Below are 57,671 nucleotides of genomic sequence, written 5' to 3' on the forward strand. Positions count from 1 at the left end.
CGGCAGATGAACGAGGCGCAGGCGGCCGCCCTGCAGCGTCTGGCGAGGCTGTTGAGCTCTTCGCCGGCTGTGATCTACAGCTTCAAGGCGACCGGCGATTTCGCGCCCACCTTCGTAAGCGAGAACATCAGGGCCATATTCGGCTACGCGCCGGAGGAATATCTCCAAGACCCGTCATTCTGGCGCGACCGCGTCCACCCGGAGGACTTCGCGCGCGTCGACGAGGCGATCTCCAAGTTCTTCCAGAACGGAATACACTCGGTCGAGTACCGCTTCCGGCGCAAGGACGGCTCGTATTGCTGGGTGAACGACGAGCAGCAGCTGATCAAGAGAAAGGACGGCAAGCCGCTGGAGATCGTCGGATCGTGGAGCGACATCAGCGCGCGTAAGGCGGCGGAGCAGGAGAAGGCGGCCGCGCATGCACGCATGTCCAAGCTGCTGATCAGCTCTCCGGCCGTGATCTACAGCTATCGCGCGAAGGGCGACTTCGCGCCGACCTTTGTCAGCGAGAACATCCGGGACTGGCTGGGCTACGAGCCGGAAGAATATCTCGAGGATGCGGATTTCTGGCGCCGTTGCGTGCATCCCGATGACCTCGCTGGAGTAGAGGCCGAGTCCGTCCAGCTCTACAAGAAGGGCCGGCACACGGCCGAGTACCGGTTCTTGAGGAAGGACGGCACCTGGTGCTGGGTTAATGACGAGCAGCACCTTGTTCGCGACGCGAATGGCGAGCCCGCCGAGGTGGTCGGCTCGTGGAGCGACATTGCCGGCCGCAAGCGTGCGGAAGAAGCTGCCGTCGCTGCACAGGATCGGCTCGAATATCTGCTCGCCAACTCCCCAGCAGTGATCTACGCCTTCAGAGCGACGGATGACTACGGGCCGACATTCATCAGCCGCAACGTGCAGGACTTGCTCGGCTACGAGCCCGAGGAATATCTCGCGAGCCCAGATTTCTGGCGCAGCCATGTGCACCCTGAGGATCTGCCGCGCGTTGAGAAGGATCTTGGCCGGTTGTTCGAGACCGGCCGTCTCGCCAACGAGTATCGGTTCCTGAAGAAGGACGGCAGCTATTGCTGGATCAGCGACGATCTGCACCTGCAGCGCAACGCCGCGGGTGACCCAATCGAGGTGGTGGGCGCCTGGAACGACATCACGGCCCGCAAGCAAATTGGCGAAGCCCTGGTCGCTGCGCAGGACCGCCTTGTTCGTGTGCTGTCCGCAGCGCCAGCGGTGATCTACAGCTACAAGGCAACTGGCGACTATGCGCCGATCATCATCAGCGAGAACGTCAAGGCCCTGCTCGGATACGAGCCCCGCGAGTATCTGGAGAACGCCGATTTCTGGCGCGAGCGCGTGCACCCTGATGACTTCGCCACAGTGGAGGCCGAGTCCATCAAGCTATACAGGAACGGGCGTCACAGCATCGAGTATCGGTTCCTGAAGAAGGACGGGACCTGGTGCTGTGTGAACGACGAGCAGCAACTGATCCGTGACAAGGATGGCCAGCCGCTCGAGATCGTCGGCTCATGGAGTGACGTGACCGCGCGGAAGCAGGCGGAGAATGCTCTGCGGCAGAGCGAGCAGCGCCTGACGGACGCGATCGAGTCGATCACGGAGGGGTTTTCGCTGTACGATGCCGAGGACCGGCTGATCGTTTGCAACAAAACTTATGGCGCGCTGCTCTATCCCGGGCGCGGCCTGCCGGCCGCAGGCACACCTTTTGAGACCCTCATCCGCAACGCTGCGGAACAGGGTCTGGTTCAAGACGCGAAGGGACGGGTCGAGGAATGGATAGCTAAGCGACTGGCCAAGCATCGGCAGCCGGCCGGGCGGCATGTGCAGCAGCGGGGCGACGGCACTTGGGTTCAAGTCAATGAGAGGAAGACCACCGAGGGCGGAACCGTCGCTGTCTACACGAATATCACGGAGATTAAGCAGGCCGAGGAGAATACCCGCAAGGCTAAACGCAAGGCTGAGCGGGCGAATGAGCTGGTCACGGAGAAGAACAAAGCGCTGGAGACTTTGTCGAACAAGCTCTCGAAATATCTGTCGCCGCAGGTCTTTTCGTCGATATTCTCGGGCTCGAAAGAGGTGAAGATCGCCTCGCATCGCAAGAAGCTCACCGTCTTCTTCTCCGACATCGCCGATTTCACGGCGACGACGGACGATCTGGAATCCGAGGAGCTGACCAGTCTGCTCAACCACTACCTGACGGAAATGTCGAAGATCGCGCTGGAGCACGGCGCCACGATCGACAAATACATCGGCGATGCAATCCTGGCATTCTTTGGTGACCCGGAAACAAGGGGTGTGAAGCAGGATGCCATGGCCTGCGTCACGATGGCCGTCGCGATGCAGCGGCGCATGCGGGACTTGCAGGCCGAATGGCGCGACCGCGGGTTGCAGAAGCCGTTTCAGCTCAGAATCGGCATCAACACCGGCTATTGCACGGTGGGTAATTTCGGCAGTGAGGATCGCATGGAGTACACGATCATCGGCGGCGAGGTGAACCTGGCCTCGCGCCTGCAGTCACATGCCGAGCTCGGCGGCATTCTGCTCAGCCACTCGACCTGGTCCCTGGTGAAGGACATGGTCGTGGCGGAAGAGCAGGTGCCCATCCATGCCAAGGGTATCGCCAAACCGGTCCGCAACTACAAGGTGATCGACCAGATCGAGGACCTGATCGTAGAGGGCAGCGCCATCCGCGAGGAACAGGCCGGCCTGAGGGTTCTCGTCGACCTGAGGAAGACCGACAAAGCGAGCGCAGTCAGGACGCTGGAGAGCATCATTTCGCGACTGAAGACCTGATACCAAGCGTCAGATTTTCGCCGTTAGAGCGGCTGACGCCGATAAATCAGGGCGGCCGCTCGATCTGGTTGTTTTTGCCGCGTTTATGTGCCTGCAAGTGACTACCCCGCCCGCTTCGCCCGCGTGACGATCTGCGTCGGATTGACGAAGCGGAGCGCGATCAGGAGCCAGACCAGCGTCGTGATCATGTAGATCACCGCCATCGCATCAATCGACTGGCCGGCGCGAACGCCCGCCGCGAAGACGGCGTAGTAGAGCGCGACGACGAGCGTCTGGCTGGTCGGTCCGGCGGTGAGGAAGGTGAGCTCGAACATCGCGATGGTGCGCACCAGCACCAGGAGCAGCGCGGCGAGCACGCCGGGGACGAGCAGCGGCACCAGCACATGGACGAACAGCCGGAAGGTGTTGGCGCCGAACACGCGCGCCGCATGCTCGATGCGCGGATCGATCTGCTCGACGAAAGGGATCATCACCAGGATGACGAAGGGCACGGTCGGCACGAGATTGGCGAGGATCACGCCCCACATCGTCCCGCCGAAAGGCGTCGAGTAAAGCACGGTCGCGAGCGGGATGCCGTACGTCATGGGCGGCACCAGGATGGGCAGCAGGAAGAGCAGCATGACCAGGCGCTTGCCCGGAAAGTCGCGGCGCGCCAGCGCGTAGGCCGCCGGAACGCCGATCAGGCCTGAGACGATGACCACCGCACCGACGATCTCGAACGTCGCTATCAGCACATAGCCGAGCTGGAATTCGCTCCAGGCGCTGCCGTACCAGCGGGTCGTCAGGCCCACCGGCAGCCAGGTGCCCAGCCAGCGCGTGGCGAAGGAATTGACGACCACCGTAGCGATCAGGGCAAGCACGTTGAGGATGAAGAAGCCGACCAGCACCCAGACCGCCGTGGCCCAGAGCCGTTCGCCGACCGTATGTTGAGCCTTCGCCGCCATATTCAGCCCTTCGCGCCCGATGCCGAGCCGCGATAAAGCAGCGCGCGCCCGGCAAGCACGGCAATGACGATGACGAGTTGGACCAGCGCCATGACCATGGCGATCGCGGATGCCAGCGAATAGTCGTACTGCTCGAAGGCGGCTTCATACGCCGCGATCGAGATGACGCGGGTCGGGCCGGCCGGCGCGCCGAGCAGCACGGCTGAAGGAAAGACCGCAAAGGCCTGCACGAAGGACAGGCAGAAGGTGATTGCAAGCCCTGACGCGAGCAGCGGCAGCACGACCTGGCTGAAGCGCTGGCGGGCATTTGCGCCGAGCGTCGCGGCAGCCTGCTCCAGCGACGGGTCGATGCCGGTGATATAGGAGAGCGTCAGAAGGAAGGTGAACGGAAAGCCGGTGATCACCAGCGACAGGAACACGCCCCAATAATTGTGGACCAGGCGGATCGGCCGATCGATCAGGCCCAGGAACATCAGCGACTGGTTCATCCAGCCCTTCGGTCCGAGATAGTTCAGCATTCCTTCAGCGACCAGCACGGTCCCCAGCGTGATCGGCAGGATGAGGATCGTGGTGAGCAGCCGCTGGCGGCGCATCAGCCGCACGCGCATTGCGACGGGCACCGAGACCGCCACGTTGAACAGCGTGGCCGGAACTGCGATCCACAGTGTCTTTCCGATCGTCTCATAGAGGAACGGGTCGGCGAAGAATTTTGCGTAATTCGCCAGCCACCCGCCTTCCTTCGGCTGGAACGAGAGCCACAGGCCGTAGAGGAAGGGATAGACGAAGAGAAGCAGGACGAAGACCACCGCCGGCACGACCAGCAGCGTAATGCCGTCGAGCCCGCGCGCGGCGAGGCGGATCGACAGAGGCGGATGCTCCCGACGCCGCGCCGTGCTCTCGCGGGCGATGGCGCTCACAGAACCTTCTCCCCGGCATAGACCAGCACCTGGGTCGGATCGGCGGCAAGTTGGACAGGCTCGCCGGTCCTCACCGGCCTGTCCGAGCGAAAGAACAGTTCCAGCCCTTCCGGCGTGCGCGCCGTCCCGAAGAAGCTTCGGCCGCGATATTCGGATGTCTCTACCGCAGCTGCGACGGGACCGTCGGGCCTGACGACGAGGTCCTCCGGCCGGATTGCCACGATGGCGTCTGCGGCAGTATTTGGCTGCATCGGCGTGCCTTCGATCGTGGCCCTGCCGACGCTCAGTTGCGCGAAGGCGCCGTTCTGGCCCGCAATGCGGGTCGGCAGAAGGTTGCGGAAGCCCATGAACTCGGCAACGTCGGCATGCGCCGGCCGGGAATAGAGCTCGGCTGGCGTGCCGACCTGCCGAACGACACCTTCGCGCATCACCACGATGCGGTCCGCCAGCGAAAGTGCCTCGTCCTGGTCGTGTGTCACATAGATCGTGGTCGAGCCGAGCAGGCCGTGGATGCGCCGGATCTCGCTGCGCATCTCGAGCCTGAGCTTGGCGTCGAGATTGGAGAGCGGCTCGTCCATCAGCACCAGCGGAGGCTCGATGACGATGGCGCGGGCGATCGCGACACGCTGCTGCTGCCCGCCGGAGAGCTGGCCCGGCAGCTTGGCCGCGTGCGCCTGCAGCCGCACCAGTGCCAGCGCTTCGTCGACCTTGCGGTCGATCTCGGCCCTGGGTCGGCCGCGCATGGCAAGCCCGAAGCCGACATTGCGCTGCACGGTCATATGCGGGAACAGCGCATAGTTCTGGAACACCATGCCGAAGCCGCGCTCTTCGGGCCTCAGAAGGTCGATGCGACGATCGTCGAGAAAGATCGCGCCGTGGGTGAGAGGCAGCAGCCCGGCGATCGAGTTCAGCGCCGTGGTCTTGCCGCAGCCGGAGGGGCCAAGCAGGGCGATGAACTCGCCCCGCTTGATGGTGAGGTTCACATCCCGCAGGGCCGAAAGCCCGCCGAAGTCACGGCCGACGCCGTCGAGACGTAGCTCCCGGAAATTGCGGGAGGCGTCCGTCATTTCTTGACCTTCTGGCCGCCGACCCGCTCGTCCCAGATGCGGAAGGCGATCACAAGCTTGTCCGGCGTCAGCGGCAGCTCGATGGGATTGCCGGCAATCAGCTCCTGATATTCAGGCCGGCCATATTCCTTGATGGCGTCCTGGCTCTCCTGAGGCGCCATGTCGAGCGTTACGCCCTTCACGGCCGGGCCCGGAAAGAAATAGCCCTCGTCATAGGTGTAGGCCTGCTGAGCTGGTTGCAGCAGCCAGTTCATCAGGTCGAGCAGTACCGCAAGCTTGTCGTCCGATACGCCCTTTGGAACCGCCATATAGTGAGCGTCCGCGACCCAGTGGAAGCCTTTCAGCGCGGCGACCTTGGCTTCCGCGGGCACGGTTCCGAGCACACGCGGGTTGATGTCCCAGCCGGTTGTCGAGGCGATCATGTCGCGCGAGCCCTCACCGAGCTCCTTCATGACCGCGCCGGTGCCGGTCGGATAATACTCGATGGTCTCCCCGAGCTCCTTCAGATAGGCCCAGGTCTTGTCCCAACCCTTCTCGGGATCCTTCGGGTCCTCGTCGCCGAGGATGTACGGCAGCCCCATGATGAAGGTGCGGCCGGGGCCCGAATTGGCCGGCCGTGCGTACATGAAGCGGCCCGGATTGGCCTTCGCCCAGGCGAGCAGTTCCTCGGCGGTCTTGGGCGGCTCCCGGACGGCGTCGGGCATGTATTCGAGCAGCGGACCCGAGGGATAATAGGTCACGACGACACCCTGTCCCTCCGCGAGGCCCTGCATGTTCCAGGCGGCCGGCTGGTAGATGTCCTGCAGCTTCGGCAGCGCATCCTCATGGTCAGGAAGAAGCTTGATCCACAGGCCCTGCGTCACGCCGGCCGAGAGCGCATCGGTGCCGGTCAGCACGAGATCGATGTCGACACGGCCTGCATCCTCCTGCGCCTTCAGTTTGCCCGGCAATTCCGGGGCCGGCGCCTTGGTGAAGTTCACGCGGCCGACGACCTGCGGCTTGGCCGCGGCATAGGCCTCGATCGCCTTCTGGGTAAGCGCCAGATTGCCGGCGACGTCGACGATGTTGAGGTCGACCGGCGAGGTCGGCATTGCGAGCTTGGCCGCGAAGGCAGGCCGCAAGGCGACGGCAACGCCGGCTGCAGCGGCGCCGGCAGTGAACGTCCGGCGGGTGATATCGCTATAGGTCACGCTCTCCTCCCTTTGATGTTCGAATAATTGGGTCTGAGTTCAGCTTGTATGCATCTCTGGCAAGCCGGTAGGCTTGATCGTAGGCCAGCTCATGCGCTTCGTCCTCATCCAGCCGCCCTGTGGTCACCAGTCCGGCGAGAAATGCGCAGTCGACCCGGCGCGCCATGTCGTGCCGCGCGGGGATGGAGAGATAGGCGCGGGTGTCGTCGTTGAAACCGACGGTGTTGTAGAAGCCTGCCGTCTCGGTGGCCAGCTCGCGGAAGCGGCGCATGCCTTCGGGCGAATCGAAAAACCACCAGGGCGGCCCGAGCCGCAGTGCGGGATAATGCCCGGCGAGCGGCGCGAGCTCGCGTGAATAGGTGGTCTCATCGAGGGTGAAAAGGATCACCGTCAGGTCCCGCTCATTGCCGAACCGGTCGAGCAGCGGCCGCAAGGCCTGCACATAATCGGTGCGGCCGGGGATATCGCAGCCCTTGTCGCGACCGAAGCGCTCAAAGACGATGCGGTTGTGATTGCGGACCGAGCCCGGATGGATCTGCATCACCATGCCGTCATCGAGGCTCATGCGCGCCATCTCCGTCAGCATCTGTGCGCGGAAGAGTTCCGCCTCGGCCGGCGTGAAGGAACCCGACAGCACCGTGGCGAAGAGCCTGGCCGCCTCTTCTTGGGAGAGGTCCGCAGTGGCGGCGCTCGGATGGCCGTGGTCGGTCGCGGTGGCGCCGAGCTCGCGGAAGAACGCCCGACGACGGCGGTGTGCCTCCAGATACCCCTGCCAGGTGAGCGGGTCGCAGCCGCTGATTTCGCCGAGCCGCTCGATATTCCCTCGGAAACCGTCAAAGTCGGGGTCGAGCACCGGGTCGGGCCGATAGGTTGGCACCACGCGGCCGTTCCAGCCGGAGGTGCGGATCGCGCGATGATGGGAAAGGTCGTCCAGCGGACCGTCGGTCGTGGCGATCACTTCGATACCGAAGCGGGCATAGAGCGCACGCGGTCGGAATTCCGGGCTGCGCAACTTCTCGTCGATGCTGTCGTAATAGAGATCGGCGGTCGTGGCCGACAGCCGCTCCTCGAAACCAAACAGGGTCGCGAAGACATGGTCGAGCCAGATGCGAGTCGGCGTGCCGCGGAACAGATGATAGTTGCTTGCGAAGCGCCGCCAGATCGAGCGTGGGTCGGCGGCGCTTCTGCCGTGCCGATCGGGCACGCCGAGATCCTCCAGCGCGATGCCCTGGCTGTAGAGCATTCGGAAAACATAATGGTCCGGCGTGACGAACAAGGTCGCCGGATCTGGAAATGGCGTGTCCTCCGCATACCAGCGCGGGTCGGTATGGCCGTGCGGCGAGACGATCGGCAGCGCCTTGACACCGTCATATAGCCGGCGCGCCACTGCACGCGTCGCCGGGTCGGCAGGAAACAGCCTGTCTTCGTCGATGAGCGGCATGGTCAGCCTGCCTTCGTCAGTACGGTTTCGGCCAGGTCTTCCGCAAACACCGCCTCGACATGCCCGATATGAATTGCCATCGCCTGCCGGGCCCCTTCCGCATCATGGCGACCGAGCGCGGCGATGATGGCCTCATGGTCGGCTATGTTGGTGCGGTGCTTGCCCGGGCGATTGGTCAGGTCGTGGAAGCGCGCCAGGATCGGTCCGTTCATGCCCGCCCACAAATAGCTGACGATGTCGACCAGCACGGCATTGCCGGTGACCTCGGCCAGCCTCCGGTGGAAGGCGCCGTCCACATCGACGCCAGTCCGGCCGGCCGCTGTTTCCCGGCGGATTTCCTCATTGAGCGCGGAGAGTTCCGCGACATCGGCTTCCCGTGCCGTCGCGGCCGCGAGCGCGGCAACCTCGCCTTCGATCGTGCGGCGGGCCGCCAGAAGCTCGAAGGCGCCCGGCCCGGCATTCACGAAATTGAGGGGCGTGCGGCCGATAGCCCTGACATAGGTGCCGGCACCGCTGCGCACCTCCACCCAGCCGGCAAGCTCGAGCGCGACCATCGCTTCGCGCAGGACCGGCCGGCTCACCGCCAGCTGGCGCGCAAGGTCGCGTTCAGGCGGCAAACGATCCCCGGCGCTGAATTCACCGGCCGCGATCAGCCTGCTGACCTGCTCCGCTACCTGCTCATAAAGCCTTTGCGTCGCGACAGCCTGGAACGGCACCTCGCCCCTCCCATTTCGGAAATATCTCTAAGCCGGGTTAGGTAAAGCGATCAAGCGGTAATGTGGCCTGACCAATTCAGGAGGGCAATAAGGCAATAAGGCAATAGGGCAATAGGGCAATAGGGCAGTAGGCATCCGATTGGCCGCTTCTGAGGACGAACGTGACCGACACCACGCCAACTGCCAACCGCGACTCCCTATTGCCCTATTGCCTTATTGCCCTATTGCTTTTCCACGAATGTTTACGCGTGTTGTGTTTTATATTACCCCGTGATAACTTTACTAGCGACATACCATCGGAGATCGCATGAACACACTGACCACGGCCGAGCTGCGCGGCTATCAGCAGATCTGCGGCACGAACGGGGCCATCATGGCGATCGCCTGCGATCAGCGTGGCGGCATCCGGCAGATCCTCGCCGATGCGCCGGACGAGCGTGCAAGGATTACCGACGCCATGCTCGGCGACGTGAAGGCCGATGTCGTGCGCTACCTGGCGAGCGAAGCTCCATGTGTTTTGCTCGATCCTGTGTGCGCCGTGCCGCGCGTGGTCGACGAAGGGGTCCTGCCGCGCCACACTGCGCTGCTTATAGGCCTCGACGCGTCGGGCTACGATACCGATGCCGAGGGGCATTATCTGTCGCGTCTCGCTTCCGGCATGAATGCACGAAAGGTCCGCGAACTCGGCGGTACCGGCGGCAAGATCATGGTATATCTGCGTGCCGACCGTCCGCAGGCCAACGACCACAACATGGCGATCATCCGGCAATGCATAGAGGACTTTGCGCGCGAAGACCTGCTGCTCGTCGTGGAATTCCTGACCTATCCGCTGCCCGGCGAGGATCCGGCCGTCTACAAGGCGAAGATCCCGGCCCTCATCGAGGGCGGCACACGGCTCTGCCTCGATGCGGGAGCCAAAGTGTTGAAGCTCCCCTACCCTGGCACCGCGGAAGCCTGTGCCGCGATCAGCGCGATGTGCGGCCACGTTCCGTGGTCAGTGCTCTCGGCGGGCGTCGACCACGAGACCTTCCTCGGACAGGTCGAGATCGCCATGGCGAACGGCGCTGCCGGCGTCATTGCCGGTCGCGCGCTGTGGAAGGATTGCGTCTTCCTCGACCGCGCACGTACCCGCGACGCGCTGGTCGCCAAGGCCGTGCCGCGCCTGAGACAAATCCAGGCGATCCTGGAGCGTTACCCGCGTAGCTCGGAGCGCGCCGTTGCGGCATGAGATGGCCGGGGCCGCTGCGATCGGCGTCGACATAGGCGGGACGCATATTCGTGCCGCGCGTATTTCGTCGTCCGGAGACGTGAGCGCCTGGGAGGCACGGCCTACACCAGCGACCCCGCTGGTGATCGACTGCATCGTCGAGCTCGCGCGAGCGCTGGACGAGCCAAGCGTATCGGCGATCGGCATTGGCATCCCGGGGCGCGTGGATGCGCGAAGCGGGCTGGTCCTCTCGGGCGGCTATGTCGACCTCAGTACCTATCCGCTTGCGCAGGCCATCGGAGAACGGACAGGCCGGCCTGCTTTCCTCGACAATGACGGCAATGCTGCGCTCACCGCCGAACATGCGGTCGGCGCGGCGCGCGGAGCGGATACGGTTGTCATGTTCACGATCGGCACCGGCATCGGCGGTGCAGTCATTGCTGATGGGAAGCTGCTGCGCGGACGCGCTGCTGCCGGCCAGATGGGACACATCACCGTGGATAGCGGTGGCCGCGCATGCCTTTGCGGACGCCATGGCTGCGTCGAGACGACAAGCTCCGGCACGGCGCTTCGCCGGCACATGGCCGAAGCAGGATTCGCCGGCTCTTCCGTGGAGACGTTGCTGTCGCGCCTGACGGATGGAGATGCCGCCGCTTGCTCCGTGCTGGCCGCTTGGGCCGCCCCCATGCGTATTGCCATCGACACGGCGGTCGCAATTTTCGATCCCGATCTCGTCGTGCTCGGCGGCGGGCTGGGAGCCGCAATGCACCAGGCGCTGGCAGCATTCCCGGCTGAAACGCCGTGGTACCGCTGCGAGGTCGTTCCCGCTTCGCTCGGCGACCGCGCCGGCGTGATTGGCGCGGGACTTACCGCCTTGAACGGCGTCGCGGAAGTGAAGCCGACATGAAGCGCGTCGTGCTCGTCAACGGCGTCCCTGCATCGGGCAAGAGCACGGTGGCGCGCGCGCTCTCTGATGCGCAAGGCTGGCCGCTGCTCACCCTCGACACCATCAAGGAGGCGTTCTTCGAGCACCTCGGCACCGGCGACCGCGATTACAATCGCCTTCTCGGCAAGGCGAGCTATCAGGCGATCTTCGCCCTTGTCGCCGACTTTCCGGACAGCGTCACGGTCGTCGTCGATGCCTGGTTCGGCTTCCAGCCTGCCGAGGTGCTTGAGAAGCATCTTGCACGGGCAGGCATCAGCAGGATTGCGGAAATCTGGTGCCATGCGCCGGCCGAGATCATCGGGGAGCGCTATCGCGCGCGGCTTGCAGAACGCCATTCAGGTCATCTCGGCGCATCGTATATTCCGGAACTGATCGAGCTTGCCGGACGTGCCCGCCCGCTCGGTCACTATCCTCTGTTCGATGTCGATACGACGCGTCGGTTTGACCTCGCCGCACTGGCCGAGTGGCTGGCCGAAGCCCTCCGGGATTGATCAGCAGGCGCCGACATATTTAGCCACGACCGCCCCGACGCGGGCTTGAATGATCCGCTGCGAAAGACTGAGCCCCGGATGATGGTCTTCCCACAAGTTGGGGAATTGCCTGATCAGGCCCAGTTCGTCTGAGGCTGCATCGATATTGCGGCGAAGCACGCCGAGCGCTTCCTGGATCGCAGCGTTCGGCCAATAATAGCGGATGCGGTCGCTGAGGCCGAAGAGCCGTTCCAGCCGTGCCCGCGGTCTCTCGGCAACGTAATCACGCCAAAATTTCGGATCGGCGGTCATGACATCGTCGATCACCTGCAGCATGCCCGATTTTCGCGCGGCCGGCAGCCACTCCTCGATTGCCGCCATGGCCACCACCGCCTCGCGATACGCGGCTGTAAGCTCCGGCCCGACCTTGAGGATGGCGAAATGCGAGGCAACCAGATCGGTGAGCGCGCGCTGTGTCTGATAATCCGTCGAATGCGCCTCGAAAACCGCGCCCGGAACGCCGGCCACTGCGGCGCTGAGCATCGCGGCCTTCGCCTTGTCGAAAGCAAAGACCTGGTTGTTGCCGAAATCGACGCCGGGCTGGACGACGATGCCGATGACGCGCGACAGCGCATCCCTCAACCCATTCGCTTCGAATGCCGAGCGGTGCAGCTCCCAGGTCCGCAGCACCGCCTGCGGCTCTGTCACGGCCAATTGGGCAAGTTGCTCCGTCTCGCCGCCCGGCCTGGGCACCTCCGTGCCGATGACATAGACGAGCTCTCTTCCGGCTGCGTGCTCCTCGGCCACCGTGGCCAAAGCCGCAGCGCGTGCCGCGATTTCCTCTTCGCTGAGTTCGCCGTCGTCGGCGCAAGCCATGCTGGCGTCGAGATGGATCTTCAGGAATCCGGCCTCGACATAGGCCCGCACCATTTCCTTGGCCTTTGCCATGGCGTCGGAAGCTCTGAGCGTCTTCCACGGATTAGGGCCAAGATGGTCGCCGCCGAGCACAAATCGGGTCCTCTCGATGCCGGCTTCGTCGGCGAGTGCATGAACGAAGTCGCGGAATGCCGCCGGGGTCATGCCGGTATAGCCGCCGTCCTGGTTGACCTGGTTGCACGTCGCCTCGATCAGGATCGGCTCGTCGTTGCCGCGATAAAAGCGCAGGATCGCCTGCAGGGTCTCGCGATGCGCCGTGCACCAGGAGGGGATTCCGGCATGGCGGCCGGCCCTGTTCTCGGCAACGATCTGCCTGAGCCGCGCGATGGCCGTCATGCCCGCCCCGCCACGAAGGCTTTGAGGGTCGCCAGCGTGCTGTTGCCCTCCATCGGGCCGACCTTCTTGACGGCCAGCGCGCCGGCGGCATTGGCAAGCTCGAGCGCCTCGCGAAAAGCGAAGCCCGACGAGATCAGCGTCACGAAAGTGCCGCAGAAGCAGTCGCCCGCACCGGTCGGATCGGCAGGTTGCACCTTGTGAGCCGCGACCTTGTGGTGTTCGCCGCTGCGGTGGACGGCCGAAGCGCCTCTGTCGCCCTGCTTCAGCACGACATATTCGACGCCCTTTGCGAAGAGGCTTGCGGCATAGGTCTCCAACTCCTCCCCCGGAAACAGCACTTCTGCATCCGCGTCGCTCGGCAGGAACATGCTGCAGATGTCAATGAGCTGGTTCACGATGCCGAAATAGCCGGGATCGCCGAGCAGCTCCTTGCGGATGTTGGGATCGAAGGAAACGCGCACACCATTCTCGTGGAGCGCCTTGCAGAGATGCAGGATCTTCCGTGCCATCTCCGGACTCGCCAGCGCCGAGCCTGAAACGTGAACGACGTCGAGCCCGAAGCCGAGAAGCCTCTCCACCGTCGCATCGTCCACGAGGAACGACGCCGCCGCCGAGTGCAGGATGTTGTAGACGAAATCGCGGCTGCCATCGGCATTGTAGCTGACGAAAGCGCTGCCGGTCGGCAGCTCGAGGTCGACGGCAATGAGGCTGTCATCGACCCCATGCTCCCGCAGCCGCTGCAGGACGACCTCCCCGAAGGCATCTCGCCCGACCGCACCGACAAAAATGGCGCGCGCGCCGCTTTGCGCCGCCTGGTCGATGAAGATGCCCGGCGCGCCGCTCGGAAACGGCCCCGTATAGGTGCCCACGCGACGATGGCCGCCGCCCGCTTCTGTTGAGACGAACTCGACCAGAAGCTCGCCGATCGACGCTATTCCGACTGGCATCGCGCCTGCCTTTCCGATCTTTGCGACCTAGAGCCTTCTGTTTATGGATTGACGCTGCCCCTCACCCTTACCCTCTCCCCGTGAAAAACGGGGAGAGGGGATTCTGAGACGTTGCCGCCCCCTCTCCCCAGTCCTTACGGGGAGAGGGTAAGGGTGAGGGGCAGCGCCTACGTCAAACGATTTCAGAACGCTCCAGCGTGTCTGACATCATCGCTATTGCGCGTCAATTCCATAGTTGACATTCGTCAAGTTCGAAACATCACATTGTAAATTTGGCGCCCGCTGTTAGATTTCTTCGGTAGTCAAGTTGAGGTGTGTCGATCGGTGGGATCGAAGAAAATTGGAACCATGGAGGAATTCGCGCGGGCGGTCGGCCTGTCGCGGCCGACCGTGTCGAAGTTCTTCCAGGATCCCGCATCCGTGCGCCCGAAGACTCGCGCGCGGATCGAGACCGTCCTGAAGCAATCCGGGTTCCGGCCGAATATCTTTGCTGTCAACCTCAATCGGCGGCGAACCAAGATCATCGGGCTGATCGTGCCGGACCCGAGCGACCCGTTCTATGCGACGCTGGCGCAGCTCATCGAGACCGAGGCCACGGCAGCGGGATATCTCGCTCTGGTGCTCAGCTCCAACGGCCGGCCCGATTTTGAAGCTCGCGCCATCGAGACCATTACCGCGCTCAATGTCGCCGGCGCCATCATCGCGCCGCTGGGAGAGACCTCGCAGCACGCCAGGCTGAAGGCGCTCGCCCGGGACGTCCCCTTGATCTTCATCGACTCTCCGCTCGACAATGAGGGCCCGTTCGTCGGCACGAACAACCAGCAGAGCATTGCGCTGATCACCGAATATCTCTGCCGTTCCGGCGAACCGCCGACCTATTTCGATACGCCGAAGACCAACAACAACCAGATCGATCGGCGCAACGCGTATATCGCGGCCATGGAACGGCTCGACCTGGAACCTCGCTTCGCCGACCAGGTGCCGTCGAGCGACTGGAATTTCGAGCGGGCTTCCTTCGACGAAGCCGCGCGCATATTGCGCGGCGGGGGCTTCCCCACCCGCACGCTTTTGTGCGCCAACGATCGCGTTGCCTTCGGCGTCCTGGCGGCCATGTACCAGGCCGGGATGAAGGTCGGCTTCGGCCAGGATTGCGACTTCCGCGTCGCCGGCCACGACAACCAGCGCCTCAGCGCCTACACCTGCCCGCCACTGACCACCGTCTCGCAGAATTGCGACGAAATGGGCCGGGTCGCGCTGCGCATGCTTTTCGACTGCATGGATGACCCGGCGGAGCGCAAGGAGAGAATACTCCTGGACGGGGCACTGGTGCTGCGCAAATCGGCCTGAGCGCCCTTCCCTATTTGCCCACCATCAGTCGCACGATCTCGTCGCCGGTGGTCTCGTTCGGCTTGCGCTCGCCGGCATTCTCGCCGCGGCGGAAGACCACAATGCGGTCGGCGACCTCGAATATGTCGCGCAGGTTGTGCGAGATGAAGATGACGCCTTTGCCCTGCGCCTTGAGCGACTGGATGAGCGCGATCACCTTGAGCTGCTCGGGGACGCCGAGCGCCGCAGTCGGCTCGTCCATGATGACGAGCCGGGCATTCCAATAGATGGCGCGGCCTATCGCGACCGCCTGTCGCTGCCCGCCCGAGAAGGCTGCGACCGGGGCCTTGAGCCGGCTCACATGGAAATCCAGCTTCTCCATGGTGGCCTTTGCCGCATCGTCCATTGCCTTGCGGTCAATGACGGGCAAGAAGCCGAACAGCTTCTTCACCGGCTCGCGGCCGAGAAAGATGTTCGCGCCGATCGACAGATTGTCGGCCAGCGCGAGGTCCTGGTAGATAGTCTCGATGCCGTTGTCGCGTGCCTCCTGCGGGCTGGCGAAGGCGACACGCTTGCCGTCGAGCAGGACATCCCCGTCTTCATAGCGGAACACGCCGGAAATGGCCTTGATCACCGTCGACTTGCCGGCCCCGTTATCGCCGGCGAGCGCCACGACCTCGCCAGGGTGAACGTCGAACGAGACCCTATTGAGGGCCTGCACGCCGCCGAAATGCTTGGAGACGTTGCGGACCGAGAGAATGGCGGGGGCTTCACTCAACCTGGCGTCCTCCGGTCAGCCTGCGCTGCGTCTGGTCGACCAGCACGGAGATGATGATCACGGTGCCGACGGCGATGAACTGCCAGAACGGCTCGACATTGATGAAGACAAGGCCGTACTGGATGACGGCGATGACGAGTGCACCGGCGACCGTGCCCCAGATGGTGCCCGAACCGCCGAACAGGCTGGCGCCGCCGATGACCACCGCCGCGATGGAATCGAGCAGCAGCGGCTCGCCGGCCTGGGCTGCGCCTGCCGAGAAGCGGCCGGTATAGAGCACGCCTGCCACGCCCGCCATGACGGCCGACAGCAGATAGATCTTCATCGTCAGCTTCTTGATTCTGATGCCGGCCCGCCGCGCCGCCATCTGGCTGGCGCCCATGGCATAGGTGTGCTGCCCGAAGCGCGTCTGCGACAGCAGAAAATGCATGATCAGGCACGCGATGATGGTCAGGATCACCAGCACCGGGATGCCGAGCACGCGGCTGTTGCCGATCGCGCTATACCACTCGTTGCTTATCGATATGGTCATGCCACCGGCAAACAAATACGCGGAGCCGCGCGCGACGCCATACATGCCCAGCGTGCCGATAAAGGGCGGCACGCGCAGGTAAGCGATGAGCCAGCCGTTCACGAGTCCCGGGATGATGGTCATCACAACGCCGGCCAGCATGCCAACGAGCATGGCCGCGAACGGCGGCAGTCCGAGTTGCACGGCGGCGTAGTTGGCAATGTGGGCACCGATAACGGAGGCCAGTCCCATCACGAAACCGAGCGAGAGGTCGATGCCTGCCGAGATGATGACAAATGTCTGTCCGAGCGCGAGCAGCAACGGCGCGGTGGCAAAGACGGAGATCGATTGCAAATTGTAGGTGTTGAAGATGAAGCTCACGCCATAGGCTGAGCGCGACCAGATCTCGAAGAAGATGATCAGGAAGGCCAGGAACAGCCACGCCCGCAGCTCGGCTATCCGCATGATGATCGCGCGGCCGCCGGATGGCATTGGGGCGGCGCCTGCGGAGGTCAATGTTTCCGGTGCGGCCATTACGTTGCCCTTCAAAGGGTAATCGCGGCGGCCGCCCATTCGGGCGGCAGCCGGCAAACGATCATTGGAATTTTACGAGCTCTTGTAGAGGAATCGGCTGACGTTCGGGTCGTCGATGTTGGCACCCGTCATCACTGTGAAGCCTGTTCCGATCGCGGTCGGCACCGGATTGTCGGTGACATGCGCATAGGCGGCTATGAAGCCGAAATAGCCGATCTCCGCGGGATGCTGGGCAATCGTCAGCTCGAATGTGCCGTCCTTCAGCTGGGGCACGATCGATTCCGGCGCGTCGAAACCGGCGAGCTTCACCTTGCCAGTGACGCCGGCCTGCTTGGCGCCGTTGGCGGTGCCGCCGGCCGAGAACAGGTTGGCGCCGAAGACGCCGGCCAGATCCGGAGCGCGCCCGAGCACAGCCTGGAACTGGGCGGCCGCCTTGTTGGCGTCGTCGTCGTTGAACTGCGTCTCAAGGACCTCGATGTCCTTGTAGTTCTTCATCTCCTCCTTGAAGCCTTCCTCGCGCTGGTCAGTCGTCGAGACGCCCGGCTTCACGTTGGACACATAGACCTTGCCCTTCTCGCCGATCGCCTTGGCGAGCGCGCGTGCCGCCATGCGGCCGCCGAGCAAATTGTCGGAAGCGATGTAGGAGATCGGGAAATCGGCGTCGCCGGAGCCGGTCTGGAAGACACCGTTGCCGATAAATGTGTCGACGCAGATCACCGCGATGCCCGCATCATGCGCCTTCTTCAGCGGTGCGATGAGCTGCTGCTTGTCGGTCGGCGCGATCATGATCGCGTTCGGCTTCTTGGCGATGACCGCCTCAAGGATAGGCACTTGCAGCGAGACGTTCCACTCGGCTGCCCCCTGGTAGATCAGCTCGGCGCCGACCGCCTTTGCCGCGGCCTCGGCTCCATGGTGCATGGTGACGTAGAAGCCGTCCGCGGTGAGACCCGGGATCAGCGCGATGGTGGGCTTGTCCTGCGCGGACGCCTTGCGAATGACGGCCGGAGCGGCCACGGCGGCGACGCCGGCTGCACCCAGCATTTTGACAAAAGAACGACGCTCCATTTCGGTATTTCCTCCCTATTGAACACGCACTGGATCAAGCCCCTTCGGGGCAGTCCTCCCGGATCGAAGATCGCAGCGTTTTTGTTACTCGTCAACTCGTACTTTTACGCGCGTCAAGAAACAGTATCATGGCTGCGATACCGATGTTATCTTGGCGATCGATGGCGGACAACGCCGTCGATATCGGCAGGGCGAGCCAGCCTCCTTTTGGCTGCGTTGCCAGCATGCTGCATTGAGATGTGAACGGAAGGCAGATGGCCCCCAAGGAAGAAAGACGATTGAAGGTCGGCATTTTGGGTTGCGGACAGATTGCCCAGGCTGCGCATTTCGAAAGCGCAGCCAAGGCGCGCAACACCGACCTCTACGCGATCTGCGACGTGGCCGAGGATCTGCTCCGACGCATGGCGATCGCTCACGGGGCTGAGAAGACCTTCACCGACTATGATGCGATGCTCGCCGACCCGGAACTGGATGCAGTGGTGATCGCGACGGCGGACGCTTTCCACGTTCCGGCCGCGAAGGCCGCCCTCGAGGCCGGCAAGCATGTGCTCTGCGAAAAGCCCCTCGGCATGGCGGTGGAAGAGGTCGAGGAGCTGCGCGATGCGGTGAGGACCTCCGGCCGCCTGCTGCAGGTCGGGCATATGAAGCGCTTCGATGCTGGGCTGCAGAGCGCGAAAAGCTTCATCGAAGCCGAGATGGGCGAGATGCTGGCGCTCAAGGCCTGGTATTGCGATTCCACGCACCGTTACGCGATGACCGACGCCGTGCAGCCGCTGATCGTCAAGAGCGCCAACGCCCGTCGGCCCCCCACAAACCCCAAAGCCGATCTCAGGCGCTATTACATGCTCGCCCATGGCAGCCATCTGGTCGACACGGCGCGCTATCTCGGCGGCGAGATCGTCGAGGTCGAGGCGCGGCTCAGGGAAAGCTTCGGCGCCTATTGCTGGTTCGTGGACCTCGCTTTCGCCAGCGGCGCCATGGGCCATCTCGATCTGACCGTCGCAGTGCGCATGGACTGGCACGAGGGCTTCCAGATTTACGGCGAGAAGGGCAGCATCATCGCCAAGACTTATAACCCCTGGTTCTACCGATCGAGCGACGTCGAGATCTTTCGCGAAGAGACCGGCGCTACGACCCGCGTGCTCGGTGCCGACGGGCACTTCTACCGGCGTCAGCTGGAAGGTTTTGCCGACGCGATCCTAAACGGCACGCCGGTCCCCGGCGCCGACATCGACGACGGCGTGGCGTCGATCCGGGCAATGGTCGCGATCCGGGATTCGGTGCGCAGCGGCAAGCCGGTGAAGCTCGCCGATGTTGCCGGGAGCGTCTGATGAAGCTCGGCATCTTCGCCAAGACGTTTGCGGGCACCGACCCATTCGACGTGCTGTCGGCGGCGCGGCAAGCCGGCTATCGCGCCGTGCAATACAACATGGCCTGTTCGGGCCTTGGCCCTCTCCCGCAAGACATTCCGAACGACGTCGCTTCGAAAATTGTTGAAGCCGCCGATGAGAATGGCGTCGAGATCGCCGCCGTTTCCGCCACCTACAATATGATCCATCCTGATGCCGCCAGGCGTGAGGAAGGCCGCAGGAGCTTCGCGGCGATCGCTGCAGCTGCGCGTCGGATTGGAACAAGGCTGGTCACGGTCTGCACCGGCAGCCGCGATCCCGAGGATCAATGGCGACATCATCCCGACAATGCAATGTTCGCAGCATGGCGCGACATGTGCGCCGAATTCGAGCTTCTCCTTCCGATTGCCGAGAAAAACGACATCTTTCTCGGGGTCGAGCCAGAGCTTGCCAACGTCGTCAACTCAGCCTTGCAGGCGCTGAGGCTGATCAACACCTTCGGCACGAACCGAATCCGCATCGTGCTCGATCCCGCCAACCTTTTCGAGATTGAAACTCCCGAGCGACGACATGCGCTCGTCCAGGAAGCCGTCGACCTGCTTGGCAACGCCATTGCCCTTGCCCATGCCAAGGACCGGCATCCCGACGGCAGTTTCGCCACCGCCGGAAAGGGCGTGCTGGATTGGGATCACTATCTCGGTGCAGTGCGCAAAGCGGGCTTCGAGGGCGCGCTCGTCACGCATGGGCTGGCGGCCGACGAGGCGTCCGCTATCGCAGCCTTCCTGGCGGAGCGCATTCGAGCCGCCGAAGCCGCCTGATGAAATTCTCCACGCACCGATCCGGCGGCCTGGAGCTTGCCGTCGCCGAAACCGGAGACGGCCGGCCGTTTGTGTTCCAGCATGGACTTTGCGGCGATGCTCTCCAGCCAGCCGATGTCTTTCCCTCAGATATCGGTTGGCGCTGCCTGACGCTGGAATGCCGCGGGCACGGCCGCTCCCCTGCGGGCGACATCGAGCAATTCTCGATCGCGAGTTTCGCCGGCGATCTCGCGTCGATGATCGAAGCGCGCGGGCTGGCGCCGGTGGTAGTCGGCGGCATTTCCATGGGCGCCGCGATCGCGCTCCGGCTCGCCGTGCGCCGCCCCGACCTGGTCGGAGCACTTGTGCTCGCGCGGCCGGCCTGGCTGGATCGGCCTCAGCCGCCCAACATGGCGCCAAACGCAGTGGTCGCGGATCTGCTTCATCAATTCGCGCCGGCGGAGGCACTGAGCCGCTTCGATCAGACCGACATGGCGAAGAGACTCGCCGCCGAAGCGCCCGACAACCTCGCCTCGCTCAAGAGCTTCTTCAAGCGCGAGCCAGTCGCGGTCACGCGGGGCTTGCTTGCCCGCATTTCGGCCGACGGCCCGGGCGTCGACCGTGCCGCCATCTCGGAGATCCGCGTCCCGACGCTGGTCGTCGGCAGCGCCCGCGACGCGATCCATCCCTGGGAGATGGCTGAGGAACTTGCCCGGCTGATACCCTCCGCGCGGCTGGCGGAGATCACGCCCAAGGCCGATGACCTCGCCCGCTACCGCGCCGACTTCCGAACGGCATTAGCTACTTTCCTGCAGGAGCTTCCCTGATGAGACCTTCGCCCGACTGGCTCGACACCTTGCCCTCGAACCGGCTCCTTGCCGAAATGTCACTGTGGTCGGCGAACCTCTGCCGCATGGCCGACGATATCGCGCGCGTCGATCCTTTCACCGACATCTATCATCTCGACGTCGCCGACGGGCACTTTTCTCCGGCCCTGCTCCTGTTCCCGGATCTCGTCGCAGCGATCCGCCGGACCACGGCCAAACCGCTCCATGTGCATCTGATGGTGGCGGACGGCATTCTTGTCGACCAGATCCGCCAGTTCGCCGAAGCAGGCGCCGACGCCATCAGCGTGCATGCGGAAAACAGCAATGCGCCGGAGGCGCTCGACCTCATCGCAGGACTCGGCGTCGAGCCAGGCATCGTCCTTCAGCTTCAGACGCCGATTGCCGAGGCGGCCCCCTATCTGGACCGCGTCCGCATCCTGACCCTCCTTGGAACCCGCATCGGTGTGAAGGGCCAAGGTCTCGATGGTTCCGCCGAGCCGCGTTTGCGCGAGGCTCGCACGCTCATCGCGGGCGCGGGAACCGGTCGCCGCATCCTGCTCGCTGCCGACGGCGGCATCCGCGAGCACACTGTTCCGGGTCTGAGGCGCTCGGGCGCCGAGACCATCGTCATGGGCTCGCTTGCCTTCAACGCGCCAGATCTTGGTGCGCGGATGGACTGGGTTCATGGGCAGCCAAGTGAAAAGGCGGACTAAAGGTGAAGCCGGCGCGCGGCGCGCCCCCCTCTGTCCTGCCGGACATCTCCCCCACAAGGGGGGAGATTGGACGGCCGCCTTGCTTTCGCTTTTCGCCAGCGCCGGAGATTGGCGAAACCCAAAGTAACAGCCAATCTCCCCCCTTGTGGGGGAGATGTCCGGCAGGACAGAGGGGGGGCAACATAGGGCGAGGACGTCGGAAAATTTGCTGCCTGAGGGCATAACTCCCGGTTGAATCAGGTATTTGCGAAGAGGCTCAGGATCATGTCCCAAAAGCTGGCCATCGGCATCGACCTCGGCGGCACGCAACTGCGTGTCGCGCTGGTCGATGGCGGTGCTGTCGTGAGGCGGGCAGCGGCCAGAACTGACGTCGAGGGCGGCCCGGGCGGCGTCCTCCATCAGGTCGAAAAGCTGATCACAGAGATATGCGCAGAAGAGGAGCGCAAGACGCTCCTCGGCGTCGGCATTTCGTGCCCCGGGCCACTCGATACCGAGACCGGTACGGTGCTGCACATCCCCACGCTCCCCCGCTGGGAAGGCTTCCCGCTGCGCCAAACGCTTGCCGACAAACTCAGGCTGCCGGTCTTGCTCGAAAACGACGGCATCGCCGCTGCCTTCGGTGAATGGCGCTTCGGCGCCGGCCGGGGGCTGCAGCATCTGGTATACGTCACAGTCAGCACCGGCATCGGCGGCGGCGTCATTGTCGACGGGCGCCTTCTGCACGGAAGGCGCGGCATGGCCGCGCATGTCGGCCATTTCCGTATGGCGCAGGACGGCCCGACCTGCACATGCGGTGCAACGGCCTGTTTTGAAGCCTTTGCGTCAGGTACGGCTTTGGGGCGTCGGGCACGGGAAGCCGCCGAACGATCCCCGAGTGAATTTCTGGGTCGCCTCGCTGCAGAGACGCCGATCGAGGCGCGGCATGTGGAGGAAGGCGCTCGCACAGGCGATGCCGCCTGTCTGGCGCTGCTCCACGAGGAAGGCGTCTTTCTCGGCCAGGGCTTCACCGGCCTCATCCACCTCTACAGCCCCGAGCGCCTGATCATGGGCGGCGGCGTCTCGCAGGCCTTCGATCTGCTCGAACCAGAGATCCACTCGGTCATCCAGCGCGACGCCATTCATCCATTCAAGGATGTGCGCGTGGTCCGCGCTGCTCTTGGCGACAACTCCGGCCTCATCGGCGCGGCCGCGCTTGCGATGGAGCACGCCGGCCGAACATCGTAAATCGCCGACGAGGATTTCGGCCTACCAGTTCACCCTGAAGCCGATGGAGCCGCTGAGCACGTGGCTGTCGCCGAAATCCTGCAGGCTGGTCCTCGCCAGCGCCTCGCCGTAGAGCGTGTATTTGCCGTCGGCGAAGCTCAACGAGCCGCCGAGGCCGAGCCCACCCCACAGCGCCTCGTTCTCGCTGACGAGATCGACCCCGGACACGTCGACCCGCGAGCCGTCGAGGAAGTCGTAGTAGAGATTGGCGATGCCGTAGATATGCGCCCGGCTCGTTTGCCCGGCTGCGTCCGTCCATGCGTCCTCGTAGTCCGCCGACAGGCCGAGCCGGCCGAGCAGGCTGTCGCCGTCCTCGAGCGATACGGCCGCGCCGAACGGATCGGTGAAGTCGTCGAACTCGACCGCAGCATAGGCAAGCTGCGCCTGCGGCGTCAGCGACCAGCGCTGGCTGACCGGCACGCGCTGGCCGGTCTCGAGCGAGAGCGCATAGCCCAGCCCGTCATTGCCGGAGGCCAGCGTCCTGGCGAGCGTGTCGGAATAGATGTCGCTGTCGAACCAGGTCACCCTGGCCTGGCCGTCGACATAGAAACCGGTGCTGCCGTACCAGGTGAGCGTTCCGCCAAGCCCGTAGCCGGTCGAATCGATCGACCCGTCGCCGAAGGGCGAGCCGATCTCGGACGAGATGCGGCCATAATGGAAGGAGACGCCGCCGACCAGCATTCCCGTCTCCTGCTCGTAGAGCGGCATGTCGAGCCCGGTCTCGAGCTGCCAGGTGGAGACGTCGTAATTTGTGCCGGTGGTCGAGGTCTTGGGGTCGAAGCTGCCCTGCGCGCCTTCGATCGTGCCCCACACGCCGAAGCCCGGCGCGGTCGTCACCTCCTCGGAGAGCCCGTCGGCGCCTTGCGCTTGCACGGTCCATGACCCGTTGCCGAGGCGCTGCTGCACGGTGCCCGGCTCGTTGAAGCTCTGCAGCACCCCGGCATAGGCCTCGTAGAGCGGCGCGCCCGGCTGGTAGACCGGCTGGTCGGAAGCGGTCAGGGCGGAGCGCAGGTACCAGTCGCCGTCGGCCGGCGTGCTGATGCCGTTCTTTTGGAGCGTATAGGAATAGGCGCCCGCGATCACGGCCGGCCTGCCCTGGAAGACATGGTCGCCGATGAGGGTGAAGGTGCCGGCGGAGGCACCGCCGACATCGATCACCTTGATCCCTTCCACCGTCTGCGCGCCCCCGCCCCCACGATTGATGACACGAACGTCGGTTCTGCCCGAGGTGTTGCCGGTCACGACGAGCCGGTCCGATGGCGAGGCATCGCCGCCAAGCGCGGCTTCGATCTCGAGCGTGCCGCCGCCTCCCGTATAGTTCCCCTTGACGGTCAGCGTGCCGATCGAGTTGCCGGGCGCTACCACACCGCCCACCGCATTCCTGGTGTCGCCAAGCACGATGCCGGTACCCTGCAACCTGCCGCCGAGCACGGTGATCCCGCCGCTCAGGCTGCCGTTGACGGAGAGGATGCCGCCTTGCACCGTCGCGCCGCCGGTCAGCTCGGACGCCCCGTTTATCATCATCTTGCCGCCCTTGACGGTGAGCGTGGCGGCGGAGAGCGTGCCATTGAAATCGACGGTGCCGGCGCTCGTGTCGAGAACGCCGGTGATCGCGTTCGGCGCGGCCAGCGTGAAGCTGCCCCCGAAGCCGACGATGTCGCCGTCGATCGTTCCGCCTGTCACTATCATTTTGGCTGCGGCCGAAAGCAGGATGTCGCCGGTGATCGTGCCGGCCTGCTGGTTGATGGTGCTCGAACCGCTCGCTTTCGTGAGGTCGATCGCGGCACCGCCGGTGCCGGTGATCATGCCGCTGTTGATGATCGTGAGAGGGCCGGCAGTCTGTGCGACAACGCCCGTCCCGCCCGAGATCGCGCCGGCATTCTCCAGGCTTGTGGCGCGACCGGCCGTAGACACGAGCTCCACGCCGGCCACGCTTCCCCCCACGGCGGCACCGTTGCCCACGGTCACTTTGGTCGTCGAGCCGATAGCCGCGGAATTGTTGAGCGCAAAGATGCCGTCGCCGTCCGTCCCCCTCACCGTGCCCGTGGCGGTGATCGACAGCGCGCCGCTGCCGTAGTGGCCGGCGACGATACCGTCGTCGCCGCTCACATCCGCCGTCTCGATCGTCAGGTCGGTGCCGTTGACGTTGACCGCATAGATGCCGTCGGAAGTCGTTCCCGTCACATTACCGGTGCTGGTGATCGACAGTGCGCCGCTGCCGTATTGGAGGGCGTAGATGCCGCCGGCGCCGCTCACAGCCGCCGCCTTGATCGTCAGGTGAGTGCCGTTGTCGTTGCGGGCAAAGATGCCGTCGTCAGTCGTCCCCGTCACCGTACCGGTACTGGTGATCGACAGCGCGCCGCTACCTCTATTGAGGGCGTAGATGCCGAATTTATTGCCACTCACACCCGCGGCCGTGATCGTCAGGTCGGTGCTGCCCGTGTCGGCAAAGGCGAAGATGCCGTAGCCACCCGTCCCCGCCACCGTGCCGGAGGCGGTGATCGAGAGCGCGCCGCCACCGAAGTGGCTGGCGAGGATGCCGTTTTCTTTGCCGTTCACAGCCGCCGCAGCGATCGTCAGGCCCTTGCCGTAGTTGCGCGCATAGACGCCGTAGCCGCCTGCCCCCGTTACGATACCGCTGGCGGTGATCGACAGCGCGCCGGTTCCTTTGTTGAGAGCGCGGATGCCGTGGCTGTCCGTCCCCGTCACCGTGCCGGTCGCGGTGACCGACAGCGCGCCGCTGCCGTAGGCGCGAGCGTCGATGCCGTCCCCGCGGCCGCTCACATCCGCCGCCGTGATCGTCAGGTCGCCGGGGGTTAAGCTGCGCGCGAAGATACCCGCCCCATTCGCCCCCTCAACCTTTCCGGTGGCGGCGATCGACAACGCGCCGCCGCCCTCATTGCGGGCATAGATGCCGGCTGCGTCGCCGCTTACGGCCGCCGCCGCGATGGTCACACCGGTGCCGCTGTTGTTGCGCACATAGATGCCGTGGCCGCTCGTCCCCTCTACCGTTCCGGTGGCGGTGATCGAAAGCGCGCCGCTGCCGGAGTGGATGGCATCGATGCCGATCGACCCGCCGCTGACATCCGCCGCCGCTATCGTCAGGTCGGTTGTGCCGGTGCCGGCCAATGCGAAGACGCCATTGTCGCGCGACCCCACAACCGTTCCGCTGGCGGTGATCGACAGCGCGCCGCTGCCGTAGTGGCGGACGTTGATGCCGTCTGAGCCGCCGCTGACACCCGCTGCCTTGATCGTCAGGCCGTTGCCGTGGAAGTCGCGCACACGGATGCCGCCGCCGCTCGTCCCCTGGACCGTGCCGCTGGCGGTGATCGACAGCGCGCCACTGCCGTAGTGCCGGACGTAGATGCCGGATCGACCGCCGCTCACGGCCTTCGCCTCGATCGTCAGGTCGGTGGCGTTGCCAGCAGAATTAACGGAGATGCCATCGCCGTTCGTCCCCTCTACCGTGCCGGTCGTGGTGATCGACAGCGCGCCGCTGCCGTAGTGGCGGGCGTAGATGCCGGTCGACCCACCGCTGACATCCGCCGCCGCGATCGTCAGTTCGCGGCCGTTCTGGTTGCGCGCATAGATGCCGAAGCCGCTCAAGCCCTCTACCGTACCGGTGGCGGTAATCGACATCGCGCCGCTGCCGAAATGCCCGGCTCGGATACCGTAAAGGTCGCCGCTGACCTCCGCTGCCGCGATCGTCAGATCGGTGCCGTTGGGGTTGTATGCGAGAATGCCGGCAAGGGTTGCCCCCTCGACGGTGCCGGTGGCGGTGATCGACAGCGCGCCGATCCCGAATTGGCCGGCCTGGATACCGTAGAGGTGGCCGCTGACATCCGCTGCCGTGATCGTCAGGTCGCCGGTGCTGCTGCCGGCGTAGGCGTAGATGCCTACGCCACTCGTCCCTTCCACTGTACCGGAGGCGGTGATCGACAGCTCGCCCGAGGTATCGTTCCTTGCAGCGATGCCGCTATCAGCGCCTTTGATAGCTGAGGCATTCTCATCGGTGAATGTCAGCCCACCTGTCCCCGTGAGCGTGAAAGCGTTGCCGCCGCTGACGCTGGTATCGATGCTGAAGCCGGGGGCCGTGGTCACGGTCAGCGGTGTGCCGGTAAGCGTCTGCGTGGTCGTCGTCGCGCCGCTGCAGATGTAAGGTCCTCCCACAGGGGCGCAGGCCGCATAGGCGCGCCGGACATAACCGCGATAGCCGCCCACGAAAGCGCTCGTCGCCAGCGCCGTGCCGAGCACCAGGCGCTGCCTGAGCCCGAGCACCGATGCATTTGCCGATCCGTTCATCATGGTCATTCCCCGTGCTCATGCTGCGGTGGAGGCCAGGTCAGGGGCCTCGCTGGGATGGCGATTCGTCGGCGCCGGGCCTCGCCCGCCGCCCTCTTCCGGCGCGTGGCTCACCACGCTCGCCGCCTCGGGCGATCCCGGGCTCACCGCCATCGGACAGGCGAAGCCGGGGACCACCGCAAGGTCGTAGAGCTCGGATACCGGACCGTCGATGCGGAACCAATCGACGCAGCTTCGTGTCTCGAGGTCGATCACCTGGACGCCGCACCAGGGCTCGGAGTCGGCAGCCGCCAGGCGCTCGTCCAGCGCCAACCCCTCGAAGCGCTTGTAGCGCGGCTTGGAAAGCCCGACGAAGGCGTAGCGGCCATGGAAGGCAAGCCCGCGCAGGAAGCCCGGGCAGAAGACGACCGGCTCGAACCTGCCCTTGCCGCCGCCTTTCGGCAGTTCCACGAAGCCGAGCTCGCCGGTGCCGGCATTGAGCAGCCACAGCGCGCCGCGGTGAAGGCGCGGCGAATGCGGCATGGAGAGCCCGTCGCACACGACCTCCCCGGTCCTGACGTCGACGACCACGCCGCCATCGGCGCGCCGGTCGCGCCAGCCGTCGATCGTGTCGGAGCGGCTCACCGCCGTCACATAGGCCGGCTCGCCGTCTTTCATGGCAAGGCCGTTCAGATGGCAGCGGTCCTCGTCCACCAGCGCCGAGATGAAGGGCGGTCGCCACAGCTCCTCGAAGCTGTAGCGGGCGGACAAGGTGGCGAGGCAGTTGTAGCGGGTGTTGACGAATAGGGGGCGGCCGGCTGCGTCGACGCCGACGTCATGCGCGTCGAGCTCGCCGGTGATGTGCACCGTGCGCGGCAGGTAGCAGGCATCGAAGATCCGGTTGGCGCGCTGGTCGGGCTCGAGCGTGTTGACGAAGCGGATCAGGTGGAAGCCGGCCGCCAGCACCAGCGATCCATCCGGGCCATGGGCAAGTCCCATCGGCCGCAAAATGCTGGTCTGATGGACGTTGAGCCCGCCGGTCGCGGGATTGCGGCCGATGAAATAGAGGAGGTTGGACTGGTAGGAGGTGACGGCCAGCGCGACATCGAGCGCCCGCAGCTTCGCTACGAGGCCGCCCGACATGGAATAGCTTGTCTCCGGCGCGCCGCGCTCCGCCGCTCCGCCGGCCCCATGCCCGGAATCGCTCACGGCTTCGCGGCTATCGCTCCCGCCCATCCCGCCACCCAGTATGGAAACCCCGGATCCCAACTCAGCTGGTACGAGAGCGAAGCCCGGGCCGCCGGCCGCCGCCCGCTAGAATTGGTGCCCGGTTTTCCATCTGGACTGAACGAAAGAACATGCCCGCCTCGCTCGACGATCGAGAAATGTCCCGTCGGCTAGCAGGCAATTGTTTGCACAGTATTTGAAGATCGCCGGAATGCCGGCTCCAGGGGCTGATTATGACTGCGTTCCGATTTTTCTCAGAACATGAGCGGGAATTGCTTGCTCGCCGTGCAGCCTCGTCACATGCGCGATCAGACCATGCATGACGTTCGCGCGTTCATGCTCCGCGATGAGGTGGCGCGCCGACGTGAAGTAGAGATATTCGATCGCGCTGAGGGCGCCGGCGGGGCCAGCCGCAGCTAGTGCTTGCGCCGACGCCGCGGGCAATTCCTGATCTGCCGCCGCGATCGTCCAGCCGACCATCAAGGCGATCTCGGGCGGGCAACGCGCACCCATGTTGACGATATCTGCGGCAGCAGCGTCGAGCGCCACGCGGTCTCCGGCCGCGAGCAGTGCGAGGCATTTCAGCACCCTCATATGCAAATGAAACGCCGGACCTGGTTCGGCCATCTCGATGCCGCGATCGAAGAATTGGACAGCCTCATTGAAACGTCCGCGCGCGTAGCGCAGCTGCCCCAAAATGGGCAAGGCGGCGGCATATTCCGCGGTTCGGGCGAAGGCGCGCTCGGCAATGTCCTCCGCCAGTTCGATATGGCCCCGGTTGATGAAGTACAGCAGCTTGGCGGCTGCCAGCATCAGCAGCGGATTGTGCTCGATGGCGGGCAGCACCTCCAGCACGGTGGCATCGATTTCGCTTTCTATGCGCTCGCGTTCTTCCAGGCTCATCCCGCCGAACGGACTTGTCAGGACGAGGCGCGCGAACAGATGCATGCACCATTGCAGGGCGATGTCCGGATTGAGGGGATCCTGCGCGCGATCCTTGCGCAGTTGCTCGCCGCTTGCCAGCCACTGCGGATTTGAGGTCGATAGCAAGTTCGAGGCCTTGTGGAGTCGCATCTCGAGCGGTTCGTCCGCGGGAGTGCCGAGACCGGTGGAGGCTTCGGCGAGGGCCTGCCGCAGGGCATCGATGACGCCGTTCGCCACCCGGATCGCCTCGCTCGTGAACGATGTGGCGTCCGACATGTCGAGTTGGAGCCGGAAAGCCCTGACGATCCGCTTTGAAGGCATTTCTCGCAAGGTGGCTACACAATCGAGGCGCCCGTTGTCGGCCTGAAAGTTCACCTGCAGGAAATAGTGCAGCTTGTCGGTGGCGACGGGGGACCAGTTCTCGGCAACGACGACCTTATGGCCGAAGCCAACGCCGGCGGCGACTGTGTCGCGAAGCTGACCCAGCAAGGATGAGGCCTGCTGTCTGAAGGCGTGTCCTTGCGGTCCGAAAGCCGCCCCGATGATCAGGAACCCATCGATCGGCACCGCCCTGGACGGCGCAGCAATCCAGACATAACCCTCGCCATATTGCGTGGCTATATACTGTGGCGTCTTCTTGTTGTCGCCAAGCTTCGCTCGCAGCCGGTTGACCAGGAAATCGATGTAGCGGTCCGATCTGTCCGCTTCCGAAGCGATCTCATCGAGCAGCCGGCTGCGGCGCATGAGGCGACGCGGGTTGCCGGTGAAGGCGAGGAGCAGCGCACGCTCGTTTCTGGTGAACTGAATCGTCTGCCCGTTGCGGCGCGCGGAGAGGCACGTTTCGTCGAGGATCAGATCCCCAAAGCTGAGATTTTGTGCCTTTCCCATCTCTCCCCTCTGCGAAGGTCAACCCGTTTCCGACACGATGCGCCCCAGCTCGAGCACCTTCCGCAACATCGAACCGGCCTGCCTGTTCGAACGACACGGCACGCTGAATCCTCATGCATCAACCGAGGCCGTCGTGTGGACAAGCAGTACAAATTTATTATGACGCACGCTGTTGCTGCGAGGCAACAGCTGGCGCAGAGGCGCCGAGGTCCGCTCCAAGCCTTCCTCTGTAACGAGCAGATTCACATGGTGATGTTGCGGGCCATCGGTCCGCGGCTGCATATATAGTCGTAGAGGCATCGACCCTCGCCCGGACCTGCTGTGAGTACCCGCCAATCATGTAATCCAAGTCGAGAATAGGCCGAGCTAGAAAGGCCCACCTCACCCCCGCGCTGTATTTGTCAGAACCGAAAGGCTTGAAACATGATCGATCTCTATTACTGGCCGACGCCCAACGGCAAGAAGGTCTCGATCTTCCTGGAAGAGACGGGAACGCCCTACAGGCTCATCCCGCTCAACATCGGCCGCGGCGATCAGTTCAAGTCGGAGTTCCTGAAGCTCAATCCCAACCACCGCATGCCGGCGATGGTCGACAACGAGCCCGAGGACGGCGGTGCGCCGATCAGCGTCTTCGAGTCGGGTGCGATCCTGTTCTATCTCGCCGAAAAAACCGGCAAGCTTTGGCCACAAGACCTGCGCACAAAATACGACGTCGCCCAATGGGTGATCTGGCAGGTGGCGAACCAGGGACCGAAGCTCGGCGAGGTCGGCCATTTCCGCCGGTTGGGCGATCGGGAGGGCGACCAGTCCTATGCAGTGCGCCGCTTCACGGATGAGGCGAACCGCCTCTATGGCGTGCTCAACATGCGGCTTCGCGACCGTCGCTATATCGTCGGCGACCAATTCACCATCGCCGATGTCATCAGCTATCCATGGACCGTTGGATGGCAGGCCCAGGGCCAGGACATCGACGACTTCAAGCATTTCAAGCGCTGGTTCCAGGAGGTCGGCGCGAGGCCGGGCGTGCAGCGCGGTCTCGCCGTCGGGGCGGATCTCTCCACCGACAACAGCAAACTATCGCCCGAGGAGCAGGAGCGCATCCGCAAGATCCTTTACAACCAGCGTGCGCTGCCAGTCCCGGACTGAACGCAAACCGGAGGACATGCCATGACAACCGAAGTTGCCGTCATCGCGGGCGCGGGATCGGGGCTGAGCGCCTCGCTAGCGAGGCTGCTCACGCGCGAAGGCCTTCGCGTGGTGCTCGCGGCCCGCGACATAGCCAAGCTCGATCCGCTGATCGCCGAAACGGGCGCCGAGCCAATCGCAACCGATGTCTCGGATCCTGCCTCGGTAGAGAACCTCTTCGCGGCGGCCGACAAGCTTGGCCGGTTGTCGATCGCGGTCTTCAATGCCAGTGGTCGAGTCCGTGGACCAATTGCAGAGCTCGACCCCGAAAGCGTGAGGCAGGCTCTCATGGTCGGAGCCTTCGGCGGATTTCTTGTCGGGCAGCAGGCGGCGCGCCGTCTGCTGGCCCGCGGCTCCGGTTCGATCCTGTTTACCGGCGCGTCGGCGAGCGTCAAAGGCTTCGCGAACTCAGCCGGCTTCGCCATGCCGAAATTCGGATTGCGCGGTCTCGCGCAATCGATGGCGCGCGAGCTTGCGCCGAAGAACATCCACGTCGCACATTTCGTCATCGACGGCGGCATCGCTTCGGCCAGCCGTCCCTCGTCCGCCGAAACTCCGGATCGATGGCTGTCGCCCGATGCGATTGCCGAGACCTATCTTGCTATCCATCGACAGCATCGCAGCGCATGGACCTGGGAGGTCGAGCTCAGGCCGTGGGTGGAGAGCTTCTGACTGGGGTAGCACATTGAATTGCGAAGCTGCTGTGGGAACTCACAAGCGTCGGCGGCAGGACATTGATTACGCGCCGAACCTTATCTTGCAGCCGTGGCGTAGGGTTTCTTCCCGCAAGGTTGCGCTCTTCATGTACCCCTCATCCGTCGCCTTCGGCGCCACCTTCTCCCACAAGGGGAGAAGGGGAGTTTGGCATTTAGTTCACCGCAAATCGCCGACTTCGAAGATTTGCGGAGACGCATAATGCAACGCGTCCCCTTCTCCCCCTGTGGGAGAAGGTGGCTCGGCGCTTTAGCGCCGAGACGGATGAGGGGTGCGCGGCAGAGCGCGGCGGTATCAGACCAAGCGCCGCTCCGATCCTACCGCACCAGCCGCCGAAGAATGAGAAAATTAAATTCTCTTACCTTTGTTTCTCCCGGAACAGAATTTCAACTGGCGGGAAACACCGCGGCTCATATCTCTCTGATCCAACTGCGCCGGCGATTATGGTCGCCCGGCATTTCGTGTCTCAGGAGATCTTCATGAATCGCCTTTCGATCGCCGCCGCCGCGGTCGCGCTGCTTTTGTCCTGGCCTGCACATGCGCAGTCGCCCGACAACATTCTCAACGCCTCTTACGACGTCTCTCGCGAGCTGTTTGCCGCGATCGACAAGGCTTTCGTCGACAAGAATCCCGGCAAGACCGTCAACCAGACGCATGCGGGCTCCTCGAAGCAGGCGCGATCGATCCTGGAAGGTCTTGCCGCAGATGTCGTCACCTTCAACCAGGTGACCGATATCGACGCGCTGGTGAAGGGCGGGTTTGTTTCCGACGACTGGCAGAGCGAGTTCCCGAACAAGGCTTCGCCGTTCTATTCGTTTCCCACCTTCATCGTGCGGGCCGGTAACCCCAAGGGAATCAAGGACTGGAGCGATCTCGTCCGCGACGATGTCGCGGTCGTCTTCCCCAACCCCAAGACTTCCGGCAATGCGCGCTACACCTATCTCGCCGCGACCGCCTACGCCAAGGAGGCTTTCAACAACGATCCGGCGAAGGTTCAGGAATTCATCAAGAAGCTGTTCGACCACGTGCCAGTGTTCGACACCGGCGGCCGCGCCGCGACGACGACATTCGTCGAACGTGAGATCGGCGATGTCCTGATCACCTTCGAGACCGAGACGCGCGGCATCGAGAAGGAGTTTGGCAAGGACAATTTCGAGATCGTGGTGCCGTCGATCAGCCTGCTCGCCGAATTCCCGGTCGCGATCGTCGACAAGGTCGTGGACCAGCGCGGCTCGCGCGACTTCGCGAAATCCTATCTGGAATTCCTCTACTCGCCCGAGGGCCAGCGCATCATCGCCGAATTCGGCAACCGCGTGAACGATCCGGCCGTCGCCGCCGAGTTCAAGGATCAGTTCCCGGACGTGCGGCTAGTCACCGTCGAGGACGTGTTCGGCGGCTGGGAGAAGGTGCAGAAGGAACACTTCGCCGAGGGCGGGCTGCTCGACCAGATCTACGCCGGGCGCTGAGTTCGACCATTTGAGCCGCTGCACGGGGGGGCCGGTTGGCCGCCGGGGACAGTTTACTTTTTGCCGCAGAAAGGCACCGTATACCGTAGAGGTGGCGCTCGCGGCAAAAAGTAAACTGTCCCCTGGAGCCCCACGAGAGCAGCAGCAGTGAGCGACGCACCAAGACACTCCTCGGATACGCGAACGGGCGAGACAATTCAGCTGAGGGGCAAGACACTGCTCGCGTCGGGCTTTCATATGCCGGCACGCGGCTCGGTCGGTGAGCTCGAAAATGCGCTGATCTTGGTCGCCGAGGACGGCACCATAGCGTCCGTGCTTCGGCCGCAGGACCCGGCCTATGATGCCGAGCTGAAGGCCGCCCGCAAAGCAGGTAGGCTGGCGACCCTGCCGAACGGCTTCTATCTCCTGCCTGGCCTCGTCGACCTGCACGTGCACGCGCCGCAATATCCCCAGCTCGGTCAGGCGCTCGACGTGCCTCTCGAGATCTGGCTGCACAGATACACCTTCCCGCTCGAGGCGCGCTATGCCGACGCCGCCTTCGCAAAGCGATCCTACGAGCTGCTCGTCCGGGACCTGTTGGCCAACGGCACCACCACAGCGCTCTATTTCGCCACGATCCATCAGGACGCGACCCGCATCCTCGTCGACACATGCCTCGAACAGGGTCAGCGGGCACTGGTCGGCAAGGTGGCGATGGACAATCCCGGGGAGTGTCCGGACTATTATCGCGACGTGTCCGCCGACGCGGCGATCGACGGCACGAGGGTACTGATCGACTATGTGCGCACGCATCCCAGCAATGCCGAAGGCCTGGTCAAGCCTGTGGTCACACCGCGCTTCATTCCCGCCTGCAGCGACGCTGCGCTCGAGGGGCTAGGGGCGCTGGCGGCAGAGTGCGGGTGCCATGTCCAGACCCATTGCTCGGAAAGCGACTGGGAGCATAGCTACGTGCTGCAGCGGCACGGCATGAGCGACACGGAGAGCCTCGACCGCTTCGGCCTGCTCGGACGCAGGAGCGTGCTCGCCCATGCCGGCTTCATCACCGAAAAGGACATGGAGATCATCGCTCTGAAGCGGTCGGCCGTCGCCCATTGTCCGCTGTCCAACGCCTATTTCGGCGGCGCGGTGTTCCCCTTGAAGGCTGCATTGGAAAAAGCGCTCAATGTCGGTCTTGGAACCGACATCTCCGGCGGTCCCAGCGCCTCGCTCTTCGATGCCATGCGCACCGCGATCATGGCCTCGCGCATGCTGGAGAGCGGGATCGAACCGGACCTGCCGGCGCACGAGCGCAGCCGCCGCAAGGGAGCGCGGATCGATTTCCGCGACGCCTTCTACCTGGCAACCACCGGAGGCGGCATATCGATCGATCTTCCGATCGGCAGGTTTGCGCCGGGATGTCATTTCGACGCGATTGCGATCGACGCCAAAGCCGAGCACGGCACGATCCGGCTCTTGGACGATCTCGACCGCGGCGAGGCCATCCTGCAGAAGATCGTCTACACGGCCTCGAAGCCCAACATCGCCGCAGTCTGGGTCGCCGGACGCCAAGTGAGCTCTTCTTTGACGTCTACGATGGGTTCGGAGTGAAAGCGATGGAGGCCTGATAAAGCGCGACGAGTCGATCCAGCCTGGCTTCCTCGACCAGCGTCACCATCGGCGTGCCGAGCCGGCCCGACGGGTCGACCACGGTCATGCCGCGCGTGATGCCGGGTTGAAGCGAGACATCGACGGAGGCGCACAGCGATTTCGTGATGATCCCTGGTTCCACGACCACAGCGCCTGCGAAAGGATCGACGAAGCGGAAGTTGTCGCCGTCGCCGTACTCGGTGATCGTCTGCCTCGCATGCCAAGCGAGCGCCTTCGAAAACACCTTTTGCGGCCCGTCCGGGATCGACTCGAACAGCGCATCGACCTCGGCCCCTGAAAGACAGTGTGTGACGCAGGGCTCCCACGGCACGACGACAGTTTCGATCTCGGCGGCAAAGACGACGCTGGCCGCTTCGGGATCGGCGTAGATGTTGAATTCCGCGCCCGGCGTCACATTGCCCCGGCCGTAGACGGTACCTCCCATGATGGTGAGCTGTCCGATGCCGCGCACGATGTCGGGATCTGTCCGAAGGGCGAGCGCGAGATTGGTCAGCGGCCCGATCGCCAGTATGTCGACCTTCTCGCCGCCAGCCGCTGCTCCCTGGAGCATGTTGACGAGAAATCCGACCGCATCCTCGCCTGCAGGCCTCGATGTCCTTGCCGGACGCGGCGCGCCGCCAAGCCCGTCCTCGCCATGGATGTGCCGCGCGTCGATCACCGGCTGGTTGAGCGGCTTTTCCGCGCCCTTGTGCACGGGGATGTCGGCACAGGCAATGGCGAGTGTCGCCAGCATGTTTTCGGTGGCTGCATCGACGCCGACATTGCCGAACACGGTGGTTATGGCATCAGGCGCCCGGCCGGCGGCAATGAGCAGAAGCAGCGTCTGAGCGTCGTCCACGCCGCCGTCGGTATCAAGGACAAGTCTGTTGGACGCCACTCATGCCACCTTTCTTCATCTCTCCATGCACTCCCACCAGTCCTGCAGGCTTGCGGGTACACACTGCGGCTGAAAAGTCGATCCTCGCCGTACCAACGGTAGTGCCTCCACAAACGAGTTCAGCCGAAACCCTAAAATGTGGGTTGGAGGGTCTACAGCTATGAGTGACGGTGCGCGTCCACATAGGCACGCAGCACGTTCTGCATCCGCGTCAAGTGCCCTTTACCCTTGCTCTCCCGATAAAAATATTCGAACACATCCGGGTCGAGTTTCAGGTGAACGGAGCGGGGCCGTTTTGGTCCCTGGATTTCCGCCTTGGCCCAAAACTCTGGTCCCAAGCTTTCACCCGCGGGCGCGTTCGGACTGTGGTGGAGTTCACCGCTCTCCTTCATCCGTTTGATCTCGGCGAGCGATGCTCGCCTCATATTGGGCTCGCTCATGGCGGCCTCCTTTCCATGCTGTAATCAGTCGGGTCGAGCCATTTCGCTCGGTGTGAACGACGACAAAGTATTCGTCATCGACCATACCCAATGAAATCAGCCGGACCTCACCGTAGTCTTCGCGGTCATCGACGCGGGTCAGCACCTCGCCCTCGAAAATCAGTGCGGCATAGACCACATCAACGCCACGCTCTTTGATGACCTGCCGACGCTTGTTCTCATCCCACTCCAGAATCACCCAAACTATCCCGTTCGTTACATCTTTTTCGTAAAATTCACTCCAATATCAAAATTGAGGCGTGACCACCATCGCTTTAAGTGTACACCATAAGTGTACACTGTCAAGGTTCGGGAGATTTAGCAGGTGAGATTCGCCGACCACCAGGAGGTTGAGCATGCCACGGCAAACTGAGATCGACGCTGCGGGCTTCTGGAAGCTTCTCGGCGCCCGCCCCACTGCGGTCCCGATCGTCACCGCGCGCGACGCCGAGGGTCCGGCCGGATTGCTCGCGCTGTCGACGACGCATGTTTCGGCCGCACCACCGACCATGCTGGTGGCGATTGGAGAGAAGACTTCGGCGCTGAAAACAGTCACGGCTTCAGGCGCATTCGCGATCAGCTATCTGCCGGAAGGCGCGGGCGAGATCGCCGACATCTTCGGCGGCAGACGCGGCGTTGGAGGTGCCGACCGCTTCGGTGAAGGGCAATGGACGTCGCTGACTACCGGATCGCCTGTATTTGCCGATGCGGTGCTCGCCTTCGATTGCGAGGTGGAGCGCATCTTCGAGCACGGGACGACGCATCTGGTCATCGGACGCATCGTTGACAGCCTGGTCGAGCCGGCCAGGAAGCCGCTGATCTTCGCCGCCGGGCGCTACTCGGGGTTGCGGACGGAATAGGCGCCAGCGCGTGCTGCAATTCGGTTGACGGTGGCAAAGACATGCGGACCAGCAGCAAATTAGCCAGCGGGTTAATCGTTGGCGCTGCCCCTCACCTGCCTGCCGGCATCCTCTACCCGTAAACGGGGAGAGGCACGACTGCCGTTTTGATTCCGCTAATCGCCGACGTTGCAGAACGAGCGCCTTGAATGCGGCCGACGTCCTTCTCCCCGTTTACTGGGAGAGGATGCCGGCAGGCAGATGAGGGGCTGCGCCAGCGGTCAAAATCTATCATCGGCCTTTCAACCGCAAGGCTGAGGCCACCTCTCCCCGTTCCAAGGAATTCAGGGCGGCCGGCGGCGTCAATCTAAGCAAGGCCCAACCACCCATTCTCTCCTGACACGCCCGCTACCCGGAAGCTTGACACTTTTCATATTTCGAATTATGACTGACGAAATTCGAAAATCGTCAGTCGTCAAGAAGGGCGCTGAACTTGAACGAACTCGCAGAAGTCGGGACTGACGCCGGGAGGCAGGACAACGTCGCGCGGATCCTTGATTCCGCGGAGCGACTGTTCAGGCATTTCGGTTACAGCAAGACGAACGTGGCCGACATCGCCCGCGATCTCGGCATGTCGCCCGCGAACGTTTATCGCTTCTTCAATTCCAAGACCGAGATTCACCAGGCCATTTGCGGGCGCATGCTGGCGACCTGCTATCGCCAGGCCTACGACATTCGTCACCTTCCCGTGAGCGCCTCCGAACGGCTGCGCCGCTACGTCCATATGCAATACCGTTGGACGATGGACACCATGATTGACGAAGAGAAGGTGCACGAGATGGTGATCGTGGCCATCGAGCGCGACTGGCACGTTATCGAAAAGCACATCGACAGGGTTCACGACCTGATCGCCGAGATCATCCGTGAAGGGATCGGGGCCGGCGAATTCAGGGAACAGGATCCCGTCATCGCCGCGCGATGCTTTGGCGCGATGACCGTCAATCTCTGCCATCCGCAGATGGTGGCGCAACGCCTTGCCAAGCAGAACCGCGCTGAACCGGACGATCTGATCGAGTACGCAATCAGGGCGCTGAATTAGAAGCGACCAACCACGTCGAACCGAGAAACGCTCAGCGGTTTTCGGACGGGTGCGATGCGCGGCCAAAAAACCGGCGCCCCCTATGTGACCAGGAGTGCAAGGGTATGTTCTCGCCGAGTTCAATCACGAAGGGAACGTCTGCGGTTGGCCTTGCCGCCGTGGCGGCTCTTAGCATGCTGGCTTCCGGCTGCACCGACGCCTCTTCCACCGGTACCGTGCAAGTCGTCCGGCCCGTGAAAGTGGTCGAGATCGTCAAGGCTGACGATACACGCAAGCTCGACTTCTCCGGCTCGGTGAAGGCGCGCAAGGAAATGAACCTCGGCTTCCGCATCGCCGGCAAGATCACCCAAAGGGTTGTCGACATCGGCGACCGGGTGAAGCCCGGCGATCTCCTCGCAAGCATCGACCCTACAGACTATGAGCTTGCCGTGAAGACGGCGGAAGCCAATCTCGCCGCAGCCGAAAGGCAGGTCGATACGGCCGGCTCCACGAGAAAGCGCACCGAACAGCTCTTCGCGAAGAACTTCGCTTCGCAGGCACAGGTCGACGACGCCGTCATGGGATACCAGCAGGCCGTTTCCACCCGCGATGCCGCCGTCTCCGCCCTGCAGCAGGCGAAGAACCAGGTGACCTATTCCGGGCTCAAATCCGACCAGACCGGCATCGTCACTGCGATCAATGCCGATATCGGCCAGGTCGTCAGCGCTGGCACTCCCGTGGTGACGGTCGCGATCGACGGCGAGAAGGAGGTTCAGATCGCCGTTCCTGAGACGGATATCTCGCAGTTCCAGCCTGGCAAGACGGTCGAAGCCCGTTTCTGGGCCGACAGCCAGCTCGTGCTTCAGGCCAAGGTTCGCGAGGTTTCCGGCAGCGCAGACCAGCAGTCCCGCACCTTCTCCGTTCGAGTCAGCCTGCCGCGCGACACGCGGGTGCTGTTGGGGATGACCGCAACGGTCACAGCCGCCGTCACCGACGGCAAGCCCTCGCAGATTTCCCTTCCGCTGAGCGCGCTTGCCGAGAAGGATGGCAGAGAGATCGTCTGGGTAGTGGACCGCAGTACCTCGACCGTTCATGCGCGCGACGTCAAGGTGACCGACTTCGCCGCCGACGGGGTTCACGTCGCTGACGGCTTGCAACCCGGCGATGTCGTGGTCGCCGCCGGCACCCAGTTCATGACGGAGAACCTGCAGGTGAAGCTGCCGGCAGGCGACCAGTCAGCCTCCGCCGAGACCAGCCAAGTCATTCGCTAATCCCCCTCCTCATCGACAGGCGGAGTCGCAGCCATGCGTACTTCCTTCCAGGGCAAGCGGCCGTTCAATCTCTCGCGTTGGGCAATCGGCCATCCGAGCATCGCCCGCTTCCTGTTCGGGCTCATCATTGTCGCCGGCGCGCTCGGCCTGATGCGAATGGGCCAGCGCGAAGACCCGGAATTCACCTTCCGCGTCATGGTCGTGCAGGCGATGTGGCCGGGAGCATCGATCGACGACATGGAGGACCAGGTCGTCAACAAGATCGAGCGAAAGCTGCAGGAGACCCCGCATCTCGACTTCGTGCGCTCCTATACGCGCGCCGGCAGTGCCATCATCACGGTGCAGATCAAGGGTGACACCAGCCCCCAGCAGGTGGCCGACGCCTTCTACCAAGTGCGCAAGAAGGTCGGCGACATTTCCAGCGACCTGCCGCAGGGGCTGCTTGGCCCCTATTTCAACGACGAATTCGGCGACACTTTCATCACGCTGCACTCGATCAGCGGCGACGGCTACAGCTATCCCGAGCTGAAGAAATTCGCGATCCAGGCGCGCGACATGCTGCTCACGACGCCCGGCGTCGAGAAAGCCGTCATCATCGGCGACCAGCCGGAGAAGATCTATATCGACGTCTCCTCCAAGGCGCTTGCCGAGCGCGGCATCACGCTGCCGGATCTGCAGAACGCGATCAGGGGCCAGAACAATGTCGATCCGGCAGGGACGATCGACACGGGCCTGCGTTCCGTGCGCATCTCGGTCGAGGGCGACGTCAAAAAGGCCGAGGACATCCGCGAGCTCAGGCTGCGAGCGGGCGGTCAGGTCACCCGGCTCGGCGACATCGCCACCGTCACCTCCGGCCTCGAGGACCCGTACCAGCGCAAATACCGTTTCAACGGCCATGACAGCGTCCAGCTCGGCGTCGTGATGGCCAAGGGCTTCAACGTCACCGATGTCGGCAAGGCCGTCGAGGAGACCTACAAGCGTTTCGAAACCTCCCTGCCTTACGGCGTGTCGGTCGATCAGATCTCCGATCAGCCTAAGGTCGTCACCGATGCGATCGCTGAATTCATGGAGGCGCTTGGCGAGGCGCTGGCCATCGTGCTCGTCGTTTCCTTCCTGTCGATCGGGTGGCGCTCCGGCCTAGTGATCGCGATCGCCATCCCGCTCGTGCTCGCGGCGACCTTCGCCATCATGTTCGAGCTCGGCATCGACCTGCAGCGCATCTCGCTCGGCGCTCTCATCATCGCGCTCGGCCTTCTGGTCGATGATGCGATGATCGTCGTCGAGATGATGGAGCGGAAGCTGGAGGAAGGCCTCGTCAAGCTCGACGCCGCGAGCTTTGCCTATTCCTCGACCGCTTTCCCGATGCTGACCGGCACGTTGATCACCACCGCCGGTTTCATTCCCGTTGGCTTTGCCGCATCGAATGCCGGCGAGTATGTCCGTTCGCTTTTCTACGTCGTCGGTATCGCGCTGGTGACGTCTTGGTTTGTGGCGGTCTATTTCACGCCCTGGCTCGGCCACATGATCCTGAAGCAGCGCAAGCATGCCGGCCAGCATCACGACGTCTTCGACACGCGCTTCTACAGACGACTGAGAGCGACCGTCGGCTGGGCCGTGCGTCATCGCATCATCGTGCTCGTCCTCACGCTGGCGGTATTCGTCACCAGCCTCTGGTCCTTCCAGTTCATCCCGCAGAACTTCTTCCCGCAGTCCTCGCGCCCTGAAATCCTTGTCGATCTCTGGCTGCCGGAAGGCACCAGCATCAAGGAGGTCGATTCCCAGGCCAAGGCGCTGGAACAGCGGATGATGGGCGATCCCGACAAGCGCTACATCGCCACTTATATCGGCGAGGGCGCGCCGCGCTTCTTCCTGCCGCTCGACCAGCAGCTCCGCAATCCGAACTTCGCGCAGCTTCTGGTCATGGCCAATGACGAGCCTGCGCGCGAGCGGCTGATCAAGAAGCTGCGGACGGTCATCGCCGAGGATTTCCCGTCGGTCCGCGCCAAGGTCGATCGCCTTTTCCTGGGGCCCCCGACCGGCTGGCCCGTGCAGCTCCGCGTCATGGGCCCGGACCGGCAGGAGGTCCGCCGCATCGCCGACCAGGTGAAGGCGAAATTCATGCAGGACCCGGAGCTCGGCGCCGTCCATGACGACTGGCTCGAGCCGGTGCCCGCCATGAAGCTGGTTATCGACCAGGATCGCGCCCGCGCGCTCGGCGTCAGCTCGCAGCGTGTGCGCCAGGTGCTGCAGGCGGCCATGACCGGCGTGACGCTCGACGATTACCGTGGCGGCGAGGAGACGGTCTCGATCGTCGCCCGCGAACCGGAGGCGAACCGCCACCTGCTCTCCGCTGTCGATTCGGTCTACGTGCCGACGGATTTCGGCGGCTCGGTCCCTGTCTCGCAGGTCGCCAAGGTCGTGCCGGTGATGGAGCAAGGCATTGAATGGCGGCGCGACCGCCTGCCGACGATCACGGTGCGCGCGACGCTTCCCGATGGCGTGCAGTCGAACGATGTGGTGATGAAGCTCTACAACGAGCTGAAGCCGCTGCGCGACAGCCTGTCGCCGGGCTACAAGGTCGAGGTCCAGGGTGGGGCCGAGGATTCGGCCGAAAGCCAGGCCTCCATCGCGGCCAAGCTTCCGATCATGCTGGTCGTCATCGTCGTGCTCCTGATGGCGCAGCTCCAGCATTTCGGCAAGGCGATGCTGGTGCTGGCAACTGGGCCGCTGGCGATCATCGGCGCGGCTGCCGCTCTGCTGATCAGCGGCGCGCCCTTCGGCTTCGTCGCCATCCTCGGCGTCATCGCGCTGCTCGGCATCATCATCCGCAACTCGATCATCCTCATCGACCAGATCGACCAGGATATCCGGACCGGAATGGAGCGCTCCGAGGCGATCATCGGCGCGGCCGTCCGCCGCTTCCGCCCCATCATGCTGACCGCGCTCACAGCCGTGCTGGCTTTGATCCCGATCTCGCGCGGCGTATTCTGGGGTCCTCTCGCCTACGCCATGATGGGCGGCATCCTGGTGGCAACCGTGCTCACCATCCTGGTGCTGCCGGCCGGGTATGCACTCTTCTTCGGCAGGGAGCGCAAACCGAAGGCGACTGGTCCTGAAGCGATGCAGGCTGGCGACACAGAGGAAGTCGCGGCATACGCTGTGGCGTTGGCTGCCGAGTAGCGACCGGTCGTTCATTGGCGCTCGCATTGGAAGGCAAATGCCCTTCGCGCCCCCCTCTGTCCTGCCGGACATCTCCCCCACAAGGGGGGAGATCGGCTGTCATATTGGGTTTCGCCAATCGCCAACGCCGACGGTTGGCGAAATCAAAGCGGCCGTCGAATCTCCCCCCTTGTGGGGGAGATGTCCGGCAGGACAGAGGGGGGCGCCTTAGAGCACCAACATTGCCGAATCCGCCGCGATCTCATGCTACGTAACAATCCTCGCCCTTCCGTCGAGCACCATTCTCGGCCAAACGTTACGCTCTGAATTCGTAACGGAGAAAAAGACAGATGCCTCTGGATAGCGCTGCGATCGCGATCCTCGAGAAAGTATCCACCGCAACCCTGACGACGGTGCTGCTCAAGAAGGGCCTGCGCAACGTCTGGATGCGCGGGACACGGCCGCTGAGGGAAGGCCAGCCGCGCGTGGTGGGACCGGCTTTCACGATGCGCTTCGTACCGGCGCGTGAGGACCTGGCAACACCTGCTTCGTGGGCCTCGCCCATCTCCACCCGCGCCGCGATCGAGGACATGCCGGAAGGCGCAGTCGCTGTCATCGATGCTATGGGCATCTCGGATGCGGGCGTCTTCGGGGACATACTTTGCGCACGCATGAGCAGGCGCAAGGTTGCCGCCATGGTCACGGACGGCGTGGTGCGCGACGTGACGGGCGTGCGCTCCACAGGCCTGTCAGTCTGGTGCAACGGCGTCGCCGCACCACCCTCGGTCGCCGGCCTGACCTTCGTCGGCTGGCAGCAGCCCATCGGCTGCGGCGGCGTGGCGGTGTTTCCGGGCGACATCGTCGTCGCGGACGACGACGGCGCCGTGCTCATTCCCGCCGCGCTGCTGGATGAGGTGCTGGCGGAAGCTCCGGAACAGGAGCGCGCCGAGGCCTGGATCATGGACGAGGTCGCGCGCGACGTGCCCCTGTCCGGGCTCTATCCGATGAACGAAGCGACGCGCGCGCGATATGAGGCGTGGAAGAGGGGTGGGTGAACTGCGCCACCTTGCAGCCGTGACATCAGCGTTTGTCTGGTATTGCTGCGCTCTGCCGCGCACCCCTCATCCGTCTCGACGCTGCGCGTCGAGCCACCTTCTCCCACAGGGGGAGAAGGAGGAGCCTGGCATTTAGCTCGTCGCAAATCGCCGACATCGGAGATTGGCCGAGACGTCATATGCAGAGCTCCCCCTTCTCCCCTTGTGGGAGAAGGTGGCTCGGCGCGCAGCGCCGAGACGGATGAGGGGTGCGCCGTAGAGCGCGGCGCTGCCCGAAAGAAGCACTGCTGCCTACCCCTTCACCCCCGACCCCACGATCGAATCCACAAAGAACTTCTGCAGAAACACGAACAGAATCAGCGGCGGCAACACAGCCAGCGTCGCACCCGCCATGACCAATCCGGTGTTCATCGCGCCGCGGTTGTAGCTCAAGAGCCGGCTGAGGCTGATGACGATCGGGTAGTTCTCGCTGTTCCCCTGCAGCACCGTCAGCGGCCAGAGATAGCTGTTCCAGTGATAGACGAAGGCAAACAGCGCCAGCGCGGCGATCGCCGGCGCGATGCTCGGCATCACGATCTTGAACAGGATCAGAAGCTCCGATGCGCCATCGACCCGAGCCGCGTCAATGAGATCGTCGGGCACGCCGGCAATGAACTGGCGCATAAGGAATATCCCGAAGGCGTTGGCAAGATTGGGAAGTATCACGCCTGCAAGGCTGGTGCTGAGGCCCATTGACCCGACCATCCTGTAGAGCGGGATCAGCGTCACGATCGGCGGCAGGAACATTGTCGCGATCAGCACCGAGAACAGCAGAGTGCGGCCGCGGAACCTGTATTTGGCGAAGGCATAGCCGGCCATCATGCTGGTGAGCAGAATGCCTGCCGTGGTGATCGAGGCGATGATCAGCGAGTTCCACATCGAGCGGCCGACATTCACCACGCCAGCGACCTTTTCATAAGCCTCGAGGTTCGGCGTGCGCGGGAGCCAGACCGGCGGCACCTGCATGGTCTCGGCCGTCGTCTTGAGGCTCGACAGCACCATCCAGACCAGCGGAAAGGCGGAAGCGACGGCGACGAGAAGCATCAGCGTCGCAAGCAGCGCGCGGCCGCCGGACGCGCGCTTGCGCGGCAGCCATGCGGTCGTGCCGGTCAGGGCCTCGGCGCTCATTCGTCGTCCCTGCGGTTGATGAAGGCGAACACGGCCGAGATCACCACGATCAGCGACAACATCAGCGTGACCGCCATGGCCGAGCCGAGCCCGCCCTGGGCGCGCTCGATGCCGACGCGGCGGATGTGATAGGTCAACACGTTGGTCGAGCCGACCGGGCCGCCCTGCGTGATGAGCGCCACCGGCTCGAAGACCTGCACCGCATTGATGATGGCGATCACGGCGCTGAACAGAAGCGTCCGCTTGAGGAGCGGCAGGGTGATCGCCCAGAACTGCTGCCAGGGGTTGGCGCCCTCGATCTCGGCTGCTTCATAGAGGCTGCCGGGGATCTGCGTGAGACCGGCAACGGCAAGCACGGTGAAATAGCCGACCTGCTGCCAGACATTGAGGAACACGATCGACATGAGCGCGGTGCTCGGCGACGAGAGCCAGGGCTGCGGCCCGATCCCGATCAAGCCGAGCATCTGGTTGAGCGGTCCTTCCGTCGGCGAGTAGAGCTTCGACCATACCAGCGCCACCGCGATCATCGGCACCATGTAGGTGGAAAAGAGCACGGTCCTGAGCATCGTCCCGCCGGCTACCGATCGCTGATAGACCATCAGGCCGAAGGCGACCGACAGCGGCAGGATCAGCGCCACGGACATTAGCGTGTAAAGCGCCGTATTGAGCAATGCGCCCGTGAAGTCCCGCCCGATCGAGGTCGAGCCGAAAATCTCGCGGAAATTGTCGAACCCGACGAAGACAGCCGCGTCGAACGGCGTCTGGGTTGACCAGTCCTGGAAGGAAAGCCAGATGGTAAGCAGCATCGGCAGCAGGATGAAAACGCCGATGAGCGCGACGGCGGGCGTCAGCATGATGCCCGCCGAGGCGCGATAGGTCTTCGTCATCGCTCAGAACAACTTGCGCTAGAGAAGCCGAAAGCCATTCGCGCGACGATCATGCCGTCTCACTTCTTGGCCGCACGTTCCAGGATGGAAGTCGCGTCGGCCTGCGCGTTCTTCTGCGCATCCTTGGCCGAGACCTGGCCGTACTGCAAGGCTTCGAGCGTCTGCTGCAGCGATTCCGAGAACTCCTGGCCGCCGAGCACGACCGGGAACGGCTTGGCGTCGGCGAGAACGCCGACATAGCCCGCCAGGAATTCCGAACCGAGCTTGTCCTTATATGCTTCCACGTCGGAGCTGCGCGAGGGCAGGATGCCCATCGACATCAATATGCCGGACATGGCCGAGCCGCCATTCTGGCCCGATTTCGGGCTGTTCAGCCAGGCGAGGAAGTCCCACGCCGCCTTCTGCTGGGTCTCGCTGGCCCCGGCATTCACGACCGTCATCCAGGAATAGGAGATCGAGCGCGGCTTGTCGCCGCTCGGACCCACCGGGATCGGCGCCGTGGCAATGTTGGAGAACTTGTCGCCCATGCCGTTCTTGAGCGCGCTCTCCCACCAGTTGGCCATGATGATCATGCCCGTCTTGCCGGAGACGAAATTGTCGAGGAACGGACCGGTGGTGTTGGCGTCGGCGGTCGCCATCGACGGGTCGCTGACGCCCGACTTGATCAGGTCCTCATAGAGTTGAAACGTCTCGCCGGCCTGCTTGCTGTCCAGCGCCGGCTTGCCGTCGGTAACCAACTCGCCGCCATTCGAGACCAGCAGCGATGCGAAAGGGTGGACGACGCCAGCCGCCCAGGAGTTGATCATGCCGAAGCCCTGCTGTCCGGCATCCTTCTTGGTAAGCTTCTTGGCCGCGTCCTTCAGCTCGTCCCAGGTCTTCGGTGGCGCGGCGATGCCGGCTTCCTTGAACAGCGCCTTGTTGTAGTTCAGCGCATAGACGTCGATCTCGTTCGGAATGCCGTAGAGCGCACCGCCGACGCTCGCCGCCGAAACCACGCCTGCGGGCCATGCACCCTTGACCTCGCCTGCGACCGCTTCCGGCGCCGGCGCCACCAGCTTGTCGCGCACGAGCTCGGGCAGCCACAAATCATAGATGCCGGCAATGGTCGCGCCTTCGCCGCCGCCACCTTGCGAGCGCAACGTCGTCAAGAGGTCGCCGAAGGGAACGGCGCGCACGGTGACGGTGACGTCAGGATTGGTCTTCGCAAATTCCTTGGCAGCCGTCTCGAGCAGCGCAACTGTCTCCGGCGACCAATGCGTCAGATAGGAAATATTCACCGGTTCCGCCCAGGCCGCCGCCGGCATCAGGGCCAGCCCCGCAGCAATCGCGTGTCTCAATCTGGAGGTTAGTTTCATCGTGTTTCTCCCATTTTGACCTCGTTCTTATCGAGACGTTATGACGACTTGCATCCTCGCGCAATAGCCGACTTGTGAATCCAGTGATCGATAGAAATCGTTTGCCCTCAATGGGGAGGCGGGACCGGGATGGCTCGAATTCAATAAAAATGATTTATTATCAATAGCTTATCAGATACATACATGCACTGCCCCTAACTCTTCGATGAAATTTCGACGCACATAGTTGGTTGCCTGTCTAGCATTATGACGTTATGATGAGTTGTTGGTCAGCGATGTCGCTGCCACTGCTCGGCAACAGTACCCACGAAGCCGCCAGAACAGAGGGGAGTACCGGAATGAGCATTTTCAGCATGCACAGACGCCAGAGTTTGGCATTGATTGGCGCCGCCCTTATCGCCGGAGCGATGCCGATGCTCCCTGCGCGGGCCGACGACAGCGTGACGCTATGGAGCTGGCGCACCGAAGACGAGGCCGCGATGCGCCGCATCTTCGATGTCTTCGAGAAGGAAAATCCCGGCGTGAAGGTGGACATCCAGTTCACCCCGGATGCCGACTACCAGAACAGGCTGAGCACGGCCTTGCGCGGTGGCCGCGGACCGGACATTGCCCAGCTCAAGGCCTATGGCGAGCTGCAGCCCTTCGTCGAGGCCGGCTATCTCGACGCGCTCGACGAGTCCGTTCCCGAGCTCAAGAACTTGCCCGACGCCGCGCTTGGCGGTGCCCGCGGCCGCGCCGACGGCAAGCTCTATGGAGTACCCTATTCGGTGCCCATGATGGGCGTCTTCTACAATGAGGATATCTTCAAAGCACAGAGTATCGAGATCCCGAAGACCTACAAGGAATTCGTAGCTGCCTGCGAGAAGCTCAAGGCGGCCGGCATCACGCCGATCGCCGCCGGTGGCGCCAACGGCTCGGCCTGGGCGCTCGAGATTGGCGTCGGCGTAGTTGGTCCGACAGTCTACGGCCCCGGCTTTTATGATGAAATGATGAGCGGCAAGGCCACCTTCGAAGACCCGCGCTGGGTCGCTGCGGTCAAGCGCTTTACCGAGCTCAAACCTTATTTCTCCGAAGGTTTCGCCGGCGTCGACTACACCACCTCGACGCAGCAGTTCATCAACGGCAAGGCGGCGATGTTCTTCGGCGGCTCCTTCGAGAACGGCAGCTTCAAGTCACAGAACCCCAAGCTGAAGTTTTCGATTTTCCCCTTCCCCGCCGATGATCCGGCCACGCCGCTCTACACCTCGGCCTTCTCGGACGGCTCCTATGGTCTCGTTTCCGAGAGCGCCAACAAGGAGGCGGCGACGAAGGTGTTGAATTTCATGGCCTCGGCAGAATTCGCGCAGCTCTTTGCCGACGAGCTGGGCTGGCCGCCGGCGCGTCCCGACGTCACCGTCAAGGACCCGGTGCTCGCCAGAATGATGGAGATGTCGAAGAACTCCACGCCCTATCTCACCCTGGTCGGTTTCCGCTGGCAGGCTCCAACCGCCTCCTCGGTGTTGCAGGCTGAGATCATCGACACTGTGGAAGGCAAGATCGCACCAGAGAAGTTGGCGGCCGACATCCAGGCTGCCGTGAACACCTGGTTCAAGCCACAACAGTAATCGGAAAGAGGCGGTCGACGCCCGGCAATCGGCCGCCTTCGGTATCCCCCCGCGAACCACGACTCCGCATGACCCAGACCCGCACGAAAAACAGCCTGTCGCGCGCGCAGCAGCGCATGGCCGTGCTGTTCATCCTGCCGGCGCTCGCAATTTATGCAATGTTCGTGCTGTACCCGCTGGCGATGTCCCTGTGGGGCAGCTTCTTTGTCTGGAAGGGGCTGCGCATGCTCGAATTCGCCGGGCTGTCGAACTTCGGCCGGCTGTTCGTTTTCCCAAGCAGCGAGAGGCTGGCCGGTGCGCTCTGGCACAACGCAGCCTGGTTCTTCGGGATCATGCTGTTCCAGAACTGCCTCGGACTGTTGTTCGCCTACCTCCTGTTCCTGCGCGACAAGGGCGCCGCTTTCATCCAGTCGGTGTTCTTCTTCCCGGCGGTGCTGAGCCCCGTCATCGTCGGCGCCCTGTGGCGACTGCTTCTTGCCCCCGGCGGCATCATCGAATGGACGCTCAACGCGCTTGGATTGCATGAGGGCAGCCTGACGGTACTCGGCAACAGCGCGACCGCGCTCTGGGTGCTGATATCAGTCGATGCCTGGAACTGGATGGGCCTGCCGGTGCTGATCTTCACCGCCGGGTTGCGGCAGATCCCGACACCGATCTTCGAAGCGGCAAGGATCGACGGCGCCGGCAGCGCACGCATGCTGTTCAGCGTCGCACTGCCGCTGCTCGTGCCCGCCATCAGCACGCTCACGACGCTGTCGTTCATCAACACCTTCAACCAGTTCGACATCGTCTATGTGATGCAAGGCGTGCAGGGGAACCCCAACTACGCGACCGACACGCTGGTCACATACTTTTACCGACTGGCCTTCGGAGCGGAGGGCGCGGTCGGCATCACCGACATTGGGCTGGCGCTCGCGCTCGGTACGCTGCTCTTCCTGCTGCTCAGCGTCGGCACGCTCATGATGCTTCGCTTCTTCGACCGGCGGACGGTGCAGCCATGAGCGCGGCAACGCTGCAGGGCCGACTGATGAGGCTGCCAGGCTGGACAGCCCTCGTCCTGTGGACGGGAGCAGTGCTCCTGCCGCTCTACATTCTCGTGGTCTCCTGCTTCAAGACAACCGCAGAAATCTACGAGAACAGGCTCGGCCTGCCGCACCGCTGGTCGCTCGACAATTTCGTCAACGCCTGGACGCGGGCTGAGCTCGGTCGGAACTTCGTCAACAGCCTCATTGTGACCGGCGGGGCAGTGGTACTGACGATCATCGTCGCAGCCATGGCGGCCTTTCCGCTGAGCCGGTACCGGCTTAGCTGGAACAGCTGGATGCTCGGCCTGTTCCTGGCGGGCATCATGCTGCCGATCAGGCTTGCATCCGTTGAGCTTTTCACACTGATGCGGAAACTAGACCTGCTCGACTCGCTCACCGGCCTGGTCCTTGTCTATACCGCGATCCGCATTCCCTTTGCCGTCTTCATCTTCGCGAACTTCATGCGCGTGCTGCCGTCGGAGCTCGAAGAAGCAGCCCGCATGGACGGCGCCGGCGAGGCACGCATTCTCTTTCAGGTGATCCTGCCCCTGGTGAAGCCCGCCATCTCGATCGTGGCGATCTTCACGGCGATCGCTGTGTGGAACGACTTCTTCTTCCCCCTGATCTTCATCTTCGATGACCATTACAAGACCGTGCCCCTGGCGATCAGTGTTTTCGTCGGCCAGTTCCGCACGGACTGGGGGCTGGTATTCGCTTCGCTTGCGATCTCCATGGCGCCGATTCTCATCATGTATGCTCTGCTCGCGCGCCAGATTCGCGAGGGCGTCGGGGCCGGCGGAGGCATGAAATGATCGAGGACCGGGTCTACGCGGCGCGTTCCATCCTGGTGGTCGGCGCCCATGCCTTCGATGCCGAGGTGATCGCCGGGCCGCTGGCCGCCCAGGCTGCACGGCAAGGTGCCGCGGTCACCTTCCTGCACCTCACCATGGGCGAGCAGGGTCATCCCTGCCTCATCCCGGAACACTATTGCGCACAAAAGGAGGACGAGGCGGCTCGTGCCGCCGCACGCCTCGGAGCCTCCGTCCGCAATCTCGGCCTTCGCGACGCCTTCCTGCCGAACGACGACGAGACCGTGCTGAAGGTCTGCGACGTCATCCGCGAGCTGAAGCCCGAAGTCGTCATCACCCATTGGCATGGAAGCTGGCATAAGGACCATCGCGCCGCGGCGGAACTCGCCAGAACCGGCATGCTCTTTGCCGCCCTGCCGACGCTGAAGCGGCCCGAACCCGCGCACACGCCCGGGCTCCTCCTGTTCGGCGAGAACTGGGAAGACGACGAAGGCTTCAGGCCGGAGCACCTGGTCGACGTGTCAGAGGGGTTCGACGCCTGGCGCGAAGCGGTCAACGAATACGAGCTGGCGCGCGGTCTGAGCAGTTTTCCCTATATCGATTACTACACCGCCCTTTATCGCCTGCGCGGCTGTCTGCGCGGCACGCGGTATGCGCAGGCCTTCGCAGCAGCGTCGCATTCCTGGAATGCCGGTGCGGGCTTGTTTTCTCCCTCAGCCGGAGGGAGGAAGGCTCGGTGACGCGCGTGCTGGCTATCGACCTCGGCGGCACCAACATGCGCGCCGCGCTTTGTTCGGGCGACATATCGGCGCTCCGGATGCTTACTCACGAGGCTGCCCCGGCAGATCTCACCGCGTTCACGGATCGGCTCGCCGCGCTCAGGGCCGCAGCCGGCGATATCGAGGCAATCGGCTTCGCCGTGCCCGGGCTCGTCCAGGGCACCACCTGCCGCTGGATACCCAACCTGCCCTATCTCGACGGTCTCGACATGCAGTCGCTAGCGCGTGACCTGCGTATCGGCATCGGCAATGACGCGCAGGTCGCCCTGCTCGCCGAGGCAGAAGCCGGAGCGGCCAAGGGCCTATCAGACGTCATCCTGCTCGCCATCGGCACGGGTATAGGCTCGGCCGTGCTTGCCAATGGCAGTATTGTCGCGGGGTCGCATGGCGGCGCCTGCTCCTTCGGCTGGGCTTGCGGCGACGCAGACGACCCCGGCGAAGATCGCAGCGGCTGGCTGGAACGCGTCGCCTCCGGCCGCGCGCTTGACCTCATCGCGCAAAGGCTCGGCATGGCAAGCGGCGCAGCGCTGATCACGTCGGCTCGCGCAGGCAACCCGGCTGCGCACGCCGCTCTCGAAAAACCGGCCCGAAAGCTCGGAACGACGCTCGCGGGTGCGGTCGCCCTGCTCGATCCAGAAGGGATCCTGATCTCAGGCGGCATTTCGGACGCGCTCGACGTGCTCGGTCCCATAATCCTGGCCGCGATGCAGCGGCAACTGCCTCAACATCTCAGGAACATAACGATCAAGCCGGGATCATTCGGGCCCCGCGCGGGCCTGGTCGGCGCGGCGCTTGCCGGCGCGGCAGGATCGGAGTGGAGGCGCATCAGATGAGCGAAGTCAGCTTCCCGCTGCCGGACCGGCGCAGGCCCGAACCGCTCTGGTATCAGGTCGAGCAGGCGATCCGCGCCATCATCAAGAGCGGAGAATGGGCGACCGGGACTCAGATTCCTGCAGAAGACCGGCTCTGTTCACTGCTCGGCGTCAGCCGCATCACCTTGCGCCATGCCTTGCGCAATCTCGAGGAGCACGGCCTGCTCAGGCGTGAGCACGGCCGCGGCACCTTCGTACGCTCCACCACGCTCGTCGCCGGCACGCGCGAGCTGACCAGCTTCACACAGGAGATGAGCCATGTCGGCATCGTCGCGGGCTCGCGCCTACTCGATTGCAGCCTGACGACGGCCAATGCCGCGACGGCCGCCGCGCTCGATATCGAGGAAGGCGACCCCGTGGTGCGCATTCGTCGGCTGCGGCTCGGCAATGATGCGCCGATCGGTATCCAGACGGCTCAGCTCTCCGCTGCGCGCGCTCCCGGCTTTCTCGATTCCGGATCGCTTCAGGGTTCGCTCTATGAGGCTCTGGAGAAGCGCTACGGAATTGTGCCGATCGAGGCGACGGAGGTCTATCGCGTCGCCGCCATCGGGCCGGACGATGCAGAGCTCCTAGATCTTGCTCCAGGCAGCCCGGCCTTCGTCGTCGAACGCATCACCACGGACGAGCGCGGCCCATTCGAATTCACCGTCTCCATCATGCGGGGCGATCGCTACGAGATCAGGTCGACGCTTCGCGCCGGCCGCACGATTTCCGGCGACCGGCCCTGACGCCAACCCGTTCACACAGGAGTAGAAAAGTGTCCGATCTCTATATTTCTCGCCTTGCCGCCCTCATGGAGAAGGCGTCCAAGGCCAATGCCGAAGCCTTCGACAAGGCCGCGGGCCGCTTCGCCGACTCGCTCGCCGACGGCGGGTTGATCCATCTCTATGGCTCCGGCCACTCGGTCCTCCCCTGCCAGGAGATCTTCCCGCGCTATGGCAGCTTTGTCGGCTTCAATCCCCTCACCGACCCCCGCGTGATGTGGCACAATGTGCTCGGCGCCGGCGGCGTGCGGGAGTTGCTCTGGCTCGAGCGGACCGAGAACTATGCCGAGAAGTTCCTCGACCATCAGCCGCTCAACAAGGGCGACTCGATCATCATCTTCGGCCATAGCGGGCGCAATGCCTCGGGCATCGACACCGCCCTTTATGCGAAGAAACGCGGGATCTTCGTGGTGGCGATCACCAGCAAGAACAACCTCGACAAGCCGGCCACGCACTCGTCCGGCAAGCGGCTGGCGGATGCGGCCGATCTCGTGATCGACACCTGCTCGCCGATCGAGGACGCGGTTGTCCCGATCGACGGCTGGAGCCGGCCCGTCGCGGGCTCGTCCACGGTGCTCGCCATGATCATGGCGCACGAACTGCTCGCCCGCACCGCGCAAAATCTCGCCGAACGCGGCATCGAACTCCCGGTCTTCGCCTCGCCGACCATTGCCGGCGTGACGCTGCACGACACCGATATCATCTACGGCGTCTATCGCGAGCGCATGCTGGAAGCTCAGAAGAAGCATCTGCCGGCCTTCCAGGCCCGCATGCGCGGCGGAGAGCAATGAGAGCGCGCTAAGCCTTTCAAAGTTGAAGGGTCCATGCCAGAGGCGTCCGGCTGTCAGCTGGACGCCTTTTCCCTGCCGAGCAGAAATTGGGAGCCTGGCCGATCCGCGGCGCTGTCGCCTGCGATACCAGGTGAAATGGTTGCAATTATCCCGGAAGTTTGTCCGCAAGAATCCCGAGCTTGTGGATCTCCGGTGTTTTGGCAAACAGCTCACCGGCCTTTGCTTTTTCCATCAAGGTTGCCGCCACCTTGCCGTTCAGATGCGCATCGCGCCCGGATTCGTCGTCGAACGTGTCGAAGATAGCGAACGAGGACGGTCCTTCTTGAATAGCGAACCAAGAGACCGTGCCGGCCTCCGCATTCACCAAGGGCACGGCGGACCGCAGGAAATCCGCGACCTCCTTCTCCTTGCCCGGCTTCGCCTCCAGCGGAACGTACAGCGCAAATTTTGTCATCACATTCTCCTGTCTCGACAAGTCCCGCCGGGTTCCAAGCAAAGCTTGGGCAGCGTTCCTCATCTGCGTCAAGCTGCGATTTGCTCACCTCACCGTGTCCGAGGCGCCGCTTGCGAGCTCGATAATTTCGTTGGTGATCTCTTCCTGCCGCAACTGGCGCGACCGCGCGACGAGATCGTCCAAAGTGGTTGCAACATTGGTACGCGCCGCGATCATGGCTCGCATCCGGGCTTCGTTTTCGGCCGCGAAGGACAGCATCACGGCCTCGCAAACCTCGGCAAAGACATATTCCTCGGCAAGCCTGGCAAGGAGAACCGCTGGCGGCAGAGTGATCAACGGGACCGCGGCACCGCGCGGAATCGGGAAACGGCCGAAGTCGAAGGGGACGAGCACCTTCTCCGCAACGTCGATGGTCGCCGACGAACCGGGTATCGCGTGAATCACGCTGATGCGCGTCACTCTTCCCGTCCCGAGCCGCCTGTAGAGCTCCTCCACGATCCGGCTGGCGAGCGGCGCAGCTTCCCCGACATGCGCAATCATTGAAGCGGACCAGTCGCAGACGAGGCCGCGTTCTTCGGCGACCATCAATCCCCGATCGCCCACCAGTAGAAGCTCCACCGGCGACCCCCGCGACCCGCCCTGCATCAAGGGTTGGACGGCCTCGAGCACTCGCTCGTTGAAAGTCCCCGCAAAGCCTTGCTCGGCGCACAAGGCAATGATTGCATGCCCCTCCGCACGCTGCTGAAGATGCTCCGAGCGGGCGCTTTCCGGCAGGAGGGCCAGAGCATGCCCGATGGCATCCGCGATCGCCCGGGCGTAGGCGCGAATCCCGTCGAGCTGGCTCCGCGCTTCTCGCGATCGGGCAGCGGCAATGCCTCGCATGGCGGAGATCACAGCGGAGAGCTGCCGCACGGATCCGATGCGGGCCGTGACATCGCTCAGCCGCTCGGTCATGGCCGTGCCTCCGCGGGGCCGGCAATATCCTTGGCGAGCGACCCGACGGCCGTCACGAGGCGCGCCCGCAACGTGCCGTCGAGGGCGTCGGCGCCAGCGAGAGCCTGAGCCGCGCCGGGGGCATAGGTGTCGAGTTGAGCGGCGACCCGCTCGCGCAGCTCCGGGATCCGCGCGGGAGGCATGCCGTCCAGGACACCGTCGCCCAACGCGGCGAGCAGGGAGACCTGATCGACGAGGCTGAGCGTCGCGAATCGCGGCTGCATGAGCAAGGCGCGAATGCGTTCCCCGCGTGCAATCTCGGCCTTGATGCGCGTGTCGGAAATCCCGCCGAAGCGCGTAAACATCTCGAGTTCCAGGAATTGCGAATAGTCGAGCCGGATCCGGCCGGAGACCTGGCGCAGCGCAGGGTACTGGGCCTTGCCGCCGACGCGGCTGACGCTCAGGCCCACATCGACCGCCGGACGCTGGTTCGCTGCAAACAGGCGTGAATCGAGAACGATCTGGCCGTCGGTGATGGAAATCAGATTGGTCGGGATATAGGCGGACAGATTGCCTGCATCCGTTTCCGCGATCGGCAGGGCCGTCAGCGAGCCGCCCCCGTGTTCCGCCGACAGCTTGGCGGCGCGTTCGAGCAGCCGGGCGTGGACGTAGAAGATATCGCCCGGATATGCCTCGCGGCCCGGCGGCTCGCGCGTGAGAAGCGCCAGCTCGCGATGGGTGGCAGCGTGCTTGGTGAGGTCATCGACCACGATCAGCGCATGGCCGCCGCGGTCGCGGAAGTATTCGGCGATCGTGAAGCCCGCGAAGGGCGCGATCCATTGCAGACCCGGCGCTGCTGCCGCCGAAGCGACGACGAAGATGCATCGTTCCGGCGCGCCATGCTGCCGAACCGCCTCGATCACGCGTTCCACCGCGGTCGCGCGTTGGCCGACGGCGACGTAGACCGAGATTATGTCCGAGTGCTTCTGGTTGATGATAGCGTCGACCGCGATCGAGGTCTTGCCGGTCGCGCGGTCGCCGATGATCAGCTCGCGCTGGCCGCGGCCAAGCGTGAAGAGAGCATCGATGACGAGGATCCCGGTTTCGACAGGTTCCGACACCAGATCACGTTCGATGATGGCAGGCGCCTGCCGTTCGACGGAATGGTATGCCTCCACGCCCACCGGCTCGTCCCTGTCGAGCGGCCGGCCGAGCGGATCGATGACGCGCCCGAGCAGGCCCGGACCGACGGGAACCCGCACCTCCTGACCGGTACCGGACACCCGCGTCCCCGCCTCGATTGCCGTCTGGTCATCAAGGAGCACGGCGCTGACCGCGTCAGCGTCCAGCGCGAGGGCAAAGCCGCTGCCACCCCCTTCGAAATGCAGAAGCTCGTTGAGCCGGACGTCCGGTAGGCCGGATATGCGCGCGATGCCATCGGCGATTTGCTCGACGCGCCCGATCGATACCGCCTCCGGGGAGAGTTCGGTCCGTGCCAGCCTCTCCCGGCTGCGCGCGAGCCAGTCGGCCGCGCTACCCTCCGATAGACTCATGTCGCGTCAACTCCGTGGTGATGCGGTCGAGATCGGCCCGAAAGCTGTTGCGGATCGCTGCATGGGGAGTGTCGATCTCCAGCCCCGCGATGAGAGCCGGATCGACCTCGACGGTCATCTCGACATGCCGGCCGAGCGCCTGGGCAAGCATCGAGCGGCAGGCCTGGCTTTCCGCGTCGGTGAGAGCGCGGGCAGAAAGCACGCGTACCGCCACGCCGTCAGCGCCGATGCTCGCGCGGCTTGCTTCCGGCAAGGCTGCAAGTCCTTTGGAAAGCCCTTCGATAAAGCCGGTCACCCGCGCTGCATCCGGCAGGCGGTCAAGGAGTTTGGCGGCAATGTCGACGGCGAGCCGGCTCGCGCGGTCCGCAGCCGCGGTTGCCTCGCCCTGCCGCGCGCTTGCGATCTCGGCCTCGGCCGCGGCACGCAACCGATCTGCGTCTGCCCTGGCAGCCGCTAGGATCGCGGCTTTCTCCACATCGGCCTCGCTTGCCGCTGCCCTC

At 63.9% G+C, this 57,671-nt stretch carries 50 protein-coding genes (2 of these 50 running past the window's edge); 26 read left to right on the forward strand and 24 right to left on the reverse strand.

What is annotated here, in order from left to right; translation table 11 throughout:
* On the forward strand, positions 1-2,808 hold the 3' portion of the coding sequence (locus SAZ10_RS33645) for a PAS domain-containing protein (protein ID WP_412535265.1). Its footprint begins 153 nt before the window's first position; only the last 2,808 of its 2,961 coding nucleotides appear in the window; its start codon lies off the left edge, out of view; it ends in the stop codon at positions 2,806-2,808.
* A 101-nt stretch (positions 2,809-2,909) separates the two neighbouring features.
* Here SAZ10_RS33645 and SAZ10_RS21625 read toward each other — a convergent pair whose 3' ends face one another.
* The 6 genes from SAZ10_RS21625 to SAZ10_RS21650 are packed head-to-tail and all read right to left on the reverse strand — an operon-like array spanning position 2,910 to position 9,083.
* A complete protein-coding gene (locus tag SAZ10_RS21625) occupies positions 2,910-3,752 on the reverse strand; it encodes an ABC transporter permease (RefSeq protein ID WP_318611434.1) in 843 nt (280 codons plus the stop codon).
* 2 nt (positions 3,753-3,754) lie between these two features.
* Entirely contained in the window at positions 3,755-4,660 is a 906-nt protein-coding gene (locus tag SAZ10_RS21630; RefSeq protein ID WP_318611567.1) for a sugar ABC transporter permease, read from the reverse strand.
* Positions 4,661-4,665: 5 nt separating this feature from the next.
* Positions 4,666-5,736, reverse strand: coding sequence for an ABC transporter ATP-binding protein (locus SAZ10_RS21635; protein WP_318611435.1), 1,071 nt, complete (start codon positions 5,734-5,736; stop codon positions 4,666-4,668).
* Positions 5,733-6,926: an ABC transporter substrate-binding protein gene (locus SAZ10_RS21640; protein WP_318611436.1), complete on the reverse strand. Its 1,194-nt coding sequence runs from the start codon at positions 6,924-6,926 to the stop codon at positions 5,733-5,735. Before SAZ10_RS21640 ends, SAZ10_RS21635 begins: the two co-directional genes overlap by 4 nt.
* On the reverse strand, positions 6,916-8,367 hold the full coding sequence (gene uxaC / locus SAZ10_RS21645; RefSeq protein WP_318611437.1) for a glucuronate isomerase: 1,452 nt from the start codon (positions 8,365-8,367) through the stop codon (positions 6,916-6,918). Before uxaC ends, SAZ10_RS21640 begins: the two co-directional genes overlap by 11 nt.
* Before the next feature lie 2 nt (positions 8,368-8,369).
* Positions 8,370-9,083 carry a FadR/GntR family transcriptional regulator gene (locus SAZ10_RS21650; RefSeq protein WP_318611438.1) on the reverse strand — a complete coding sequence of 238 codons (714 nt, stop codon included), beginning with the start codon at positions 9,081-9,083 and terminating at the stop codon, positions 8,370-8,372.
* 307 nt (positions 9,084-9,390) lie between these two features.
* Between SAZ10_RS21650 and SAZ10_RS21655 the strand changes: the two genes are divergently transcribed.
* The 3 genes from SAZ10_RS21655 to SAZ10_RS21665 are packed head-to-tail and all read left to right on the forward strand — an operon-like array spanning position 9,391 to position 11,727.
* Entirely contained in the window at positions 9,391-10,311 is a 921-nt protein-coding gene (locus SAZ10_RS21655) for a tagatose-bisphosphate aldolase (protein WP_318611439.1), read from the forward strand.
* Positions 10,301-11,197, forward strand: coding sequence for an ROK family protein (locus tag SAZ10_RS21660; protein WP_318611440.1), 897 nt, complete (start codon positions 10,301-10,303; stop codon positions 11,195-11,197). The genes SAZ10_RS21655 and SAZ10_RS21660 overlap by 11 nt, the downstream gene beginning before the upstream one ends.
* Positions 11,194-11,727: an ATP-binding protein gene (locus SAZ10_RS21665; protein WP_318611441.1), complete on the forward strand. Its 534-nt coding sequence runs from the start codon at positions 11,194-11,196 to the stop codon at positions 11,725-11,727. Before SAZ10_RS21660 ends, SAZ10_RS21665 begins: the two co-directional genes overlap by 4 nt.
* Here SAZ10_RS21665 and SAZ10_RS21670 read toward each other — a convergent pair whose 3' ends face one another.
* Positions 11,728-12,978 carry a class II D-tagatose-bisphosphate aldolase non-catalytic subunit gene (locus tag SAZ10_RS21670; protein ID WP_318611442.1) on the reverse strand — a complete coding sequence of 417 codons (1,251 nt, stop codon included), beginning with the start codon at positions 12,976-12,978 and terminating at the stop codon, positions 11,728-11,730. It abuts the gene before it with no gap.
* On the reverse strand, positions 12,975-13,925 hold the full coding sequence (locus SAZ10_RS21675; protein WP_318611443.1) for a sugar kinase: 951 nt from the start codon (positions 13,923-13,925) through the stop codon (positions 12,975-12,977). Before SAZ10_RS21675 ends, SAZ10_RS21670 begins: the two co-directional genes overlap by 4 nt.
* 348 nt (positions 13,926-14,273) lie before the next feature.
* Between SAZ10_RS21675 and SAZ10_RS21680 the strand changes: the two genes are divergently transcribed.
* Positions 14,274-15,272, forward strand: coding sequence for a LacI family DNA-binding transcriptional regulator (locus SAZ10_RS21680; RefSeq protein ID WP_318611444.1), 999 nt, complete (start codon positions 14,274-14,276; stop codon positions 15,270-15,272).
* A 10-nt stretch (positions 15,273-15,282) separates the two neighbouring features.
* Here SAZ10_RS21680 and SAZ10_RS21685 read toward each other — a convergent pair whose 3' ends face one another.
* The 3 genes from SAZ10_RS21685 to SAZ10_RS21695 all read right to left on the reverse strand — a co-directional run bounded on the left by SAZ10_RS21685 (position 15,283) and on the right by SAZ10_RS21695 (position 18,139).
* The gene (locus SAZ10_RS21685) at positions 15,283-16,029 is read right to left on the reverse strand and encodes an ATP-binding cassette domain-containing protein (protein WP_318611445.1); all 747 of its coding nucleotides are present in this window, start codon (positions 16,027-16,029) and stop codon (positions 15,283-15,285) included.
* A complete protein-coding gene (locus SAZ10_RS21690; protein ID WP_412535266.1) occupies positions 16,022-17,074 on the reverse strand; it encodes an ABC transporter permease subunit in 1,053 nt (350 codons plus the stop codon). The genes SAZ10_RS21685 and SAZ10_RS21690 overlap by 8 nt, the downstream gene beginning before the upstream one ends.
* A 72-nt stretch (positions 17,075-17,146) precedes the next feature.
* Positions 17,147-18,139, reverse strand: coding sequence for an ABC transporter substrate-binding protein (locus SAZ10_RS21695; RefSeq protein ID WP_318611446.1), 993 nt, complete (start codon positions 18,137-18,139; stop codon positions 17,147-17,149).
* A gap of 254 nt (positions 18,140-18,393) precedes the next feature.
* On the opposite strand from SAZ10_RS21695, the gene SAZ10_RS21700 reads away from it, so the two are divergent.
* The 5 genes from SAZ10_RS21700 (at position 18,394) to SAZ10_RS21720 (ending at position 23,049) form a co-directional block, all read left to right on the forward strand.
* On the forward strand, positions 18,394-19,470 hold the full coding sequence (locus tag SAZ10_RS21700) for a Gfo/Idh/MocA family oxidoreductase (protein WP_318611447.1): 1,077 nt from the start codon (positions 18,394-18,396) through the stop codon (positions 19,468-19,470).
* Positions 19,470-20,306 carry a sugar phosphate isomerase/epimerase gene (locus tag SAZ10_RS21705; RefSeq protein ID WP_318611448.1) on the forward strand — a complete coding sequence of 279 codons (837 nt, stop codon included), beginning with the start codon at positions 19,470-19,472 and terminating at the stop codon, positions 20,304-20,306. Before SAZ10_RS21700 ends, SAZ10_RS21705 begins: the two co-directional genes overlap by 1 nt.
* Complete coding sequence (locus SAZ10_RS21710; protein ID WP_318611449.1) at positions 20,306-21,112, forward strand: alpha/beta fold hydrolase; 807 nt, start codon at positions 20,306-20,308, stop codon at positions 21,110-21,112. Before SAZ10_RS21705 ends, SAZ10_RS21710 begins: the two co-directional genes overlap by 1 nt.
* Positions 21,109-21,825 (forward strand): ribulose-phosphate 3-epimerase, encoded by a 717-nt coding sequence (locus tag SAZ10_RS21715; RefSeq protein ID WP_318611569.1) that lies wholly within the window; start codon positions 21,109-21,111, stop codon positions 21,823-21,825. The genes SAZ10_RS21710 and SAZ10_RS21715 overlap by 4 nt, the downstream gene beginning before the upstream one ends.
* Positions 21,826-22,089: 264 nt before the next feature.
* Positions 22,090-23,049, forward strand: coding sequence for an ROK family protein (locus SAZ10_RS21720; protein ID WP_318611450.1), 960 nt, complete (start codon positions 22,090-22,092; stop codon positions 23,047-23,049).
* Between the two features lie 21 nt (positions 23,050-23,070).
* Here the strand turns inward: SAZ10_RS21720 and SAZ10_RS21725 are convergent, their stop codons facing one another.
* From SAZ10_RS21725 to SAZ10_RS21735, 3 genes are all read right to left on the reverse strand, one after another.
* Complete coding sequence (locus tag SAZ10_RS21725) at positions 23,071-27,399, reverse strand: autotransporter outer membrane beta-barrel domain-containing protein (RefSeq protein ID WP_318611451.1); 4,329 nt, start codon at positions 27,397-27,399, stop codon at positions 23,071-23,073.
* 9 nt (positions 27,400-27,408) lie between these two features.
* Positions 27,409-28,605 carry a TIGR03032 family protein gene (locus SAZ10_RS21730; protein WP_318611452.1) on the reverse strand — a complete coding sequence of 399 codons (1,197 nt, stop codon included), beginning with the start codon at positions 28,603-28,605 and terminating at the stop codon, positions 27,409-27,411.
* Positions 28,606-28,827: 222 nt separating this feature from the next.
* Complete coding sequence (locus SAZ10_RS21735) at positions 28,828-30,408, reverse strand: winged helix-turn-helix domain-containing protein (RefSeq protein ID WP_318611453.1); 1,581 nt, start codon at positions 30,406-30,408, stop codon at positions 28,828-28,830.
* Positions 30,409-30,831: 423 nt separating this feature from the next.
* On the opposite strand from SAZ10_RS21735, the gene SAZ10_RS21740 reads away from it, so the two are divergent.
* The 4 genes from SAZ10_RS21740 (at position 30,832) to guaD (ending at position 35,360) form a co-directional block, all read left to right on the forward strand.
* A complete protein-coding gene (locus SAZ10_RS21740; RefSeq protein WP_318611454.1) occupies positions 30,832-31,554 on the forward strand; it encodes a glutathione binding-like protein in 723 nt (240 codons plus the stop codon).
* A 21-nt stretch (positions 31,555-31,575) separates the two neighbouring features.
* Entirely contained in the window at positions 31,576-32,265 is a 690-nt protein-coding gene (locus tag SAZ10_RS21745; protein WP_318611455.1) for an SDR family NAD(P)-dependent oxidoreductase, read from the forward strand.
* A gap of 521 nt (positions 32,266-32,786) precedes the next feature.
* Entirely contained in the window at positions 32,787-33,773 is a 987-nt protein-coding gene (gene cysP, locus SAZ10_RS21750; protein ID WP_318611456.1) for a thiosulfate ABC transporter substrate-binding protein CysP, read from the forward strand.
* A 147-nt stretch (positions 33,774-33,920) separates the two neighbouring features.
* Positions 33,921-35,360, forward strand: coding sequence for a guanine deaminase (guaD, locus tag SAZ10_RS21755; RefSeq protein ID WP_318611457.1), 1,440 nt, complete (start codon positions 33,921-33,923; stop codon positions 35,358-35,360).
* Here guaD and SAZ10_RS21760 read toward each other — a convergent pair.
* From SAZ10_RS21760 to SAZ10_RS21770, 3 genes are all read right to left on the reverse strand, one after another.
* Positions 35,341-36,297, reverse strand: a complete 957-nt coding sequence (locus SAZ10_RS21760; protein ID WP_318611458.1) for a nucleoside hydrolase — start codon at positions 36,295-36,297, stop codon at positions 35,341-35,343. The two genes, guaD and SAZ10_RS21760, sit on opposite strands and share 20 nt — an antisense overlap.
* A 158-nt stretch (positions 36,298-36,455) precedes the next feature.
* Complete coding sequence (locus SAZ10_RS21765) at positions 36,456-36,737, reverse strand: BrnA antitoxin family protein (RefSeq protein ID WP_318611460.1); 282 nt, start codon at positions 36,735-36,737, stop codon at positions 36,456-36,458.
* Positions 36,673-36,975: a BrnT family toxin gene (locus tag SAZ10_RS21770; RefSeq protein WP_318611461.1), complete on the reverse strand. Its 303-nt coding sequence runs from the start codon at positions 36,973-36,975 to the stop codon at positions 36,673-36,675. The genes SAZ10_RS21765 and SAZ10_RS21770 overlap by 65 nt, the downstream gene beginning before the upstream one ends.
* Positions 36,976-37,132: 157 nt before the next feature.
* Here SAZ10_RS21770 and SAZ10_RS21775 point away from each other — a divergent pair, with 157 nt between their 5' ends.
* The 5 genes from SAZ10_RS21775 (at position 37,133) to SAZ10_RS21795 (ending at position 44,178) form a co-directional block, all read left to right on the forward strand.
* On the forward strand, positions 37,133-37,636 hold the full coding sequence (locus tag SAZ10_RS21775) for a flavin reductase family protein (RefSeq protein ID WP_318611462.1): 504 nt from the start codon (positions 37,133-37,135) through the stop codon (positions 37,634-37,636).
* Positions 37,637-38,108: 472 nt separating this feature from the next.
* Entirely contained in the window at positions 38,109-38,714 is a 606-nt protein-coding gene (locus tag SAZ10_RS21780) for a TetR family transcriptional regulator (RefSeq protein WP_318611463.1), read from the forward strand.
* A 104-nt stretch (positions 38,715-38,818) separates the two neighbouring features.
* A complete protein-coding gene (locus tag SAZ10_RS21785) occupies positions 38,819-39,964 on the forward strand; it encodes an efflux RND transporter periplasmic adaptor subunit (RefSeq protein WP_318611464.1) in 1,146 nt (381 codons plus the stop codon).
* Between the two features lie 33 nt (positions 39,965-39,997).
* Positions 39,998-43,144, forward strand: a complete 3,147-nt coding sequence (locus tag SAZ10_RS21790) for an efflux RND transporter permease subunit (RefSeq protein ID WP_318611465.1) — start codon at positions 39,998-40,000, stop codon at positions 43,142-43,144.
* 329 nt (positions 43,145-43,473) lie between these two features.
* Positions 43,474-44,178, forward strand: a complete 705-nt coding sequence (locus tag SAZ10_RS21795; RefSeq protein ID WP_318611466.1) for a ribonuclease activity regulator RraA — start codon at positions 43,474-43,476, stop codon at positions 44,176-44,178.
* Positions 44,179-44,469: 291 nt separating this feature from the next.
* Here SAZ10_RS21795 and SAZ10_RS21800 read toward each other — a convergent pair whose 3' ends face one another.
* From SAZ10_RS21800 to SAZ10_RS21810, 3 genes are read right to left on the reverse strand one after another with little or no spacing between them, the layout of a single operon-like run.
* Positions 44,470-45,345 (reverse strand): carbohydrate ABC transporter permease, encoded by an 876-nt coding sequence (locus tag SAZ10_RS21800; RefSeq protein WP_318611467.1) that lies wholly within the window; start codon positions 45,343-45,345, stop codon positions 44,470-44,472.
* Positions 45,342-46,232 carry a sugar ABC transporter permease gene (locus SAZ10_RS21805; RefSeq protein ID WP_318611468.1) on the reverse strand — a complete coding sequence of 297 codons (891 nt, stop codon included), beginning with the start codon at positions 46,230-46,232 and terminating at the stop codon, positions 45,342-45,344. Before SAZ10_RS21805 ends, SAZ10_RS21800 begins: the two co-directional genes overlap by 4 nt.
* Before the next feature lie 59 nt (positions 46,233-46,291).
* On the reverse strand, positions 46,292-47,587 hold the full coding sequence (locus tag SAZ10_RS21810; RefSeq protein WP_318611469.1) for an ABC transporter substrate-binding protein: 1,296 nt from the start codon (positions 47,585-47,587) through the stop codon (positions 46,292-46,294).
* Positions 47,588-47,925: 338 nt separating this feature from the next.
* Here SAZ10_RS21810 and SAZ10_RS21815 point away from each other — a divergent pair, with 338 nt between their 5' ends.
* From SAZ10_RS21815 to SAZ10_RS21845, 7 genes are all read left to right on the forward strand, one after another.
* Positions 47,926-49,191: an extracellular solute-binding protein gene (locus SAZ10_RS21815; protein WP_318611470.1), complete on the forward strand. Its 1,266-nt coding sequence runs from the start codon at positions 47,926-47,928 to the stop codon at positions 49,189-49,191.
* 68 nt (positions 49,192-49,259) lie between these two features.
* Complete coding sequence (locus tag SAZ10_RS21820) at positions 49,260-50,192, forward strand: sugar ABC transporter permease (RefSeq protein ID WP_318611471.1); 933 nt, start codon at positions 49,260-49,262, stop codon at positions 50,190-50,192.
* Positions 50,189-51,028 (forward strand): carbohydrate ABC transporter permease, encoded by an 840-nt coding sequence (locus SAZ10_RS21825; RefSeq protein WP_318611472.1) that lies wholly within the window; start codon positions 50,189-50,191, stop codon positions 51,026-51,028. Before SAZ10_RS21820 ends, SAZ10_RS21825 begins: the two co-directional genes overlap by 4 nt.
* A complete protein-coding gene (locus tag SAZ10_RS21830; RefSeq protein ID WP_318611473.1) occupies positions 51,025-51,765 on the forward strand; it encodes a PIG-L family deacetylase in 741 nt (246 codons plus the stop codon). Before SAZ10_RS21825 ends, SAZ10_RS21830 begins: the two co-directional genes overlap by 4 nt.
* On the forward strand, positions 51,762-52,637 hold the full coding sequence (locus SAZ10_RS21835) for an ROK family protein (RefSeq protein WP_318611474.1): 876 nt from the start codon (positions 51,762-51,764) through the stop codon (positions 52,635-52,637). The genes SAZ10_RS21830 and SAZ10_RS21835 overlap by 4 nt, the downstream gene beginning before the upstream one ends.
* Complete coding sequence (locus tag SAZ10_RS21840; RefSeq protein ID WP_318611475.1) at positions 52,634-53,404, forward strand: GntR family transcriptional regulator; 771 nt, start codon at positions 52,634-52,636, stop codon at positions 53,402-53,404. Before SAZ10_RS21835 ends, SAZ10_RS21840 begins: the two co-directional genes overlap by 4 nt.
* Before the next feature lie 29 nt (positions 53,405-53,433).
* Positions 53,434-54,231: an SIS domain-containing protein gene (locus SAZ10_RS21845; RefSeq protein ID WP_318611476.1), complete on the forward strand. Its 798-nt coding sequence runs from the start codon at positions 53,434-53,436 to the stop codon at positions 54,229-54,231.
* A gap of 145 nt (positions 54,232-54,376) precedes the next feature.
* On the opposite strand, the gene SAZ10_RS21850 is transcribed toward SAZ10_RS21845, so the two are convergent.
* The 4 genes from SAZ10_RS21850 to SAZ10_RS21865 all read right to left on the reverse strand — a co-directional run.
* On the reverse strand, positions 54,377-54,685 hold the full coding sequence (locus SAZ10_RS21850; RefSeq protein WP_318611477.1) for an antibiotic biosynthesis monooxygenase: 309 nt from the start codon (positions 54,683-54,685) through the stop codon (positions 54,377-54,379).
* Positions 54,686-54,769: 84 nt separating this feature from the next.
* Positions 54,770-55,639: a FoF1 ATP synthase subunit gamma gene (locus SAZ10_RS21855; RefSeq protein ID WP_318611478.1), complete on the reverse strand. Its 870-nt coding sequence runs from the start codon at positions 55,637-55,639 to the stop codon at positions 54,770-54,772.
* Positions 55,636-57,171 (reverse strand): F0F1 ATP synthase subunit alpha, encoded by a 1,536-nt coding sequence (locus SAZ10_RS21860; RefSeq protein ID WP_318611479.1) that lies wholly within the window; start codon positions 57,169-57,171, stop codon positions 55,636-55,638. The genes SAZ10_RS21855 and SAZ10_RS21860 overlap by 4 nt, the downstream gene beginning before the upstream one ends.
* Positions 57,152-57,671, reverse strand: partial view of a F0F1 ATP synthase subunit delta gene (locus SAZ10_RS21865; protein WP_318611480.1) — the 3' portion only. It continues 230 nt past the right edge of the window; the window shows 520 of its 750 coding nt (coding positions 231-750); the start codon falls outside the window, past its right edge — the gene reads right to left on this strand; it ends in the stop codon at positions 57,152-57,154. Before SAZ10_RS21865 ends, SAZ10_RS21860 begins: the two co-directional genes overlap by 20 nt.

Source organism: Mesorhizobium sp. BAC0120 (assembly GCF_033542235.1).
Classification (GTDB): domain Bacteria; phylum Pseudomonadota; class Alphaproteobacteria; order Rhizobiales; family Rhizobiaceae; genus JAWRCU01.

What these genes read in the sequence shown, in the direction of transcription:
- SAZ10_RS21625 (WP_318611434.1), bottom strand. Translation starts at nt 3,752, where the DNA reads ATGGCGGCGAAGGCTCAACATACGGTCGGCGAACGGCTCTGGGCCACG.
- SAZ10_RS21635 (WP_318611435.1), bottom strand. Translation starts at nt 5,736, where the DNA reads ATGACGGACGCCTCCCGCAATTTCCGGGAGCTACGTCTCGACGGCGTC.
- uxaC (WP_318611437.1), bottom strand. Translation starts at nt 8,367, where the DNA reads ATGCCGCTCATCGACGAAGACAGGCTGTTTCCTGCCGACCCGGCGACG.
- SAZ10_RS21655 (WP_318611439.1), top strand. Translation starts at nt 9,391, where the DNA reads ATGAACACACTGACCACGGCCGAGCTGCGCGGCTATCAGCAGATCTGC.
- SAZ10_RS21665 (WP_318611441.1), top strand. Translation starts at nt 11,194, where the DNA reads ATGAAGCGCGTCGTGCTCGTCAACGGCGTCCCTGCATCGGGCAAGAGC.
- SAZ10_RS21670 (WP_318611442.1), bottom strand. Translation starts at nt 12,978, where the DNA reads ATGACGGCCATCGCGCGGCTCAGGCAGATCGTTGCCGAGAACAGGGCC.
- SAZ10_RS21675 (WP_318611443.1), bottom strand. Translation starts at nt 13,925, where the DNA reads ATGCCAGTCGGAATAGCGTCGATCGGCGAGCTTCTGGTCGAGTTCGTC.
- SAZ10_RS21680 (WP_318611444.1), top strand. Translation starts at nt 14,274, where the DNA reads ATGGAGGAATTCGCGCGGGCGGTCGGCCTGTCGCGGCCGACCGTGTCG.
- SAZ10_RS21690 (WP_412535266.1), bottom strand. Translation starts at nt 17,074, where the DNA reads ATGGCCGCACCGGAAACATTGACCTCCGCAGGCGCCGCCCCAATGCCA.
- SAZ10_RS21695 (WP_318611446.1), bottom strand. Translation starts at nt 18,139, where the DNA reads ATGGAGCGTCGTTCTTTTGTCAAAATGCTGGGTGCAGCCGGCGTCGCC.
- SAZ10_RS21700 (WP_318611447.1), top strand. Translation starts at nt 18,394, where the DNA reads ATGGCCCCCAAGGAAGAAAGACGATTGAAGGTCGGCATTTTGGGTTGC.
- SAZ10_RS21705 (WP_318611448.1), top strand. Translation starts at nt 19,470, where the DNA reads ATGAAGCTCGGCATCTTCGCCAAGACGTTTGCGGGCACCGACCCATTC.
- SAZ10_RS21710 (WP_318611449.1), top strand. Translation starts at nt 20,306, where the DNA reads ATGAAATTCTCCACGCACCGATCCGGCGGCCTGGAGCTTGCCGTCGCC.
- SAZ10_RS21720 (WP_318611450.1), top strand. Translation starts at nt 22,090, where the DNA reads ATGTCCCAAAAGCTGGCCATCGGCATCGACCTCGGCGGCACGCAACTG.
- SAZ10_RS21725 (WP_318611451.1), bottom strand. Translation starts at nt 27,399, where the DNA reads ATGACCATGATGAACGGATCGGCAAATGCATCGGTGCTCGGGCTCAGG.
- SAZ10_RS21730 (WP_318611452.1), bottom strand. Translation starts at nt 28,605, where the DNA reads ATGGGCGGGAGCGATAGCCGCGAAGCCGTGAGCGATTCCGGGCATGGG.
- SAZ10_RS21735 (WP_318611453.1), bottom strand. Translation starts at nt 30,408, where the DNA reads ATGGGAAAGGCACAAAATCTCAGCTTTGGGGATCTGATCCTCGACGAA.
- SAZ10_RS21740 (WP_318611454.1), top strand. Translation starts at nt 30,832, where the DNA reads ATGATCGATCTCTATTACTGGCCGACGCCCAACGGCAAGAAGGTCTCG.
- SAZ10_RS21745 (WP_318611455.1), top strand. Translation starts at nt 31,576, where the DNA reads ATGACAACCGAAGTTGCCGTCATCGCGGGCGCGGGATCGGGGCTGAGC.
- cysP (WP_318611456.1), top strand. Translation starts at nt 32,787, where the DNA reads ATGAATCGCCTTTCGATCGCCGCCGCCGCGGTCGCGCTGCTTTTGTCC.
- SAZ10_RS21765 (WP_318611460.1), bottom strand. Translation starts at nt 36,737, where the DNA reads ATGAGCGAGCCCAATATGAGGCGAGCATCGCTCGCCGAGATCAAACGG.
- SAZ10_RS21775 (WP_318611462.1), top strand. Translation starts at nt 37,133, where the DNA reads ATGCCACGGCAAACTGAGATCGACGCTGCGGGCTTCTGGAAGCTTCTC.
- SAZ10_RS21785 (WP_318611464.1), top strand. Translation starts at nt 38,819, where the DNA reads ATGTTCTCGCCGAGTTCAATCACGAAGGGAACGTCTGCGGTTGGCCTT.
- SAZ10_RS21790 (WP_318611465.1), top strand. Translation starts at nt 39,998, where the DNA reads ATGCGTACTTCCTTCCAGGGCAAGCGGCCGTTCAATCTCTCGCGTTGG.
- SAZ10_RS21795 (WP_318611466.1), top strand. Translation starts at nt 43,474, where the DNA reads ATGCCTCTGGATAGCGCTGCGATCGCGATCCTCGAGAAAGTATCCACC.
- SAZ10_RS21800 (WP_318611467.1), bottom strand. Translation starts at nt 45,345, where the DNA reads ATGAGCGCCGAGGCCCTGACCGGCACGACCGCATGGCTGCCGCGCAAG.
- SAZ10_RS21805 (WP_318611468.1), bottom strand. Translation starts at nt 46,232, where the DNA reads ATGACGAAGACCTATCGCGCCTCGGCGGGCATCATGCTGACGCCCGCC.
- SAZ10_RS21810 (WP_318611469.1), bottom strand. Translation starts at nt 47,587, where the DNA reads ATGAAACTAACCTCCAGATTGAGACACGCGATTGCTGCGGGGCTGGCC.
- SAZ10_RS21815 (WP_318611470.1), top strand. Translation starts at nt 47,926, where the DNA reads ATGAGCATTTTCAGCATGCACAGACGCCAGAGTTTGGCATTGATTGGC.
- SAZ10_RS21820 (WP_318611471.1), top strand. Translation starts at nt 49,260, where the DNA reads ATGACCCAGACCCGCACGAAAAACAGCCTGTCGCGCGCGCAGCAGCGC.
- SAZ10_RS21825 (WP_318611472.1), top strand. Translation starts at nt 50,189, where the DNA reads ATGAGCGCGGCAACGCTGCAGGGCCGACTGATGAGGCTGCCAGGCTGG.
- SAZ10_RS21830 (WP_318611473.1), top strand. Translation starts at nt 51,025, where the DNA reads ATGATCGAGGACCGGGTCTACGCGGCGCGTTCCATCCTGGTGGTCGGC.
- SAZ10_RS21840 (WP_318611475.1), top strand. Translation starts at nt 52,634, where the DNA reads ATGAGCGAAGTCAGCTTCCCGCTGCCGGACCGGCGCAGGCCCGAACCG.
- SAZ10_RS21850 (WP_318611477.1), bottom strand. Translation starts at nt 54,685, where the DNA reads ATGACAAAATTTGCGCTGTACGTTCCGCTGGAGGCGAAGCCGGGCAAG.
- SAZ10_RS21855 (WP_318611478.1), bottom strand. Translation starts at nt 55,639, where the DNA reads ATGACCGAGCGGCTGAGCGATGTCACGGCCCGCATCGGATCCGTGCGG.
- SAZ10_RS21860 (WP_318611479.1), bottom strand. Translation starts at nt 57,171, where the DNA reads ATGAGTCTATCGGAGGGTAGCGCGGCCGACTGGCTCGCGCGCAGCCGG.